The organism is Caldimonas thermodepolymerans (assembly GCF_015476235.1).
Lineage (GTDB): Bacteria > Pseudomonadota > Gammaproteobacteria > Burkholderiales > Burkholderiaceae_C > Caldimonas > Caldimonas thermodepolymerans.
The window spans coordinates 2,747,595-2,802,504 of sequence record NZ_CP064338.1; the positions used below are offsets into that span (position 1 = coordinate 2,747,595).

Annotated in this window: 54 protein-coding genes and 1 pseudogene (2 of these 55 only partly in view); 20 read left to right on the plus strand and 35 right to left on the minus strand. The window is 70.7% G+C overall.

What is annotated here, in order from left to right; all coding sequences use genetic code 11:
• The 4 genes from IS481_RS12965 to IS481_RS12980 all read left to right on the plus strand — a co-directional run.
• Positions 1-1,617 carry the 3' portion of an adenylate/guanylate cyclase domain-containing protein gene (locus IS481_RS12965; RefSeq protein WP_104355831.1) on the plus strand. 60 nt of this gene lie to the left of the window's left edge, so 1,617 of the gene's 1,677 nt are visible here — the last part of the coding sequence; its start codon lies beyond the left edge, outside the window; the stop codon is at positions 1,615-1,617.
• Positions 1,617-2,507, plus strand: coding sequence for a DMT family transporter (locus IS481_RS12970; protein WP_165908630.1), 891 nt, complete (start codon positions 1,617-1,619; stop codon positions 2,505-2,507). The genes IS481_RS12965 and IS481_RS12970 overlap by 1 nt, the downstream gene beginning before the upstream one ends.
• Positions 2,504-3,364: a sulfurtransferase gene (locus tag IS481_RS12975; protein WP_104355832.1), complete on the plus strand. Its 861-nt coding sequence runs from the start codon at positions 2,504-2,506 to the stop codon at positions 3,362-3,364. Before IS481_RS12970 ends, IS481_RS12975 begins: the two co-directional genes overlap by 4 nt.
• 174 nt (positions 3,365-3,538) lie before the next feature.
• Positions 3,539-3,973: a universal stress protein gene (locus tag IS481_RS12980; protein ID WP_104355833.1), complete on the plus strand. Its 435-nt coding sequence runs from the start codon at positions 3,539-3,541 to the stop codon at positions 3,971-3,973.
• Positions 3,974-4,000: 27 nt separating this feature from the next.
• Here IS481_RS12980 and IS481_RS12985 read toward each other — a convergent pair whose 3' ends face one another.
• Entirely contained in the window at positions 4,001-4,777 is a 777-nt protein-coding gene (locus IS481_RS12985) for a ZIP family metal transporter (protein WP_104355834.1), read from the minus strand.
• Positions 4,778-4,913: 136 nt separating this feature from the next.
• Positions 4,914-5,783: a dienelactone hydrolase family protein gene (locus IS481_RS12990; RefSeq protein WP_104355835.1), complete on the minus strand. Its 870-nt coding sequence runs from the start codon at positions 5,781-5,783 to the stop codon at positions 4,914-4,916.
• A gap of 215 nt (positions 5,784-5,998) precedes the next feature.
• On the opposite strand from IS481_RS12990, the gene IS481_RS12995 reads away from it, so the two are divergent.
• Entirely contained in the window at positions 5,999-7,531 is a 1,533-nt protein-coding gene (locus IS481_RS12995; RefSeq protein WP_104355958.1) for a Ppx/GppA phosphatase family protein, read from the plus strand.
• Positions 7,532-7,544: 13 nt separating this feature from the next.
• Here IS481_RS12995 and ppk1 read toward each other — a convergent pair whose 3' ends face one another.
• The 3 genes from ppk1 to IS481_RS13010 are packed head-to-tail and all read right to left on the minus strand — an operon-like array spanning position 7,545 to position 11,580.
• A complete protein-coding gene (ppk1, locus tag IS481_RS13000) occupies positions 7,545-9,632 on the minus strand; it encodes a polyphosphate kinase 1 (RefSeq protein WP_104355836.1) in 2,088 nt (695 codons plus the stop codon).
• A 48-nt stretch (positions 9,633-9,680) separates the two neighbouring features.
• Complete coding sequence (locus tag IS481_RS13005; RefSeq protein WP_104355837.1) at positions 9,681-10,439, minus strand: LytR/AlgR family response regulator transcription factor; 759 nt, start codon at positions 10,437-10,439, stop codon at positions 9,681-9,683.
• A 49-nt stretch (positions 10,440-10,488) separates the two neighbouring features.
• Positions 10,489-11,580, minus strand: coding sequence for a sensor histidine kinase (locus IS481_RS13010; protein WP_232529278.1), 1,092 nt, complete (start codon positions 11,578-11,580; stop codon positions 10,489-10,491).
• Positions 11,581-11,715: 135 nt separating this feature from the next.
• Here IS481_RS13010 and argH point away from each other — a divergent pair, with 135 nt between their 5' ends.
• Together argH and IS481_RS13020 are read left to right on the plus strand one after the other, a co-directional pair.
• Positions 11,716-13,116 carry an argininosuccinate lyase gene (argH, locus tag IS481_RS13015; protein WP_104355839.1) on the plus strand — a complete coding sequence of 467 codons (1,401 nt, stop codon included), beginning with the start codon at positions 11,716-11,718 and terminating at the stop codon, positions 13,114-13,116.
• A gap of 176 nt (positions 13,117-13,292) precedes the next feature.
• Positions 13,293-13,769: a hemerythrin domain-containing protein gene (locus IS481_RS13020; protein ID WP_104355840.1), complete on the plus strand. Its 477-nt coding sequence runs from the start codon at positions 13,293-13,295 to the stop codon at positions 13,767-13,769.
• A 13-nt stretch (positions 13,770-13,782) separates the two neighbouring features.
• Here IS481_RS13020 and IS481_RS13025 read toward each other — a convergent pair whose 3' ends face one another.
• Entirely contained in the window at positions 13,783-14,415 is a 633-nt protein-coding gene (locus tag IS481_RS13025) for a cation efflux transmembrane domain-containing protein (RefSeq protein ID WP_104355841.1), read from the minus strand.
• Positions 14,416-14,474: 59 nt separating this feature from the next.
• Between IS481_RS13025 and cadR the strand changes: the two genes are divergently transcribed.
• Entirely contained in the window at positions 14,475-14,927 is a 453-nt protein-coding gene (gene cadR, locus IS481_RS13030; protein WP_104355842.1) for a Cd(II)/Pb(II)-responsive transcriptional regulator, read from the plus strand.
• 85 nt (positions 14,928-15,012) lie between these two features.
• On the opposite strand, the gene IS481_RS13035 is transcribed toward cadR, so the two are convergent.
• From IS481_RS13035 to IS481_RS13045, 3 genes are all read right to left on the minus strand, one after another.
• Positions 15,013-16,224: a DUF5666 domain-containing protein gene (locus IS481_RS13035; RefSeq protein WP_146079503.1), complete on the minus strand. Its 1,212-nt coding sequence runs from the start codon at positions 16,222-16,224 to the stop codon at positions 15,013-15,015.
• 286 nt (positions 16,225-16,510) lie between these two features.
• On the minus strand, positions 16,511-17,296 hold the full coding sequence (locus tag IS481_RS13040; protein WP_104355844.1) for a copper resistance protein NlpE N-terminal domain-containing protein: 786 nt from the start codon (positions 17,294-17,296) through the stop codon (positions 16,511-16,513).
• Between the two features lie 85 nt (positions 17,297-17,381).
• Positions 17,382-18,095, minus strand: coding sequence for an MgtC/SapB family protein (locus IS481_RS13045; RefSeq protein WP_104355959.1), 714 nt, complete (start codon positions 18,093-18,095; stop codon positions 17,382-17,384).
• 231 nt (positions 18,096-18,326) lie between these two features.
• Between IS481_RS13045 and dinB the strand changes: the two genes are divergently transcribed.
• The 3 genes from dinB to IS481_RS13060 are packed head-to-tail and all read left to right on the plus strand — an operon-like array spanning position 18,327 to position 21,742.
• Positions 18,327-19,529, plus strand: coding sequence for a DNA polymerase IV (dinB, locus tag IS481_RS13050; protein ID WP_104355845.1), 1,203 nt, complete (start codon positions 18,327-18,329; stop codon positions 19,527-19,529).
• Between the two features lie 31 nt (positions 19,530-19,560).
• The gene (locus IS481_RS13055; RefSeq protein ID WP_104355846.1) at positions 19,561-20,475 is read left to right on the plus strand and encodes a LysR substrate-binding domain-containing protein; all 915 of its coding nucleotides are present in this window, start codon (positions 19,561-19,563) and stop codon (positions 20,473-20,475) included.
• 37 nt (positions 20,476-20,512) lie between these two features.
• Positions 20,513-21,742 (plus strand): alpha-hydroxy acid oxidase, encoded by a 1,230-nt coding sequence (locus IS481_RS13060; RefSeq protein WP_104355847.1) that lies wholly within the window; start codon positions 20,513-20,515, stop codon positions 21,740-21,742.
• A gap of 21 nt (positions 21,743-21,763) precedes the next feature.
• Here IS481_RS13060 and IS481_RS13065 read toward each other — a convergent pair whose 3' ends face one another.
• Positions 21,764-22,126: a DUF1801 domain-containing protein gene (locus IS481_RS13065; RefSeq protein WP_104355848.1), complete on the minus strand. Its 363-nt coding sequence runs from the start codon at positions 22,124-22,126 to the stop codon at positions 21,764-21,766.
• A 75-nt stretch (positions 22,127-22,201) separates the two neighbouring features.
• The gene (gene ypfJ / locus IS481_RS13070) at positions 22,202-23,059 is read right to left on the minus strand and encodes a KPN_02809 family neutral zinc metallopeptidase (protein ID WP_104355849.1); all 858 of its coding nucleotides are present in this window, start codon (positions 23,057-23,059) and stop codon (positions 22,202-22,204) included.
• Between the two features lie 264 nt (positions 23,060-23,323).
• On the opposite strand from ypfJ, the gene IS481_RS13075 reads away from it, so the two are divergent.
• Both IS481_RS13075 and IS481_RS13080 read left to right on the plus strand, forming a co-directional pair.
• Complete coding sequence (locus tag IS481_RS13075; RefSeq protein WP_104355850.1) at positions 23,324-24,493, plus strand: hypothetical protein; 1,170 nt, start codon at positions 23,324-23,326, stop codon at positions 24,491-24,493.
• A gap of 16 nt (positions 24,494-24,509) precedes the next feature.
• Complete coding sequence (locus IS481_RS13080; RefSeq protein ID WP_104355851.1) at positions 24,510-25,232, plus strand: DUF892 family protein; 723 nt, start codon at positions 24,510-24,512, stop codon at positions 25,230-25,232.
• A 53-nt stretch (positions 25,233-25,285) separates the two neighbouring features.
• Here IS481_RS13080 and IS481_RS13085 read toward each other — a convergent pair whose 3' ends face one another.
• The 3 genes and pseudogenes from IS481_RS13085 to dcd all read right to left on the minus strand — a co-directional run bounded on the left by IS481_RS13085 (position 25,286) and on the right by dcd (position 26,687).
• Positions 25,286-25,840: a DUF2243 domain-containing protein gene (locus IS481_RS13085; RefSeq protein ID WP_170141373.1), complete on the minus strand. Its 555-nt coding sequence runs from the start codon at positions 25,838-25,840 to the stop codon at positions 25,286-25,288.
• A 67-nt stretch (positions 25,841-25,907) separates the two neighbouring features.
• Positions 25,908-26,072, minus strand: a pseudogene (locus tag IS481_RS18585) (DUF2243 domain-containing protein); the annotation flags it as partial.
• Positions 26,073-26,117: 45 nt separating this feature from the next.
• Entirely contained in the window at positions 26,118-26,687 is a 570-nt protein-coding gene (gene dcd, locus IS481_RS13090) for a dCTP deaminase (protein WP_104355852.1), read from the minus strand.
• A gap of 195 nt (positions 26,688-26,882) precedes the next feature.
• On the opposite strand from dcd, the gene IS481_RS13095 reads away from it, so the two are divergent.
• Positions 26,883-27,410, plus strand: coding sequence for an Mpo1 family 2-hydroxy fatty acid dioxygenase (locus tag IS481_RS13095; protein WP_104355853.1), 528 nt, complete (start codon positions 26,883-26,885; stop codon positions 27,408-27,410).
• A gap of 9 nt (positions 27,411-27,419) precedes the next feature.
• Here IS481_RS13095 and IS481_RS13100 read toward each other — a convergent pair whose 3' ends face one another.
• From IS481_RS13100 to IS481_RS13130, 7 genes are all read right to left on the minus strand, one after another.
• On the minus strand, positions 27,420-28,280 hold the full coding sequence (locus IS481_RS13100; protein ID WP_104355854.1) for a formate dehydrogenase accessory sulfurtransferase FdhD: 861 nt from the start codon (positions 28,278-28,280) through the stop codon (positions 27,420-27,422).
• A 108-nt stretch (positions 28,281-28,388) separates the two neighbouring features.
• Positions 28,389-28,775 (minus strand): hypothetical protein, encoded by a 387-nt coding sequence (locus IS481_RS13105; RefSeq protein WP_165908631.1) that lies wholly within the window; start codon positions 28,773-28,775, stop codon positions 28,389-28,391.
• A 23-nt stretch (positions 28,776-28,798) separates the two neighbouring features.
• The gene (locus tag IS481_RS13110; RefSeq protein WP_104355855.1) at positions 28,799-29,917 is read right to left on the minus strand and encodes a formate dehydrogenase subunit gamma; all 1,119 of its coding nucleotides are present in this window, start codon (positions 29,915-29,917) and stop codon (positions 28,799-28,801) included.
• 23 nt (positions 29,918-29,940) lie between these two features.
• Complete coding sequence (locus tag IS481_RS13115; protein WP_419186826.1) at positions 29,941-30,177, minus strand: hypothetical protein; 237 nt, start codon at positions 30,175-30,177, stop codon at positions 29,941-29,943.
• Positions 30,174-30,812 carry a formate dehydrogenase FDH3 subunit beta gene (fdh3B, locus tag IS481_RS13120; protein WP_104355856.1) on the minus strand — a complete coding sequence of 213 codons (639 nt, stop codon included), beginning with the start codon at positions 30,810-30,812 and terminating at the stop codon, positions 30,174-30,176. The genes IS481_RS13115 and fdh3B overlap by 4 nt, the downstream gene beginning before the upstream one ends.
• A gap of 10 nt (positions 30,813-30,822) precedes the next feature.
• A complete protein-coding gene (locus IS481_RS13125; protein ID WP_104355857.1) occupies positions 30,823-33,792 on the minus strand; it encodes a formate dehydrogenase subunit alpha in 2,970 nt (989 codons plus the stop codon).
• A gap of 51 nt (positions 33,793-33,843) precedes the next feature.
• Positions 33,844-34,050: a formate dehydrogenase gene (locus IS481_RS13130; RefSeq protein WP_104355858.1), complete on the minus strand. Its 207-nt coding sequence runs from the start codon at positions 34,048-34,050 to the stop codon at positions 33,844-33,846.
• Positions 34,051-34,514: 464 nt separating this feature from the next.
• Here IS481_RS13130 and IS481_RS13135 point away from each other — a divergent pair, with 464 nt between their 5' ends.
• The 4 genes from IS481_RS13135 (at position 34,515) to IS481_RS13150 (ending at position 38,842) form a co-directional block, all read left to right on the plus strand.
• Entirely contained in the window at positions 34,515-34,970 is a 456-nt protein-coding gene (locus tag IS481_RS13135; protein WP_104355859.1) for an Hsp20/alpha crystallin family protein, read from the plus strand.
• Between the two features lie 24 nt (positions 34,971-34,994).
• A complete protein-coding gene (locus tag IS481_RS13140) occupies positions 34,995-35,366 on the plus strand; it encodes an Hsp20/alpha crystallin family protein (RefSeq protein ID WP_104355860.1) in 372 nt (123 codons plus the stop codon).
• Positions 35,367-35,464: 98 nt separating this feature from the next.
• A complete protein-coding gene (locus tag IS481_RS13145; RefSeq protein WP_232529280.1) occupies positions 35,465-36,850 on the plus strand; it encodes a sigma-54-dependent transcriptional regulator in 1,386 nt (461 codons plus the stop codon).
• Positions 36,851-36,865: 15 nt separating this feature from the next.
• The gene (locus tag IS481_RS13150) at positions 36,866-38,842 is read left to right on the plus strand and encodes a cache domain-containing protein (RefSeq protein WP_232529282.1); all 1,977 of its coding nucleotides are present in this window, start codon (positions 36,866-36,868) and stop codon (positions 38,840-38,842) included.
• Positions 38,843-38,863: 21 nt separating this feature from the next.
• Here the strand turns inward: IS481_RS13150 and IS481_RS13155 are convergent, their stop codons facing one another.
• The 4 genes from IS481_RS13155 to IS481_RS13170 form a co-directional block, all read right to left on the minus strand.
• A complete protein-coding gene (locus IS481_RS13155) occupies positions 38,864-40,393 on the minus strand; it encodes a malonate--CoA ligase (RefSeq protein ID WP_104355862.1) in 1,530 nt (509 codons plus the stop codon).
• Positions 40,394-40,461: 68 nt separating this feature from the next.
• On the minus strand, positions 40,462-41,445 hold the full coding sequence (locus IS481_RS13160) for a Bug family tripartite tricarboxylate transporter substrate binding protein (RefSeq protein ID WP_104355863.1): 984 nt from the start codon (positions 41,443-41,445) through the stop codon (positions 40,462-40,464).
• A gap of 71 nt (positions 41,446-41,516) precedes the next feature.
• A complete protein-coding gene (locus IS481_RS13165; RefSeq protein ID WP_232529284.1) occupies positions 41,517-42,878 on the minus strand; it encodes a malonyl-CoA decarboxylase in 1,362 nt (453 codons plus the stop codon).
• 4 nt (positions 42,879-42,882) lie between these two features.
• Positions 42,883-43,521, minus strand: a complete 639-nt coding sequence (locus tag IS481_RS13170) for a GntR family transcriptional regulator (protein WP_232529286.1) — start codon at positions 43,519-43,521, stop codon at positions 42,883-42,885.
• Positions 43,522-43,755: 234 nt separating this feature from the next.
• Here IS481_RS13170 and IS481_RS13175 point away from each other — a divergent pair, with 234 nt between their 5' ends.
• Positions 43,756-44,859 carry an ABC transporter substrate-binding protein gene (locus IS481_RS13175; protein ID WP_104355865.1) on the plus strand — a complete coding sequence of 368 codons (1,104 nt, stop codon included), beginning with the start codon at positions 43,756-43,758 and terminating at the stop codon, positions 44,857-44,859.
• A gap of 72 nt (positions 44,860-44,931) precedes the next feature.
• On the opposite strand, the gene IS481_RS13180 is transcribed toward IS481_RS13175, so the two are convergent.
• From IS481_RS13180 to IS481_RS13195, 5 genes are all read right to left on the minus strand, one after another.
• Positions 44,932-46,014 carry a BMP family ABC transporter substrate-binding protein gene (locus IS481_RS13180; RefSeq protein ID WP_104355866.1) on the minus strand — a complete coding sequence of 361 codons (1,083 nt, stop codon included), beginning with the start codon at positions 46,012-46,014 and terminating at the stop codon, positions 44,932-44,934.
• 67 nt (positions 46,015-46,081) lie between these two features.
• Positions 46,082-47,122 (minus strand): adenosine deaminase, encoded by a 1,041-nt coding sequence (locus IS481_RS13185; RefSeq protein ID WP_104355867.1) that lies wholly within the window; start codon positions 47,120-47,122, stop codon positions 46,082-46,084.
• A gap of 2 nt (positions 47,123-47,124) precedes the next feature.
• The gene (locus IS481_RS13190; RefSeq protein ID WP_104355868.1) at positions 47,125-48,087 is read right to left on the minus strand and encodes an aromatic ring-hydroxylating dioxygenase subunit alpha; all 963 of its coding nucleotides are present in this window, start codon (positions 48,085-48,087) and stop codon (positions 47,125-47,127) included.
• 84 nt (positions 48,088-48,171) lie between these two features.
• Positions 48,172-48,294, minus strand: a complete 123-nt coding sequence (locus tag IS481_RS18500; protein ID WP_259371675.1) for a hypothetical protein — start codon at positions 48,292-48,294, stop codon at positions 48,172-48,174.
• The gene (locus tag IS481_RS13195; protein WP_165908632.1) at positions 48,291-48,437 is read right to left on the minus strand and encodes a hypothetical protein; all 147 of its coding nucleotides are present in this window, start codon (positions 48,435-48,437) and stop codon (positions 48,291-48,293) included. Before IS481_RS13195 ends, IS481_RS18500 begins: the two co-directional genes overlap by 4 nt.
• 99 nt (positions 48,438-48,536) lie before the next feature.
• Here IS481_RS13195 and IS481_RS13200 point away from each other — a divergent pair, with 99 nt between their 5' ends.
• On the plus strand, positions 48,537-48,770 hold the full coding sequence (locus IS481_RS13200; RefSeq protein WP_104355869.1) for a hypothetical protein: 234 nt from the start codon (positions 48,537-48,539) through the stop codon (positions 48,768-48,770).
• A gap of 95 nt (positions 48,771-48,865) precedes the next feature.
• On the opposite strand, the gene IS481_RS13205 is transcribed toward IS481_RS13200, so the two are convergent.
• The 5 genes in view from IS481_RS13205 to guaD are tightly spaced (at most 50 nt apart) and all read right to left on the minus strand, a layout consistent with a single transcriptional unit that may run on beyond the window.
• The gene (locus IS481_RS13205) at positions 48,866-50,020 is read right to left on the minus strand and encodes a BMP family ABC transporter substrate-binding protein (protein ID WP_104355870.1); all 1,155 of its coding nucleotides are present in this window, start codon (positions 50,018-50,020) and stop codon (positions 48,866-48,868) included.
• A gap of 50 nt (positions 50,021-50,070) precedes the next feature.
• Positions 50,071-50,991, minus strand: coding sequence for an ABC transporter permease (locus IS481_RS13210; protein WP_104355871.1), 921 nt, complete (start codon positions 50,989-50,991; stop codon positions 50,071-50,073).
• A gap of 2 nt (positions 50,992-50,993) precedes the next feature.
• Positions 50,994-52,088, minus strand: a complete 1,095-nt coding sequence (locus IS481_RS13215) for an ABC transporter permease (RefSeq protein ID WP_104355872.1) — start codon at positions 52,086-52,088, stop codon at positions 50,994-50,996.
• A complete protein-coding gene (locus IS481_RS13220; protein WP_104355964.1) occupies positions 52,075-53,625 on the minus strand; it encodes an ABC transporter ATP-binding protein in 1,551 nt (516 codons plus the stop codon). Before IS481_RS13220 ends, IS481_RS13215 begins: the two co-directional genes overlap by 14 nt.
• An 8-nt stretch (positions 53,626-53,633) precedes the next feature.
• Positions 53,634-54,910: the 3' portion of a guanine deaminase gene (guaD, locus tag IS481_RS13225; protein ID WP_104355873.1), read on the minus strand. It continues 25 nt past the right edge of the window; 1,277 of the gene's 1,302 nt are visible here — the last part of the coding sequence; its start codon lies off the right edge, out of view; it ends in the stop codon at positions 53,634-53,636.

Consider the following 54,910-nt stretch of genomic DNA (forward strand, 5'->3'; position numbering starts at 1 on the left):
GAACGGCTGCGACTGGAACAGGAACGGCGCACCCGGCAGACTGCCGAGCTGATCGCCGGACGGGCCCGCCAGCTGATGCTCAACGGCGAACAGCTGGCCACGCTGGTGGCCTCGATGCCGGCCACCGCCCGCTTGCTGGCGGCGGACACGTCGGCCGACCCCACGCTCGACGGCCACCTCGGCAGCGTGGTGCGCAGCCACCCCGAGGTGGACCGGCTGCTGGTGCTCGACCCGCAGGGGCAGACCCGGGCCGCCTACCCGCCCCACACGCTGCCCGCCCCCACCCTCGAGGCCGCGCGGCGTGGCGTCGTCTCCCGGCGCTGGCTGCCCCGGCACACGCCGGAAGGCGGCGTGGACCTGCTGCTGCCGGTACGCGACGCCGCCAGCCCGCAGCCGCTCGGCTGGGTCGTGGTCGGCCTGCCCAACGAGACCATCGTCGCCGCGATCGGGCTGCCGGCCGACACCTCGGAGGAGGTGCGGGCGGTGCTGCACGACGAGGCGCACAAGCCGGTCGCCTCGGTGGCGCGCTGGCCGGAGCGCGCCGCGGGGCTGCCCATCGTCGCGCGCCAGCGCGCGCCGGAGGACACCGTCATCGCCGAGGCCGCCGTGCACGCCGGCTGGAGCGTGCGGGTGATCGAGTCGCTGGAGGCCTACCGCGCGCTGGTGCGGCGCGAGCTGCTGCACTACGGCCTGGTGGTGCTGGTCGTCTCGGGGCTGGCCGCGGCCGTGGCCTGGCGCTTCGCCCAGGGACTGGTGCACGACGTGCGGCGCGTGGCGCGCTCGGCGCGCGCCATCCTGCGCGGCCACTACCTGAACGCGCACGTCGAGCTGGAACGCGACGACGAGCTGGGCTTGCTGGCGCGCTCGTTCAACCACATGAGCCGCGAGCTGGAGAAGCGCGAGCGCGAGCGCGACGTGTTCGGCCGGCTGGTCTCGCCCGAAGTGCGCGACCAGCTGCTGCAGGGCGAGCTGATGCTGGGCGGCCACGAGGTCGAGGTGACCGTGCTGCTGAGCGACATCCGCGGCTTCACGCAGCTGTGCGAGACGATGAAGCCGCGCGACATCGTGCTGACGCTCAACGAGTACTTCACCCGCATGACGCAGGCCGTCCAGCGCTACGGCGGCTATGTCAACAACTTCATGGGAGACGCGATGGTGGTGGTGTTCGGCGCGCCCACGCCGGACGAGCATCAGGTCGAGCGCGGCCTGTACGCCGCGGCCGCGATGCGGCAGGCCCTCAAGGAGTTCAACCAGGAACGGCTGGCCTACGGAGCCCCGCCGCTGCGCATCGGCATCGGGCTGGCCAGCGGCCCGGCGCTGGCCGGCCAGATCGGTTCGCCGGACCGATGCATCTACACGGTGATCGGCGACACGGTGAACGTCGCCGCGCGCCTGGAAAGCCTGAGCAAGCAGCATCGCGAGGCCGCGGTGCTGGTCAACCGCGAGACGCGCGACCGGCTGCCGCCGCACCTGCAGGCGCTGCTGCAGCCGCTCGGCGCCCACCAGGTCAAGGGCCGCGGCGGCAGCGTCGAGGTGTTCGCGCTGCCGCGCGACGCCGAGCTGCCGCCCCCGCCGGCGCACCTGCTGCGCCCGCTCGAGGACCACGAGGAGCCGTGATGCAGGCCCCGCTGCTGATGGCGTTGTCGACCTTCCTGTTCGCCACGATGAGCCTGTGCGTGAAGTACGCCTCGGCGTACTACACCGCCGGCGAGATCGTGTTCTACCGCGGCATGATCGGCGCGCTGGTGCTGTGGTTCATGGTCCGGCGCCGTGGCGGCACGCTGCGCACCCCGGTACCGGGGATGCACTTCTGGCGCAGCCTGTCCGGCGTCGCGGCACTGTGCACCTGGTTCCATGCGATCGGCAACCTGCCGCTGGCCACCGCGGTGACGCTGAACTACATGTCCTCGGTGTGGATGGCCCTGTTCCTGCTGGGCGGCGCGATCCTGATGGGCGGCTCGCGCATCGATTCGCGCCTGATCGCCACCGTGCTGACCGGCTTTGCCGGGGTGGCGCTGGTGCTGCGCCCGACGATCGAGCAGGACCAGCTGTGGTACGGGTTGGTCGGCCTGCTGTCGGGCATGCTCAGCGCCACCGCCTACCTGCAGGTCACGGCGCTGGGCCGCTGCGGCGAGCCCGAGTACCGCGTGGTGTTCTACTTCTCGCTGGGCGGCATGGTCGCCGGGGCGCTGACCATGCTCTACACCGGCATCAGCGCGCACACGCCCACCGGCCTCGCGCTGCTGCTGGCGGTGGGGCTGCTGGCCACCGTCGCGCAGCTGCTGATGACGCGCGCCTACGCGACCGGCAAGACCCTGGTCAACGCGAGCCTGCAGTACCTCGGCATCGTCTACTCGTTCCTGTATGGTGCGTTCCTGTTCGACGACCCGGTGACCTGGATGGCGCTGCTCGGCATGGTGCTGATCGTGCTGGCCGGCGTGGCCGCCACCTTCCTGCGCACCCGGGCCGCCCCTTCAACGTCCGCCTCGACCACGACCGACACATGAACACGCCCGTGCTGATTTCCGCCGAAGACCTGCAGCTGCGCCTGTCCTCCGCCCGCCCGCCCGTGGTCTGGGATGCCAGCTTCGACCTCACCGACCCCGAGGCCGGCGAAGCCGCCTGGCGCAGCGGGCACATCCCGGCCGCGCACTACGCGCACCTGGAACGCGACCTGTCGGCGCCGAAAACCGGGCGCAACGGCCGCCACCCGTTGCCTGCGCGAGAGGCCTTCGCGGCCACTGCCGCGCGCCTGGGCGTGACGCCGGACACCCACGTGGTGGTCTACGACCGCCAGGGCTCGCCCTACGCGGCGCGCGCGTGGTGGATGCTCAAGTGGCTCGGGCACGAGGCCGTCTCGGTGCTCGACGGCGGGCTGGCGGCCTGGCAGGACGCCGGCGGCCGCGTGAGTGCCACGCCCACCGCGCCGCTGGCCACCGCGACGCCCTACCCGCTGCGCGAGCCGCTGGTGTCCGGGGTGGACGCCGACGCCCTGCTCGCGCGCCTGGGCTCGCCCGCGCTGCGCCTGGTCGATGCGCGCGCACCCGAGCGCTACCGCGGCGACGTCGAGCCCCTCGATCCGGTGGCGGGGCACATCCCGGGCGCGCTCAACCGCTTCTTCCAGCTCAACCTGGGCCCGGATGGCCGCTTCAAGCCGGCGGCGCAGCTGCGCCAGGAGTTCGAGTCCCTGCTGGGCGGGCAGCCCCCGGCCGAGGTGGTGCACCAGTGCGGCTCCGGCGTGACCGCCTGCCACAACCTGCTGGCGATGGAGGCTGCCGGCCTGACGGGCTCGTCGCTGTACCCGGGCTCGTGGAGCGAATGGTGCGCCGACCCGGCGCGCCCGGTCGCACGCGGCGCGGCCTGAGGCCGGAACCGGGCACACCCCCGCAGTCTGACGCATCGGGCGGCGGTGCCGGGCGATTCCGGACCGGCACCGAGGGGGCAAGCCTTGCGCCATGCACTTGTCCTGCGTCAACATGGGTCCGCTCGATACGGGCACGATGCAGTGCAGTACCCCGGACCAACCACGGAGGCCTCCATGTACAAGCGCATCCTCGTTCCCACCGACGGGTCGGACATCACTCAACGTGCCGTCGCCACGGCGGTCTCGCTGGCCAAGCTGACCGGCGCCGAGATCTTCACGATCAGCGTCAAGGACCCGTACCCCTACAGCGCGATCTCGGAGATGCAGCCGACGCTGCCGCAGGAGTTCCTCGATGCCCAGGAGCGCATGGCGAGCAAGAACGTCGCCCAGGTGCGCGAGGCCTGCGCCGCGGCCGGGGTGACCTGCACCGGACACACGGTGGAATCGGTCAGCGTCTGGGAGGCCGTCATCGACTACGCCAAGCAGAACAACTGCGACCTGATCGTGATGGCCTCGCACGGCCGGCGCGGGGTGCAGGCCCTACTGCTGGGCAGCGAGACCAACCGCGTGCTCACGCACTCCAGCATCCCGGTGCTGGTGGTGCGCTGAACCGGTCGCAGGCCGGGGCCGGCGGCTTCAGTGCCGGTGGAACTGGCCGACGATGACCGTGATGAACACCAGGCCGATGCCCAGCCACAGCAGCTGCGCGGCGGTTTCCTTGAGCGACAGGCGCCGCTGCAGCTGCGGGATCAGGTCGGCCACGGCCACGTAGATGAAGCTCGACGACGCAATCACCAGCAGGTAGGGGAACAGGTCTTCCCAGGGCCCGACGACGAAGTAGCCGAGCACCCCGCCCAGCACCGCGGCCAGGCCCGACAGCGCGTTGTAGAACAGGGCCCGCGCGCGCGAGAACCCGGCGTTGAGCAGCACGATGAAGTCACCCACCTCCTGCGGGATCTCGTGGGCGATCACCGCCATCGCGGTGACGACCCCGAGGCGCGGCTCGGCGAGGAAGGCGGCGGCGATGATCACGCCGTCGCAGAAGTTGTGGATGCTGTCGCCCACCAGCACGCTCCAGCCGCCGCGGCCCGCCTGGTCGTGGTCGAAGCCGTGATGGTGGTGGTCGCCGTCGCCTTCGTGGTGGTGGCCGTGGCGGTACAGCTCGGCCTTCTCGAGCAGGAAGAAGAACAGCAGCCCGCCCAGCAGCGTGAAGAACAGCTCGTGCGCGCCGGCGGCGCTCTCGAAGGCTTCGGGCAGCACGTGCAGCAGCGCGGTGCCGAGCAGTACGCCGGTGGACAGGCTGACAAGGTGGCGCACCAGCTTGCTGAGCACGGCCAGCGTCAGGCTCGCGGCGATCAGCACCGAAACCAGTCCTCCCAGGAAGGTGGCGAGGACGATGTAAGTCAGCGTCATGTCGAATCGATCAAAGAGCCGCGCGAACGGGCCCTGCGCGGGCGACCCTTTGGCCCCGCAGGGATGTCAGGGCCGGCCGGGATGCCCCCCTCCGGCCCGACAGCGCAGCCCCTTGCGCTGCGACGTCACCAGCCTGTCACGCGACTCCGTGGGTCTTGAACCAGGCCGTGCAGCGCTTCCAGCCGTCTTCGGCCGCGTCCTTGCGGTAGCTCGGCCGGTAATCGGCATGGAAGGCGTGCGGTGCGTCCGGATAGATCACGAACTCGGACTGCTTGGCCGCGGCGTTCCCGGCGGCCAGCGCGGCTTTCATCTTATCAACCGTGTCAAGCGGGATGCCGGTGTCCTGGCCACCGTACAGCCCCAGCACCGGGCCGTTGAGCTGGCCGGCCACGTCGATCGGGTGGCGCGGCTGCAGCGCGGTCTTGTCGCCCACCAGGCGGCCGTACCAGGCCACGCCGACCTTGACCGGGGCATGCGCCGCGTACAGCCAGGTGATGCGGCCGCCCCAGCAGAAGCCGGTCACGCCCAGGCGGCTGGTGTCCCCGCCGTTGGCCTTGGCCCAGGCCACGGTGGCGTCCAGGTCGCCCAGCACCTGCTCGTCGGGCACCTTGGAGATCAGCTCGGACAGCAGCTTGGAGATCTCCGTGTAGGCGCTCGCGTCGCCCTGGCGCACGAACAGCTCCGGGGCGATCGCCAGGTAGCCCAGCTTGGCGAAGCGGCGTGCGACGTCCGCAATGTGCTCGTGCACCCCGAAGATCTCGGAAATCACCAGGATCACCGGCAGGTTGCCCTTGCCCTCGGGCTGCGCGCGATAGGCCGGCATGCGGAAGTCGCCCACCGGGATCGTGACCTGCCCGGCCGTCAGGCCGGCGGTGTCGGTCGTGATGGTCTGCGCCGCCACCGGCAGCACGGCGGCCGCGAAGCTGCCGCCCACGGTGGTCTTCACGAAGTCGCGGCGGGAATAGTCATGGGTGGCGGTGAGGCTGTCGAAGTCTTTCTTTTCCATAGCGGGTCTCCGGGAGGTCGGGAAGGCGCGGTCCGTCGGCCTGGCCACAGCGCCGGCCCGACCGCAGGGCCCGGCGCTGCCATCTCGCGCACGGGGGCGCAGCTGCACAGAACGCAAGGAAGCTGCACAGGGTACACGAGACACGTCGGTCGTGCAGCGCATTCCTGCGTCGAGGGGTGCCGGCACGCGCGGCGAATGCGCAGACAATGCGCGCCATGACTTCGCGGAAATCCGACCCGGCGGCGCAGGCCGCCGGCCCCCTGGCCGCCGTGGACCTGGGTTCCAACAGCTTCCGGCTCGAGATCGGGCAGCTGCAGGACGGGCACTACCGGCGCATCGACTACCTGAAGGAAACCGTGCGCCTGGGCGCCGGGCTGGACGACCGCAGCCGACTGACCGAACGCGCGATGCGCCAGGGCCTGGCCTGCCTGGCCCGCTTCGCCGAGCGCCTGCGCGGCTTTGCCCCGCACCGGGTGCGTGTCGTCGCGACGCAGACGCTGCGCGAGGCGGTCAACCGGGAGGAATTCCTCGAACGCGCCGAGGCGGTGCTCGGCCAGCCGATCGAGGTGATCTCCGGGCGCGAGGAGGGCCGCCTGATCTACACCGGGGTGACCGCGCTGCTGCCCCACGCCCCCGGCCGCTGCCTGGTGATCGACATCGGCGGGCGCTCCACCGAGATGATCCTGGACGACGGCCCTGCGCCGCTGGTGGTCGAGTCGTTCCGCACCGGCAGCGTGAGCCTGTCGCTGCGCTATTTCGGCGACGGCCGCTTGACCCCCGCGGCGTTCCGGGCCGCCCAGATTGCCGCCGGCGCCGAGCTGGAGGAAGGCCTGCCGACCTTCGCGGCCGGCCGGTGGCAGCGGGCCTTGGGTTCGTCCGGCACGGTCGCGGCGGTCGCGCAGGTGCTGGCCGCCACCGGCCTCACCGACGGCACGATCACGCCCGCGGCGCTGCGCTGGTGCATCGAACAATGCCTGCAGGCCCGGCGCGTCGACGCGCTGCACCTGCCGGGGCTGAAGGAGGAGCGCCGGGCGCTGATCGGCGGCGGGCTGTCGGTGCTGTACACCGTGCTGATGCAGTTCGGCATCGAGTCCCTGCACCCGGTGCGCGGCGCGCTGCGCCACGGCGTGCTCGTCGAGCTGCACCAGCGGCTGCTGGCCGCGCAGGACTCCCGGGCCGTGCACGACGTGCGCGACGCGTCGGTGCGCCAGCTACAGCGGCGCTTCCACGTCGACCTGGCCCAGGCCGAGCGGGTGCAACAGGTGGCACGCGCGCTGTACCAGCGCGTGGAGCCGGATGCCCCGCCCGAGACCCGGCGCGAACTGCAGTGGGCAGCCGCATTGCACGAAGTGGGCATGTCGGTCTCGCACCACCAGTACCACCGCCACGGCGCCTACCTGGTCGGCCACGCCGACGCGCCGGGCTTCTCGCAATCGCAGCAGCGCCGGCTGGCCACCCTGCTGCTCGGCCAGCGCGGCGGGCTGGGCAAGCTGCGCGACATGCTGCACGACGAGCGTGCGGCCTGGCAGGTGCTGTGCCTGCGCCTGGCGGTGCTGCTGTGCCACGGCCGCACGATGCCGCCCCGGTTCGACGCCCTGCGCGTGCAGCGCCAGGGCCGGGAGGTGCGGCTGCACTGGCCGCCCGGCTGGGCCGATGCGCACCCGCGCACGCTGTACCTGTTGCAGGAGGAACAGGCGGCCTGGCAACGCAGCGGGCGGCTGCGGTTGGTGCTGCCGCGCGCGAATTGAGCGGAGCGGACCGTCAGCCGACCGCAGGCTGCACGCTGTAGCGTGCCAGCAGCGCCTGTTGTGCGCTCGGGCCGTCGGTGCCGATGCGCTCGTAGCGACCGTCGGGCAGCTGCCGCCACGCGTCCTTGGCGTCGTGCAGGTAGGGCACCAGGCACTCGTCGATGATGCGCTGGCGCAGCGCCGCATCGCGCACCGGCCAGGCGACCTCGATGCGGCGGAACATGTTGCGGCTCATCCAGTCGGCGCTGGAGAGGTACAGCACCTCCTCGTCCGCGCCGCGCCCCCAGCGGAAGTACAGCACCCGCGAGTGCTCCAGGAAGCGCCCGACCACCGAGCGCACGCGTACCCGCTCGGTCCAGCCCTTCACGCCGGGCGGCAGGATGCAGGCGCCCCGCACGACCAGGTCGACCTGCGCGCCGGCCTGCGCCGCGTGCACCAGCGCCTCGATCAGCGGCACGTCGGTCAGCGCGTTGAGCTTGAGCACCACGCGCGCCGGCCGGCCGGCGGCGGCCGCCTCGGCGACCTGTCCGAGGTGGCGCAGCAGCTGCCGGTGCAGCGTGAACGGCGCCATCAGCAGCAGGCGCGGCGCACGCAGCCGCGTGAGGCTGGCCAGCTGCCGGAACACGGTGTCCACGTCGGCGGTCAGGTCCGGGTCGGCGGTGAGGTAGCCGACGTCGGTGTACTGCCGCGCGGTGCGCGGGTTGTAGTTGCCGGTCGACAGGTGCGCGTAGCGCCGCAGCACCGGGCCGCTGCGGCCCGCCTCGCGCCGGGTGATCAGCAGCAGCTTGGCGTGCGTCTTCAGGCCCACCACGCCGTAGACCACCTGCGCGCCGACCGCTTCCAGCTGCTCGGCCCAGTTGATGTTGGCTTCCTCGTCGTGGCGCGCCTTCAGCTCGACGACCGCCATCACCTCCTTGCCGCGGCGCGCCGCCTCCAGCAGCAGGTCCATCAGCACCGACTGCGCGCCGGTGCGGTAGATGGTCTGCTTGATCGCCAGCACGTCCGGGTCGTAGACGGCTTCGCGCAGCAGCTGCACGACCGGCTCGAAGCTCTCGAAGGGATGGTGCAGCAGCACGTCCTGCTGGCGCAGCTGCTCGAAGATCGGCACCGCGCGCTGCAGCGCCGCCGGCCAGGCCGGCTCGAAGCGCGGGAAGCGCAGTGCCGGCGCGTCGGCCTGCTGGATCAGCTGGTTCAGGCGCACCAGGTTCACCGGGCCGTTGACGCGGTACAGCGCCGCATCGGGCAGGCCGAACTGGTGCAGCAGGAAGGCCGAGAGTTCCGGCGGGCAGGAGCTGACCACCTCCAGCCGGATCGCCTTGCCGAAGTGCCGCGTGCTGAGCGACGTGCGCAGCGCCTGGCGCAGGTTGGTCACGTCCTGCTCGTCGATCGCCAGGTCGGAGTCGCGCGTGACGCGGAACTGCGAGAACGCCTCGACCGGGCGGCCGGGAAACAGCTCCTCCAGGTGGGCGCGGATCACGCTGGACAGCAGCACGAAGGCCTGCTGTCCGCGCGCGGCGAGCTCGTCCGGCAGGCGGATCACGCGCGGCAGCACGCGGGGCACCTTGACGATCGCGATGCCGTTCTCGCGCCCGAAGGCATCCTTGCCGCCCAGCTTGACGATGAAGTTCAGCGACTTGTTCGCGACCTGCGGGAAGGGATGTGCCGGGTCCAGCCCGACCGGCACCAGCAGCGGGCGCACGTAGCGATGGAAGAACTGCTCGACCCAGCGGCGCTGCGCGGCATTGCGCTGGGCATGGTTGAGGATCACGATGCCCTCGCGCTGCAACGCCGGCATCACCTCGTCGTTGAACACCGCGTACTGCCGGGTGATCAGCTCGTGTGCCGCGGCCGCCACCTCGGCGAGGTCGCCGGCGGAAACGCCACCGTCCGGCAGGCGCGAGGCGTCGAGGTAGTCGCCGAAACGCACCTCGAAGAACTCGTCCAGGTTGGACGAGACGATGCAGACGTAGCGCAGCCGCTCGAGGTAGGGCACGTCGGGGCGCCGGGCCTGGGCCAGCACCCGGTGGTTGAACTCGAGGATCGCGCGCTCGCGGTTGAGCAGCGCCAGCTTGGCGCCGCGTCGGGACACCTCGGCTTTCATGCGGGCCAGTATAGGGAGGCCTGGCGCATGCAGGCATCCGCGCAGGGCTCAGAGCCCTTCGCTGGTCAGCGCCTCGCGCACCGCCGCCACCTGCCGGCGCGACACCGCCAGCCACTCGTCGATGCCGTCGACGCGCACCGCCCAGCCTTCCTTGCCGGCGTCCTCGTCGTCACCGGCCACCAGGCGCCGCTCCAGGGCCCGCACCGCGCGCCGCGCCACCAGGGCGTTGCGGTGGATGCGCAGGAAGCGCCGGCCCAGCCGCTCCTCCAGGTCCGAGAGCGAATCGTCCAGCACGTAGGTGCGGTGCAGGGTGCGCAGGGTCACGTACTTCAGCTCGGCCTTCAGGTACAGCACCTCGGACACCGGCACGCGGGTGACCCGGCCCCGGTCGTTGACCACCAGCACCGGTTCCTCGCCTGCCGTGGCCGCACCGCGCAGCTTCAGGCGCTCGGCCGCGCGCGCCAGCGCGGCCTGCAGGCGTTCGCGCCGCACCGGCTTGGTCAGGTAGTCGACCGCCTCGAGCTCGAACGCGGTGACGGCGTGCTCCGCATGGGCGGTCACGAACACCACCGCCGGCGCCTGCTCCATGGTGCGCAGCTGCGCGGCGAGCTGGGTGCCGTCGGCACCCGGCATCTGCACGTCGAGCAGCACCACGTCGCAGCGGTTGCCCGCCAGCCAGCTCAGTGCCTGCACCGCGCCGGCCGCCTCCCCTGCGACCTCGGCCGCCGGCGCCTGGCACTCGGCCAGCAGGCTGCGCAGGCGCAGGCGCGCGAGTTCCTCATCGTCGACGATCAAGACCCTCAGCATGACTCCCTCTCGCTCCCATCGTGTGGTCGTGATGGCGGCCGCGGCGCGCTCAGGCCAGCGGCACCGCAATCTGCACCCGCCAGGTGTCCCGTTCGGGACCGGAGGCGAAGTGCGCGCTGACGTCGTGCATCAGGCGCAGCCGCTCCTTGACGTTGCGCAGCGCCATGCCGTGGCCCCGGGCGCCCGCCGCGGGGGCGGCCGGCAACGAATTCGTCACCGAGATGATCGCCTGCCCGCGGCGCACCGTGGTGCGCACCCGCACCCAGCCTCCTTCGGGCGACGGCTCGATGCCGTGGCGCACGGCATTCTCCACCAGCGGCTGCAGCAGCAGCGGCGGCACCCGCGCCCCCCCGGCCGCGTCGTCGAGCTCCCAGGTGACCTTCAGGCGCTCGCCGAAGCGGATCTGCTCGATCGCGAGGTAGCGCTGCGCGAGATCGATCTCCTCGTCCAGCGTCACCGCGCTGCCCGACTCGATCAGCGCGACCCGGAACAGCTCGGACAGGTCCTCCAGCACCGCCTCGGCCCGGGCCGGGTCGATGCGCACCAGCGCGATCGCGGTGTTGAGCGTGTTGAACAGGAAGTGCGGGCGGATGCGCGCCTGCAGTTCGGTCAGGCGCGCCTGGGTCACGGCCGGCAGCTCGCTGCGCGAGCGCAGGCGCAGGGCATAGAACAGCGCCGCGGCCAGGGCCGTGCCGGCCAGCAGGGGCGCGCCCTGCGACACCTGGTGCGAAAACGGCAGCCCCAGCAGCCCGACCTGCCACCAGCCGTAGGCCGCGCAGGCCGCCCCCAGCCCCGCGGCGACCAGCCATTGCACCGGCTCGGACAGCCGTGCCAGCGGCTTCTTCAGCGCGCATGCGACCACCAGCCAGGCCAGCGTGGCCGGCAGCGCCACACCCGCGCCGTAGGCAAAGGTCAGCAGCCAGTCGTCGAGGTCATGGACGACGAAGCTGACCGCCACCGCGACCACCGCATGCACGAACAGCACCGCGCGCAGCACCACCCCCACCCGGCAGGCGTCGAAGGGCGACGACACCGTGGCCGGCGGCCGGGCGACGGCATGGTCGAAGATGGTGGTCGTGCCGAACTGGCTGGTCGGCGGGGCCGGCCGCGCCTTGCGCACGGGCATGCCGGGGGGTGGCAAGCGGGAGTCTCCTAGAATCTTGCAGTTCGCTCGTGTATGTCGTGGGCGACATACCGCGCCGATTCTCCAAGACAGCCCCAGCCTGCGGCAAGCCTCATACGCCACGCCTGCCGGCCGCCACATCACCTGCTCACCATGTCCGAATCCCAACTCGACAAGAAGTCCCAAGCCTGGTCCGCGCTGTTTTCCGAGCCGATGAGCGAACTGGTCAAGCGCTACACCGCCAGCGTGAACTTTGACCGGCGCCTGTGGCGCGCCGACATCCAGGGCTCGCTGGCGCACGCCGAGATGCTGGCCGCCCAGGGCGTGATCTCGGCCGATGACCATGCGGCGATCCAGCGCGGCATGGCGCAGATCACGCAGGAGATCGAGTCCGGCCAGTTCGAATGGAAGCTCGAGCTGGAGGACGTGCACCTGAACATCGAGGCGCGCCTGACCCAGCTGGTCGGTGACGCCGGCAAGCGGCTGCACACCGGCCGCTCGCGCAACGACCAGGTCGCCACCGACGTGCGCCTGTGGCTGCGCGACGAGATCGACGTGATCGCCGGCCTGTACACCGAGCTGCAGCAGGCCCTGCTCGACCTCGCGGAGAAGAACGTCGACGCCATCCTGCCGGGCTTCACCCACCTGCAGGTCGCGCAGCCGGTCAGCTTCGGCCACCACATGCTGGCCTACGTGGAGATGTTCGCGCGCGACGCCGAGCGCCTGGCCGACGTGCGCCGCCGCGTCAACCGCCTGCCGCTGGGCGCCGCCGCCCTGGCCGGCACCAGCTACCCGCTGGACCGCGAACGCGTCGCGCGCACGCTGGGCATGGAAGGCGTGTGCCAGAACTCGCTGGATGCGGTGAGCGACCGCGACTTCGCGATCGAGTTCACCGCCGCGGCATCGCTCGCGATGGTGCACGTCTCGCGCCTGTCGGAAGAGCTCGTGCTGTGGATGAGCCAGAGCTTCGGCTTCATCGACATCGCCGACCGCTTCTGCACCGGCTCGTCCATCATGCCGCAGAAGAAGAATCCGGACGTGCCCGAGCTCGCGCGCGGCAAGACCGGCCGCGTGGTCGGCCACCTGATGGGCCTGATCACGCTGATGAAGGGCCAGCCGCTGGCCTACAACAAGGACAACCAGGAAGACAAGGAGCCGCTGTTCGACACCGTCGACACGCTCAAGGACACGCTGCGCATCTTCGCCGAGATGGTGGGCGGCATCACCGTCAAGCGCGAGGCGATGGAACGCGCCGCGCTGCGGGGCTACGCGACGGCGACCGACCTGGCCGACTACCTGGTCAAGAAGGGCCTGCCGTTCCGCGACGCGCACGAGGTGGTCGCGCACGCGGTGAAGACCGCCATCCAGCAGGGCGTGGACCTGTCGGAGCTGCCGCTGGCCACGCTGCAGGGCTTCTCGCCACTGGTGGGCGAGGACGTCTACGAGGTGCTGTCGCTGCGCGGCTCGCTCAACGCGCGCAACATCCTGGGCGGCACTGCGCCCGAGCAGGTGCGCGCCCAGATCGCGCGCCACCGCGCCCGCCTGGCCGGCTGAGCCCGCCTCCCCCAGGGCGGGGAGGGGCGGCAGCCGCCTCGGCGCAGCGCGGATCGACGCCGGTTGCCTCGCGTTCACGCTTGACGCGCAAGGCACCACACGCCTTGCGCCACGTCAAGGCCGCGGCGGCGGCGCGCCGCTAGCCTGCCGGCAAGTCAACTTGCAGGAACGCCGCCATGCCCGCCCTCGTCTGGTCCGATGCGCTCAAGCTCGACAACCCGCGCATGGACGCCACCCACCTCGAGTTCGTCGAACTGCTCAACCTGGTGAAGGCCGCGACCGGCGACGAGGTGCTGTCGCGCTACCGTCGCCTGATCGAGCACACCGAGGAGCATTTCGGCCAGGAAGACCGCTGGATGCGCCTGACCGGCTTTGCGCCCGAGAACTGCCACCAGGGCCAGCACCGCCACGTGCTGCAGGTGCTGTACGAGATCGAGCGTCAGCTGCTGGAGCACCAGCCGGTCAACCTGCCGCGCTTTGCCGACGAACTGGGCGCCTGGTTCTCGCAGCATGCGCAGACCATGGACGCCGCGCTGGCCTGGCACCTCGAGCAGGTCGGCTTCGACACCGAGACCGAAACCCTGCGCGAGGCCGCGGCCGCCTCGTTGCCGGCCGAACCCATCACCGGTTGCGGCAGCCGCAGCTGCGGCTAGCCGACGATACGGCTCAGGCGTGGGCGTGCTCGCGCAGCTCGTGCCGTGCGCTGCGCAGCACCCGCAGGCCACCGCTGACGCCCAGCGCCGCGATCACCGTCGCGACGACCAGGTCGGGCCAGGCCGTGCCGGTGCCGAAGACGCCCAGCGCCGCCAGCATGATCGCGACGTTGGCCAGGGCGTCGTTGCGCGAGCACACCCACACCGATTCGGCATTCGCGTCGCCCTTGCGGAAGCGGTAGAGCATCGCGGCGACCGCGAGGTTGGCCACCAGCGCGGCCAGGCCGATGCCGCCCATGGTCGGCGCATCCGGCTGCGACCCCTGCCAGGCCAGCCAGCCGGCGTGCAGCAACACGCCCGCGCCATAGACCACCATCGCCCAGCCCTTCAGCCAGGCCACGCGCGAGCTCCACACCGCCGCGAGGCCCAGCACCGCGAGCGACAGCCCGTAGTTGGCCGCATCGGCGCCGAAGTCCACCGCATCGGCCAGCAACGAGGCCGACTCGGCCGACAGCCCGCCGACGATCTCGACGAGGAACATCCCGGCGTTGACGACGAGCGCCACCCACAGCGCGCGCCGCCAGCGCGGGTCGTTCGCGTGCGTGCCCGCCGGGGCACAGGCATGGTCATGGCAATGTGCAGACATGGGCTTCCTTTCCGACGTTAAAGTCATTGGAAACCCTGTACCTGCTCCAGAGTCAAGCGATGAAGATCGGAGACCTCGCCGCCGCCAGCGACACCCCGGTGGAAACGATCCGGTACTACGAGCGCGCCGGGCTGCTGCCTGCGCCGCCGCGCACCGCATCGAACTACCGGCACTACGACGAAAGCCACGCGGCACGCCTGCGCTTCATCCGCCACTGCCGCGCGCTGGACCTGTCGCTGGACGAAATCCGCACGCTGCTGGAGCTGCGCGACCACCCGCAGGCCAGCTGCGCCGAGGCCAACGCCGTCATCGACGAGCACCTGGGCCACGTCGCGCAACGCATCCGCGAGCTGAAGCTGCTGCAGGCCCAGCTGCGCGAGCTGCGCTCGGCCTGCAACGGCGACGGCCCGGGCCGCGACTGCGGCATCCTCGGCCGGCTGGAGCAGGAAACCCCGGCCCCGCTGGCCAGCGGCCACGGCACCACCCACCTCGGGCGCACGCACGGGCGGTGAGCCGCCGCGGCCGCGACACGCATGGCCCATGAAGAAGGCGGCCCCGCAGGGCCGCCTTCGGTCTCCCTGAGCAGGCTGCCGGGCCTCAGTTGCGGAACTCCACGCTCTGCGCGCGCAACGCCGCCCCGTTGGCACTCAGGCGACCTTCCACCTCGACACGCGCGCCGTTGGCCAGGTCGGCCTGCGTGCCGCCGGAGAACTGTGCCGCCGCGTACTCGACGGTGACGCCCTGCACGACGAAGGCCTGGGCGGTCGTGTCCAGCGACTGGATCGTCCCGCGCACCTCGAAATCGTCGTCGTCATCGTCGTCCCGGTCCTCGAAGTCCACCTTGCGCGCGACCAGCACGCCGTTGCGGATCGCGCCCTCGACCTCCACCCGTACCCCGTCGGCAAGGTTGCCGCTGTTGCCGTCGTCGAACTCCACCTGTGCCCCCGAGGCATCGACCGGGATGCCGTCCACACGGAAGTCCGCAAGCGACTGGAAGTCGGAAACGTAGCCTTCGATTTCGGCCGTGGCCATGTCGTCGACCGTGCGGGCGGCGCTGGCCAGCGCCGTGGCGACCCAGTTGCCGCCCTGCTGCGCGGTCTGCAGGACCACGCGCACCAGCGCACCGTCGGCCAGCGCCGGCCGGCTGCCGGCAGGCACGCCGGCGTACGAGATCGTGGCGTTCCCGATGCGGAAGGTCTGGGCCGTGGCGTCGAGGCCGGACACCCGGCCGCGCAGGCGGTAGGCGTTGAGGTTGTCTTCGAACTCGACCCGGGTCGCGGCATGGTGGCCCGAGCCGGCGCCCAGGTACCCGTAGACGACGACCAGGTCACCGGCTCGCACGCTGTTGCGCCCGTCGGCAAAACCTTCGAACACGGTCCGGGCATCCAGCGCCACGGTCTGCCCCAGCACGGTCAGCGAGTCCGCGCCGACCGCGGTGACCGGCCCCCGGATCAGGCTGCTGAACCGCAGCTCGGTGGCCGTGCTGCGGTCGTCGTCGGACACCTCGGAGACCGGCCCGCCCTCGACCTCGACCACCATGCCCAGCCGCAGGTGGCCCGGGCCGACCGAGTTGCCCTCCTCGTCGCGGATCGTCGCGTTGGCATGGTCGAAATGGATGTCGTTGACGATGACGGAGGCAAAGCCTTCGATGCGACCGGACGCGAACACTCCCGCCGGACCGCCTCCTGCGCCGCTGCCGCCACCACCGCCCCCGCCGCCTCCACAGGCCGCCAGGGCAAAGGCGGACACCATGGCCAGCGCGGCATGGCGCAGGCCACCGGAGGGCCAACCAAAGAATGACTTCTGCATCTTCTGCTCCTCGAGGTCTCGTGGGATGGTGAAGCCGACCGCGATCCGGCCGGACAGGCTGCCGCGCGTCGGCGCGGCAGCGTGGACCCGGGAATCAACTGACGTGCCCGGCCCGGACCGCGGCGGCGCCCCGACACCGGGGCGCCCACGACCACAGAAACCAGGAGCGTGCAGGGATGCGGGACGCCCTGAGGGTAAGTGCACGCCAGCCTCGATCAGGCAGCAAAGTGCGACGGATGTAGCGGCTGGTAAGCCGCCGGCGGGACCGGAAGGAGCGAGCGCCCGCTCAGCGCACGACGAACTGGAAGTTCACCGTCTGCACCGGCTGCGCCTGGGGATTGCCGAGCGCGCGGTACGCGAAGCGCAGCGACAGTGCGCCCGGCTCGCGCGCCTCGTAGCGGAACACGTCGAAGCCGCTGCCCTGCACGTCAGGCAGGTGGAGCGGCTGGGCCACCTCGAACAGCTGGGGCGTGCTGCCGTCGACCGCCGCCCAGCCGTAGCCCGTCCCCGGCTGGCTGGCCAGCATCAGCACGACCGGTTGTCCGGCGGGCACCTCCACCGTGCCGCCGGCATCGCCCTGGGTCAGCACGATGGCCGCCGGCGGCAGGTTGTCCGGCACGCGCAGCAGGCTGCGCGGCAGGTGCGGCGGCAGGTCGAGCAGGTTGACGTCCAGCGCGCGCAGCACCCGCGGGCTGGCCTGACGGAAGGCGCGCGTGCGCCCGGGCTGTTCCGGGTCGAGCTGGATCACCAGGGCCTGCGGGTCCTGCCGGGCGCCCCGCGCGGAGCGCCAGGTGCCGGACTGGGTGAAGCTGCGGTCGCCTTCCGGGCGGCCGAGGTAGGTCTGCAGCAGGTCGTAGCCGGCGGGCGCCCCGCCCGGGTCGGCGTACAGCTGCAGGTCGGTGCGGATGCCGCGGCAGTCGGCGCAGGGCAGGATGCCGACGTAGCGGGCCGCCACCACGCGATGCGGGCTCGGCGCGGCCGGCGACGCCGGCTGCCGGGGCCCGTGGGCGCATCCGGCGAGCAGCCCGGCTGCCAGCACCAGTCCCCAGTACCGCGCTTTCCACATGGCCATGCGACTCCTGCGTTGTGCCTCCCGGAACGGAAGCCCCAACCGTAGCCGCAAAGCGCGCGCGGCGCAAACCCCGGGTCAGGTGGCGTCAGTCGCCCAGCGGCGAGACGCGGAACTCCTTGACGATCTCCAGCGAGTCCAGCATGTCCGCCAGCGCGCTGGCGTTGCCGGGGCTGCTGGTGCGCACCACCATGCGGTACTCGAAGAACCCGGCGTCGGTGTCCAGGCGGTAGTTGAGGTTGGCGATCGTGAAGCCGTAGCGCCGCATCAGCCGGCGCAGCTCGGTCTCGTCCATCTTCGCGTGGCGGTCGAAGCGCACCACGAAGTGGGCGTAGAACTGCGAGGGCATGCGGCTTTCTATCCAGCGGAACAGCGACAGCGTGCCCAGGGTCAGCACGGTCGCCACCAGCGCCGGAAAGTAGAAGCCGATGCCCATCAACACCCCGATCGCCGCGGTGGTCCAGATCGACGCGGCGGTCGTCAGGCCGCGCACCGACAGCCCTTCCTTCATGATGGTGCCGGCGCCAAGGAAGCCGATGCCGGTCATGATGCCCTGCGTCATGCGCGTCGGGTCCAGCGTGATGCGCCCGCCGCTGATCTGCGGGAACCAGCGCGTCTCGTAGATCGTGACCAGCATCAGCAGCGCGGTGGACATGCAGACCAGCGCGTGGGTGCGGAAGCCTGCGGGACGGCCGTGGTAGCTGCGCTCCAGGCCGATCAGCCCGCCGATCAGCAGCGCGGCGACGAGCCGCACCACCATGTCGACGTAGTCGGGGTCGGAAATCAGGGTGTGCCAGTTCATCTCCACATGGGCAGGGCCGGTTGCGCCGGCACCGCCGCTCCTCTCGACGGTTCGGTATTCGGCCCCCGTGGCCGGGGACCCCTTGTTGTCGTCCAAGACCGGGACCATACCAAGATTCGCGACCCCGTGAGGTCCCAGGGGCGACGTCCCGCTCACCGGACGATCCGCGCGCGCTCGGGTACCCTTGCGGCTTCCGCTTTCCCGGCCAGCCGTCCCGGCCTTGCACGCACCATGCGCCGCCTGATCGCCCACCTCGACATGGACGCCTTCTACGCGTCGGTCGAGCTGCTGCGCTACCCCGAGCTGAAGGGACAGCCGGTAGTGATCGGCGGCGGGCGGCGCCACCAGCCGGTCGTGCGCGAGGACGGCCGGCGCGAGTTCGCCCGGCTGCGCGACTACGCCGGCCGCGGCGTGGTCACCACCGCCACCTACGAAGCGCGCGCCTTCGGCGTGCATTCCGGCATGGGCCTGATGAAGGCCGCCGCGCTGGCGCCCGATGCGATCCTGCTGCCGACCGACTTCGACGAGTACCGGCGCTACTCGCGCCTGTTCAAGGCCGCCGTCGCCGAGATCGCCCCGCACATCGAGGACCGCGGCATCGACGAGATCTACATCGACCTCACCGAGGTGCCCGGCGCCCAGGAGCCGGCCGGCAGCGACCCGCTGGGCGGGGTGCGCGCGGTGGCGCAAGCCATCAAGGACAACGTGAGGCGCGCCACCGGGCTGAGCTGCTCGATCGGCGTGACGCCGAACAAGCTGCTGTCCAAGCTGTGCTCGGACCTGGAAAAGCCCGACGGGCTGACGCTGCTGGCCGAGGGCGACCTGCAGCGCCGCATCTGGCCGCTGCCGGCCAAGCGCATCAACGGCATCGGCCCGAAGGCGAGCGCCAAGCTGGAATCGTTCGGCATCCACACGATCGGCGACCTGGCCGCTGCGGACCCGCGCTGGCTGGTCGCGCAGTTCGGCCAGAGCTACGGCCGCTGGCTGCACGAGGCCGCGCACGGCCGCGACGACCGGCCGGTGGTCACCTACAGCGAGCCCAAGTCGCTCAGCCGCGAGACCACCTTCGAGCGCGACCTGCACGCGCGGCACGACCGCGAGCAGCTGGGCGTCACCTTCACCCGGCTGTGCGAGCAGGTCGCGGCCGACCTGGCGCGCAAGGGCTACGTGGGCAAGACCATCGGCGTGAAGGTGCGCTACGACGACTTCCGCACGCTCACGCGCGACCACACCCTGCCGCATCACACCGCCGACGCCCGCGAGATCCGGCGTGCCGCCGGCCTGTGCCTGAAGCGCGTGCCGCTGGAGCGGCGCCTGCGCCTGCTCGGCGTGCGGGTCGGCAGCCTGTGCAAGGCTTCCGAGGCCCCGGCACGCGAAGCCCAAGCCCCCGCCGCGCGCGAGGAGGCGCTGCCTTACACCCTGCCGCTGTTCTGAGCGGACGCCCGCGTCCGGCTAGCATCGCGCCATGACCCGACCCGACCTGCGCCTGCCCTCGATCGAAGGACTGCGAGCCTTCGAGGCCGCGGCCCGCCTCGGCACCTTCGAGCGCGCCGCCGACGAGCTCAGCATCACCGCCAGCGCGGTGAGCAAGCGGGTCGCCACCGTCGAGGAGCTGCTCAACACCCAGCTGCTGGTGCGCAGCGGCAAGAGCCTGGGGCTCACCGCGGCCGGCAAGGAATACCTGGAGCAGGTGCGCCAGGTGCTCAGCCTGCTGGCGGCCGTGCCGCTGCATCGGCGCGCCGCGCAGCGGGTGCAGCGCCTGCGGGTGTGCAGCCCGCCCACCTTTGCCCGCCAGGTCCTGGTGCCGCACCTGCAGGGCTACAGCACCGCCCACCCCGAGGTGGAGCTGGAGGTGGTGCTGAGCATCCCCTACCTCGACGCCGGCCCGGCCGACGCGGACGTGGAGATCCGCAACGGCGCGCCCCCCTCGCCCGACGCCCGGCCGCTGATGCGCGATGTCCTCGTGCCGATGGCCGCGCCCGCGCTGCTGCAGCGCCTGCCCGCCCTGCGCACGCCGGCCGACCTGCGCCATGCGCCGCTGCTGCGCACCCCGCTGGATCCGTGGACGCCCTGGTTCCGCGCCGCCGGGCTGGACTGGCCGGAGCCGTCCCGGGGCCCGCGCCTGGTGGACCTGGGCCTGCTGCTGGAGGCCGCCGTCAGCGGCCAGGGCATCGCGCTGGCCCGGCCCAGCCTGGCGCTGCCCTGGCTGCGCAGCGGCGCACTGCAGCCGGTGTCCACGCTCAGCATCCCGGCCGCCCATCCCTACCACCTGCTGCCGCACGCCGCCCAGGGCGCCGCGCCGGGCTTTGCCGCCTGGCTGCAGCAGATCTGCGAACAGGTCGCCGCCGAAGGGGCGGAACTTCTTTCGCGCCTGGCCTGAGCATCTTTCCGGGCACGGGCGCTCCCCGCTGCCTAGCATGGGTCGACATGGCACCCCTGTCCCGGAGAGACCCGTGAGCACTCCCATCGCCTGCATCGAGGACCTGCGCCGGCTGGCGCAACGGCGCGTGCCGCGCGCCATCTTCGAGTACGTCGACCGCGGCTCCTATGACGAGGTGACGCTGCGCGCCAACCGCCGCGACCTGGAGGCGATCGCGCTGCGCCAGCGGGTGGCGGTCGACGTCGAGCACCGCAGCACCGCCACCACGCTGGTCGGCGAGCCGGCGACGATGCCGGTGGCGATCGCGCCGACCGGGCTGACCGGCCTGAACTGGGGCAACGGCGAGATGCTCGCCGCCCGCGCGGCACAGCGCTTCGGCGTGCCGTTCACGCTCAGCACCATGTCGATCTGCTCGATCGAGGACGTGGCCGCCTTCGTCGACCAGCCCTTCTGGTTCCAGCTCTACGTGATGCGCGACCGCGGCTTTGCCGCCTCCCTGATCGAGCGGGCCAGGGCCGCGAACTGCTCGGCCCTGGTGCTGACGCTGGACCTGCAGGTCCAGGGCCAGCGCCACCGCGACCTGAAGAACGGACTGGCCGTGCCGCCCAGGCTGACGCTGGCCAACGCGCTGGACGTGGCCAGCAAGCCCGCCTGGGCGCTGCGCGTGCTGGCCGGCAAGCGCAAGAGCTTCGGCAACCTCGACGGCTACGTGAAAGGCGCCGACACGCTGGCCACGCTGAGCCAGTGGATCGCCGGCCAGTTCGACCCGACGCTCAGCTGGGCCGACGTCGAATGGGTGCGCAAGCTGTGGGCAGGCAAGCTGATCCTCAAGGGCATCCTCGACGTCGAGGACGCGAGGATCGCGGCCAGCACCGGATGCGACGCCATCGTCGTCAGCAACCACGGCGGCCGGCAGCTGGACGGCGCGATCTCCAGCATCCGCGCGCTGCCCGAGATCGTGCAGGCAGTGGGCGACCGCACCGAGGTGCTGTTCGACGGCGGCGTGCGCTCCGGGCAGGACGTGCTCAAGGCCGTGGCGCTGGGCGCGCGCGGCTGCCTGATCGGCCGCGCCTTCCTCTACGGCCTGGGCGCCATGGGCGAGGCCGGCGTGACCACCGCGCTGGAGCTCATCCGCCGCGAGCTGGACGTCAGCATGGCGTTGACCGGCACGCGCGACGTGCGCGAGGCGAGCCCTGCTTTGCTGCGCCTGCCGGACGGCTGGCGCCCGCTGCCGCCCGGCACGCCGGCCCTGCGGCAGGCGGCCTGAGCCGGCGCGTGGCCTGCGGCCTCACGCCAGCTCGTCCAGCGCCGCCTGCACCATGGCCCTGACCAGGGCCTCGTCGACCGGCTGGCGGTAGCGGCACTTGAGGTGCCGCACCCCGCGCCTGCTGCCTTCCAGCTGCGGGAACTGCGGCGCGATGCCGGCGCCCTGGAAGAACTGCAGGTTGGCGTGCGTCTTGTGCGTGACGATGGCCAGCGCGTTGGTGCCGCGCCAGGTGAAGACCAGGTTGCCCCACTTCACCGTCTGCTCCAGGCCGGGCGCGGCCTCGAGAACCGCGCGTTGCAGCGCCTGTGCCGTGGCCCGCTCGTCGGGGGCGAGGTTGTCGAAGTAGGCCGCGACCAGCGCGGCGGGGCGGACTGTGGTTCGCATCGTGAAGCAGGTTCCCTCTTGCTCTGCTGCATCTTCCTTGCCAGCGGCATGCCCGGTCCGCCGCCAGGCTCATCCTCAGGGGGCGCGGACCTCGAACGTGTTGCACTGCTGGAAGCTGCCGCTTTCCAGGCCGCGGCGGAACCACGCGACGCGCTGTTCCCCGGTGCCGTGCGTGAAGCTCTCGGGCACCACGGTGCCGCCGGCGCGCCGCTGCAGGTTGTCGTCGCCGATCTGCGCGGCGGCGTTCAGCGCCTCCTCGATGTCTCCCTGCTCCAGCAGCTGGCGCGCCCTGTCGGCGTGATGCGCCCACACGCCCGAGAAACAGTCGGCCTGCAGCTCCAGGCGCACGCTCAGCGCGTTGTACTCGGCCTGGCTGAGCCGGCTGCGCATCGAGTGGACCTTCTCGGTCAGGCCCAGCAGCTTCTGCACATGGTGCCCGACCTCGTGCGCGATCACGTAGGCCTGCGCGAAGTCGCCCGGCGCACCAAGCTTGTGCTTCAGCGTCTCGTAGAACGACAGGTCGATGTAGACCCGCTCGTCGGCCGGGCAATAGAACGGCCCCATCGCGGCCTGCCCCTGCCCGCAGGCGGTCGGCGTGCTGCCGCGGAACAGCACCAGCCGGGGCTCGCGGTACGTGGCGCCGCTGCGGGCGAACAGCTCCTGCCAGGTGTCCTCGGTATCGGCCAGCACCACCGCGACGAACTGCGCCATCGTGTCGTCGGCCGGCGGGGCGGACGAGGGCACCTCCTGCGGCGCGCCCATGCCGCCGTCGAGCATGCCCAGCAGGGTCAGCGGGTTGATGCCCAGCACCCAGCCCAGCACCAGGGCGACGGCCACCGTGCCCAGGCCCAGGCCGCGGCCGCCGAGCGGCATGCCCCCGGACGCCCGGCGGTCCTCCACGTTGCGACTGGCCCTGCGGCCTTCCCATTTCATCGTTGCTCACCCCGTTGGACGGCGCACGCAGCGCCCCTGACCGCATCGTAGCCGGTGCCCGTGCGGCAGGAAACTGCGCGGCCCGCGTCAGCAAGAAATTCTGCGCCGTGCAAAAACTACCCTGCCAGCAGGGATCCCCGCAGGACGACGGCCTGCGCACCGCCGGCAGGCGGCCCGGCGGGCCAAGGCATACCGGTTGCTGACCCTGTTGCCGTGGGCTCGCCGCCGGCGGGCTCTCCCATCCCCTGCCCCACGAGGAGTCCCATGGCGAACATCAACTTCTTCGAAGCGAAAGGCTGCCCGCTCGACCGGCAGCGCTTCACCTGGAAGGACATCAGTCCCAAGCCCATCAGCAAGCTGGACGACGATGCGTTCACGCGCGTGCGCATCATCCTGATGAACGGCATCGAGCTCGATGCGCTGCGCCTGAAGCACCTCATCGCCCGGTTCAACGGCGAACTGCGTGTGCCGCTGGCCGAACTGCGCCGGGTCGAACAGCACCAGGCCACCACCATCAACTGGCTGCTGGGCGCCGACCATTCGCCCATCGAGACCACCATCGCCTACGAGCAGGTCGCGATCGAGGTGACCGCCGCGGTGGCACAGAACGAGCCCGACCCGTACCTGGCCCAGGCCTACCGCTTCGGGCTGCTGGAGGACTTCGACCACCTCTATCGCTACTCCGCGCTGCTCGACCGCCTGGAAGGCAAGGACGCGAACAACATCCTGCAGGGCTACACCGACATCGTGCCGGGCCGCCCGACGATGCTGGAGCACCGCGCCCCGGTGGACGACGTGCGCATGCCCTACGAGAAGACGGCGGCTGCCACCCTCAGCAAGATCCACGCGGCCATGATCACCGCGGCCGAGTACCAGACGCACGACTACTACATGAACATCGGCCCGCTGTTCGCCGACCCCGTGGCACGCGAGCTGTATGCCGAGATCGCCTCGATCGAGGAGCAGCACGTCACGCAGTACGGCTCGCTGGAGGACCCGACCGAGAGCTTCCTCGAGAAGTGGCTGATCCATGAAGCCACCGAGGTCTACCTCTACCACTCGTGCGTCGAGCAGGAAGGCAACCCGCGCGTCAAGGCGATCTGGGAGCGCTTCCTCGACTACGAGCTGGGGCACCTGCAGGTGGCGATCAAGCTGTTCAAGGACATCGAGCGCCGCGACCCGGCCGAGGTGCTGGCCGAGGTGCCGACCATGCTGCCGTTCCAGAGCCAGCGCACCTTCGTGCGTGACGTGCTGGAGAAGGAAGTGGGCTACCGCGCCATCGGCCCGGACTTCACTCCCGACGGCAGCGAAAGCGAGGCGACGCTTGCCTACCGCCAGCACATGAACGCCAAGGGCTCGCCGTCGCAGGCCGTCTCTGCCGGCTACCGCTGGGCCCCGGGCACCGAACTGAACCGCAAGGTCGTCAACTACTGAACACGAGGAGCCGCTGATGCAGAACGCCACCCACATGGGCATGAACCGCACCGGGGCGAAGATGTCGCCGATCGACGTCAGTCGCATGGAAGAAGCGGCGATGAACGCGCCCGAAACCGAGCCCGACGGCTCCAGCATCACGATGATGCGCAGCGAGGCGATCGCCGAGGCCGACCGCGTCGGCTCGGTGCCCATCCCCGGCACCGTACGCGGCGTGGTCTCCACAGGCGTGTCCAAGCTCAAGGGCGAGAAGCCCGAGGTGCTGCTCGACAAGCTCGGCGAGCGCCTGGCCTTCGAGCGCACCGGCACGCGGCTGTACGAAGCGCTGATCGCCAAGTGCGAGATGACGCCGGACACCGGGCTGGTGCCGCCGCTGGCCGAACTGCAGCGCATCCACGACGAGGAGGCGCAGCACTTCCACATGCTCGCCGAGGTGCTCGAAGGCATGGGCGCCGACCCGACGGCGCAGACGCCCTGCGCGGACGTCTCGGCGGTGATGTCGCAGGGCATCATGCAGGTCGTCACCGACCCGCGCACCACCATCCCGCAGAGCCTGAACGCCATCCTGGTGGCCGAGCTGGCGGACAACGCGAGCTGGGAAATGCTGGTGCAGCTGGCCGAGGAGACCGGGCACGACGAGATGGCCGAGCGCTTCCGCGCCGCGCTGGCCGAGGAGGAACAGCACCTGGCGAGCGTGCGCCAGTGGCTGACCGCCGCCGTCTCGAACGAAGCACTCTGAGCGCGTCGCGCCACGCGTGACCGCAGGCCGGCTCCCGCGCCGGCCTGCCCGTTTCAGGGCAGGCGACGCCCCCCGCCTCCCCAGCCGGCACAGGCCGCGGCAGCCCAGCGCCCGCCGAGCGCCAGCACGCCGGCACGGTAGCCGCTCGCAGGGGTCGCCCCCTCCGGCAGCGCCAGCACCCAGACGCTGCCGCCTTGGCTGGCCCAGACGATGCGCGCATCGGCCTGCGCGGCCGCATGCAGCGCCCGGGCCGGCGGCGTGCCCGGTGCCAGCAGCAGCGTGAGCCGGTGCGCCGCCCCGGGGGCCGGCTGCGTCGCCGCGGTCGCCGCCGCCAGCGTGACCGCGCCCACCAGCACGGCCCAGGCACCGGCCGGCCGGGCGCCCTCGCGCCGGCCGAGCCACCACCCGCCCAGCACGGGCAGCAGGCCGAACCCGAGCAGCCAGCCCAGGTCCCAGGCCAGCGGCTGCGCGACGTCCATGCGGATGCGGTGCAGGCCCAGCCACCAGTGGCTGAGCACGGCGTCCAGCACATGCCAGGCGCCAAAGCCCAGCAGCAGCGCCGCGGACAGGGCACGGGCCGATCCAGGCGCATGCGGTGCGGCGCGCACCAGCCCCCCACAGCCCGGCCGCAGCCAGCAGGTACATCAGCAGGTGAAACAAACCGTCGGCCAGCACCTGTACCCGCAGGCCCTGCCAGCCCGGGCCGTCCAGGCCGCTCAGCAGGTGGTGCCACTGCAGGATCTGGTGCAGCAGGATGCCGTCGAAGAAACCGCCCAGCGCGATGCCGAGCAGCACGCCGGCACGGCGCAGGCGCGGGTCGGGGATGGCGGTCGGCTGCATGCCCCCAGCGCCGGCAAGCCGTGCGCCCGGCGGCGCCGGCGCCCGTCAGGTCTTGGGCAAAGTGACGCCGCGCTGGCCCTGGTACTTGCCGCCGCGGTCCTTGTAGCTGGTTTCGCAGACCTCGTCACTTTCGAAGAACAGCACCTGGGCGCAGCCCTCGCCGGCGTAGATCTTGGCCGGCAGCGGCGTGGTGTTGCTGAACTCCAGCGTCACGTAGCCCTCCCACTCGGGCTCGAAGGGCGTGACGTTGACGATGATCCCGCAGCGCGCGTAGGTGCTCTTGCCCAGGCAGATCGTCAGCACGTTGCGCGGGATGCGGAAGTACTCCACCGTGCGCGCCAGCGCGAAGCTGTTGGGCGGGATGATGCAGACGTCGGACTCGATGTCGACGAAGCTTTTCTCGTCGAAGTTCTTCGGGTCGACGATGGTCGAATTGATGTTGGTGAAGACCTTGAACTCACGCGCACAGCGGATGTCGTACCCGTAGCTGCTGGTGCCGTAGCTGACGATCTTGTGACCGTCCGCAGCCTCGCGCACCTGGCCGGGCTCGAAGGGCTCGATCATCCCGTACTCCTCGGCCATGCGGCGGATCCATTTGTCGCTCTTGATGCTCATGAGATTCCCCGTAAGTGGCGGCATTGTAGGGAAGCGGCGTCCGCCGCCCCGCCGCGGACCGTGACCGGGCGGCCGTTTCGGGTAAACCTGGATGCAAAGCTGCGACAAATTCCGGGATTTCGGGCGGCCGCCGGCCGCGAAAAGTCCTAGCATTGAGCCATGCGTCTGTCGCCAAGCTGCAGGAGAGCCTGACCCATGCGCACTGCACTCGACCTTCTCACCCAGTACGCCGAGTACCACCGCGACCGGCGCAACATCGTCACCCACTTCGTCGGCATCCCGATGATCGTGCTGGCGGTCGGCATCCTGCTGGCCCGCCCCGCGATTCCGGTCGGGGAGGTCGTGCTGACCCCTGGCTGGATCGTGTTCGCCGCCGCGGCGCTGTGGTACCTGACGCGCCACTTCGTGCTCGGGCTCGCGGTGAGCGTGGCCGTCGGGCTGCTGGTCGCCCTGGGCCACGAGGTCGGCGCCGGCAGCACCGCGCTGTGGCTGGGTGCGGGCCTCGGGCTGTTCTTCGTCGGCTGGGTGATCCAGTTCATCGGCCACTACTACGAAGGCCGCAAGCCGGCCTTCGTCGACGACCTGGTCGGCCTGCTGGTCGGCCCGATGTTCGTGGTCGCCGAAGCGATGTTCGCCCTGGGCTGGAACCGCGAGATGCTGCACGAGATCGAGCGGCGTGCCGGCCCGACCGTGCTGCGCGACTTGGCCAACGCCCGGCCCTGAACCCGGCGTTCAGGCCGCCGGTGGAACCGGCGGCGCCAGCTCCGGCTGGGCGACGAAGCGCTCGCGGCCGGTGTAGAGCAGGAAATGCCGGTTGGTGCAGCGCGCGAACAGCGCCATGCCCAGCTGCTCGGCCAGCCGGTGCCCCATCTCGGTGATGCCCGAGCGCGACACCACCACCGCCACGCCCATCTGGGCCGACTTGATCACCATCTCGCTGGTCAGGCGCCCGGTGGTGTAGAGCGTCTTGCCCTCGCCGCTCACGCCTTCCAGCCACATCCAGCCGGCGATCGCGTCCAGCGCGTTGTGGCGCCCGACATCCTCGGTGAACAGCAGCAGGCGCTCGCCTTCGAACAGCGCGCAGCCGTGCACCGAGCCGGCCGACTTGTAGACCGTCTCGTGCCGGCGCATCGCGTCCAGCAGGCCGTACAGCTCGCCCTGCGTCAGGCGGGTGTCGCCCAGCCGCAGCGACCCGACCTCGTCCATCAGCCCGCCGAACACCGTGCCCTGCCCGCAGCCGGTGGTCACGATGCGGCGCGCGGTGCGCGCCTCGATGTCCGCGACGCCGCCGCGCGTGGTGATCGCGCAGGCGTTGACGTCCCAGTCGACCTGCACGCTCTCGACCTGCGCGATGTCGGTCACCAGGCGCTGGTTGCGCAGGTACCCCAGCGCCAGCAGCTCGGGCTGCCCTCCCATGGTCATCAAGGTCACCAGCTCGCGCTTGTCGAGGTAGAGCGTGAGGTCCCGCTCGGCGGGCATCTGCACGACGCGCTCGTGGCCGAACTCGTCCACCACCCGGGCCTCGTGGGTGAAGCGGGTGGAGGCACTGCTCAGCAGCGGACGGGGACGGGCGGGTTCAGGCAAGGCGGACATGGCAAGACAGCGACGCCCGGCGCAAGCGCCGGCATGAAGATCGGGTGACTCCAAGTGTGCCTCAAGCCCCGGGAGCGGACGGGGCGGGCCGCCCCTTGCTCGCCCGGCTCACTTCTGCTGCGCGGTCGGCTCCTGCGGGGCGGCCGTGTTGGGCGGCGTGGCGGCCGTCGGTGCGGGCGAATGGGCCCCGGCCTGTTCCAGCGGCGGGGTCGGCTCGACGAAGGGCCCCGGATCGGCGCAGGCCGGGGTCGGGGCCGGCGGCTGCACCGCCTTGCCCTGGGCCTGGGCGTCGCGCCGGTACTGCTCGGCGATGCGGTTCTGCCACACGCACAGCTGGTACGCGCCGACCTTGTCGGCGTGGGCGGCGCGGGCCTTGGCCAGCTCCGCCTTGGCCTGCGCCTCGGCGGACGGCGGCGGCAGCTTGGCCGCCGCGGGGGTGCCGAAGGTCAGCGCCAGGACGGTGGACGCCGCGGCGAGCAGGAAGCGACGCGGCATGGCATCCTCCTTGGGTCGGCCGTTCAGGCCGACGGGGTCACGGGGCGGCCCGAAGGTGCGGGCCGGGCCGACCGTTGCGCCGGGATCTTGCCGGCGCGGATGTCGTCGTACCAGAGCTCGTGGTGTTCGCGCGCCCAGGTTTCGTCGACATACCCGGTCTTCATGGCCTGATAGGCACCTTTCATGCCCACCGTACCCATGTAGATGTGGCCCAGGAACAGCGCCATCATCAGGATGGCCGCGACCGCGTGGACCATGTGGGCCACCTGCATCTGGCCGCGGGTCTCGCCCCAGCCCGGGATCAGCTTGTCGAGCACCAGGCCCGAGCCGACCACCACCAGCCCCAGCAGCAGCACGCCGCCCCAGAAGACGAGCTTCTCGCCGGCGTTGAAGCGGTGCGAGGGCACGTGCTCCCCGGAGAACAGGCCGCCGCCCTTGGCCAGCCAAGCCAGGTCGTCGCGCGTGGGCAGGTTGTCCTTGATGAACGTGAGGATCACCACCACCAGCGACACCGCGAACACCGGTCCGGCGAAGTTGTGCAGGTTCTTCAGCCCGTAGGCCAGCCAGCCGAACAGCGTCCCGCCCAGCACGGGCAGCAGGAAAAACTTGCCGAACGCCATCACGATGCCGGAAATCGCGAGGATCGAGAACGCGATCGCGTTGACCCAGTGCGCCGCCCGCTCGAAGTAGGTGAAACGCTCCACCATCCGCCCGGTGGGCGCGTCGTGCACGTCCAGCGGCCCCTTGCGCCAGTAGAACAGCGCGATGGCCACCAGCACGATCAGCAGCAGCGCCCCGCCGTAGGGCAGGATCCACTGGTTGCGCACCTGGCGCCAGGCCTCGCCGGCGGTCGTGCGCAGCGAGCCGGGATACTGCACCGTGCGCTGGATCAGCACGCCGGCCTCGGGCGCCGGCAGGCTGGTGTAGCCGGCCTGCTCGCCGGAGTTGCGCACGGCGCGCCAGAACGGCGCGTTGTTGCCGGGCTGGCTGCGCGCCCGCTCGGCGTTGGTGTCCTCGGGACGGGGGTCGGCCGGAGCGGTGAAGCCCTCCGGCGGAGCATGGGTCGGTGCTGCCTGCGCGAGCACGGCCGCCGGCATGCACAGCGCCGCCAGCAGCATCAGTCGGGTGATCAGGCCTTGCATGGCATCTCCTGCCGGGACGGACGTCACTGCGTCCGCGTGTACTCGTTCTGCCCCTGGTTGCGGGCACGGATGTGCTGCTCCCAGCTGGCCTTGTCGCCGCGCTGCCAGCCGCCGGCCGCGAAGGGGTTGTCGGTCCCCTGCCAGGCCGGCGTGCCAGCCTTCTTGCGGGCCGCGTCGGCGGTCTGCGGACGCTCGCTGCAGGCCATCAGGGCCGCGGCCACCAGGGCCAGGCCCGCGATGCGGATGGCGCCCTTCATCATGACTTGCCTCCTTCGGTCGCGGTGGCCGGCTGCTGGGTCGGGCCCTGCGTGGGCTTGCCATAGGCGGTGCCCCAGCCCCAGACCTCGCTGCCCTTGCCACGGGTCAGCACGCGGGTGCGGAAGATGTCGGCCACGATGTCGCCGTCGCCGCCGAGCAGCGCCTTGGTCGAGCACATCTCGGCGCACGCCGGCAGCTTGCCCTCGGCCAGGCGGTTGCGGCCGTACTTCTCGTATTCGGCCTGGCTACCCGGCTGTTCCGGACCGCCCGCGCAGAACGTGCACTTGTCCATCTTGCCGCGCAGGCCGAAGGTGCCGTTGCTGGGGAACTGCGGCGCGCCGAACGGGCAGGCGTACGAGCAGTAGCCGCAGCCGATGCAGATGTCCTTGTCGTGCAGCACCACGCCTTCCTCGGTGCGGTAGAAGCAGTCGACCGGACACACGGCCATGCAGGGCGCGTCCGAGCAGTGCATGCACGCCACCGAGATGCTCTTCTCGCCGGGCACGCCGTCGTTCATCGTGACGACGCGGCGGCGGTTGACGCCCCAGGGCACGTCATGTTCGGCCTTGCAGGCGGTCACGCAGCCGTTGCACTCGATGCAGCGCTCGGCATCGCAAATGAACTTCATTCTTGCCATGTCGATCTCCTTACGCTGCCTTCTCGATCTGGCAGACCGTGGTCTTGGTCTCCTGCATCATCGTCACGCTGTCGTAGCCGTAGGTGGTCGCGGTGTTGACCGCTTCACCCCGCACCACCGGCGCAGCGCCCTCGGGGTAGTACTGCAGCATGTCGGCGCCCTGCCAGCGGCCGGAGAAGTGGAACGGCAGGAACACCGTGTTGCGGTCCACGCGCTCGGTGACCAGCGCCTTCACGCGCAGGCGGGCACCGGTGGGCGTCATCACCCACACCGCATCGCCGTTGCGGATGCCGCGGTCGTTGGCCGCCACCGGGTTGATCTCGACGAACATCTCCTGCTGCAGCTCCGCGAGCCACGGGTTGGAGCGGGTCTCCTCGCCGCCGCCCTCGTACTCGACCAGGCGGCCGGAGGTCATGATCAGCGGGAAGCGCTGGCCGATGTCCTTGTTCTGCTGCTGCACGGTCTTGTACAGCGTGGGCAGACGCCAGAAGGCCATCTTGTCGTCGTGCGTCGGGTACTTCTCGACCAGGTCCGGGCGGGTCGAATAGATCGGCTCGCGGTGCTGCGGGATCGGGTCGGGGAAGTTCCACACCACGGCACGCGCCTTCGCGTTGCCGAACGGATGGCAGCCGTGGTTCTTCATCACGACGCGGATGATGCCGCCGGAGGGGTCGGTCTTCCAGTTCTTGCCCTCGGCGGCCTGCTTCTCTTCCTCGGTCAGCTCGTCCCACCAGCCGAGCTTCTTCAGCAGCACGTGGTCGAACTCGGGATAGCCGGTCGTGATGTCGGCGCCCTTGGAATGCGAGCCGTCGGCCGCCAGCAGCGACACGCCGTTGCGCTCGACGCCGAAGTTGGCGCGGAAGTTGCCGCCGCCCTCCATCACGTGGCGCGAGGTGTCGTACAGGTTGGGCGAGCCCGGGTGCTTGAGCTCCGGCGTGCCGTAGCAGGGCCACGGCAGGCCGAAGTAGTCGCCGTCCAGCACGTAGCCGGTTTCCTTGTCGACCCCGCCCTTGGCGCGCAGCGTCTTGACGTCGAAGACGTGCATGTTGCGCATGTGCGCCTTCAGGCGTTCGGGGCTCTGGCCGGTGTAGCCGATGGTCCACACGCAGCGGTTGATCTCGCGCAGGATGGACTCGGGCTCCGGCTCGAGCATGCCGCCCTTGCCCTCGACCATCTTGTAGTTCTTGACCAGCTCCTTGCCGAAGCCCAGCTTCTCGGCCAGCTGGTACATGATCATGTGGTCGGTGCGCGACTCCCACAGCGGCTCGATGACCTTTTCGCGCCACTGGATCGAGCGGTTCGACGCCGTGCACGAGCCGGAGGTCTCGAACTGCGTCGTCGCGGGCAGCAGGTAGACCGCGCGGTTGGGGTTCTGGTCCTCGGGCTTGCCGGGCATCGCCGCCATCGCCGCCGTCGCCGACGGGAACGGATCGATCACGACCAGCAGGTCGAGCTTGTCCATCGCGCGCTTCATGTCCAGGCCGCGCGTCTGCGAGTTCGGCGCATGGCCCCAGAAGAACAGCGCACGCAGGTTGGATTCCTGGTCGATCAGCTCGTTCTTCTCCAGCACGCCGTCCACCCAGCGGGAGACGGTCATGCCGGACTTGGTCATCATGCCGGGGGCATAACGGCTCTTGAGCCAGTCGAAATCCACGCCCCAGGCGGCGGCGAAGTGCTTGAACGAACCTTCGGCCAGGCCGTAGTAGCCGGGCAGCGAGTCGGGGTTCGGGCCGACGTCGGTCGCGCCCTGCACGTTGTCATGGCCGCGGAAGATGTTCGCGCCGCCGCCGGACACGCCGATGTTGCCCAGCGCCAGCTGCAGGATGCACGAGGCGCGCACCATCGCGTTGCCGATCGAGTGCTGGGTCTGGCCCATGCACCAGACGATGGTGCTCGGACGGTTCTTGGCCATGATCTCGGCCACCTTGTAGCAGGTGGCCTCGTCGACGCCGCAGACCTCCTGGACCTTGTCCGGCGTCCACTTGGCCAGCACCTCCTCGCGCACCTCGTCCATGCCGTAGACGCGGTCGGCGATGTACTTCTTGTCTTCCCAGCCGTTCTTGAAGATGTGGTACAGCACCCCGAACAGGAACGGGATGTCGGTGCCCGAGCGGATCCGCACGTACTCGTCGGCCTTGGCCGCGGTGCGGGTGAAGCGCGGGTCGACCACGATCACCTTGCAGCCGGTCTCCTTCGCATGCAGCAGGTGCAGCATCGACACCGGGTGCGCCTCGGCGGCGTTCGAGCCGATGTACAGCGCCGCCTTGGCGTTCTGCATGTCGTTGTAGGAGTTGGTCATCGCGCCGTAGCCCCACGTGTTCGCGACGCCGGCGACCGTGGTGGAGTGGCAGATGCGCGCCTGGTGGTCACAGTTGTTGGTGCCCCAGAACGACATCCACTTGCGCAGCAGGTAGGCCTGCTCGTTGCTGTGCTTGGACGAGCCGACCACGAACAGCGCGTCGGGACCGCTCTGCTCGCGGATCTCGAGCAGGCGCTTGGAGATCTCGTCGAGGGCCTGGTCCCACGAGATGCGCTGGTACTTGCCGTTGACCAGCTTCATCGGGTACTTCAGGCGGTATTCGCCGTGGCCGTGCTCGCGCACTGCCGCGCCCTTGGCGCAGTGGGCGCCGAGGTTGATCGGCGAGTCGAACACCGGTTCCTGGCGCACCCACACGCCGTTCTCGACGACGGCGTCGATCGCGCAGCCGACCGAGCAGTGACCGCAGACGGTGCGCTTGACCTCGACCTTGGTGGCCCCGCCTTCAGCGGCCTTCGGCGCATCGGCCGCACGGGCCTTGCGCACCAGGGTGAGCTGGGAGGCGGCGATGCCGGCCCCGACGCCGATGCCCGAACGGCGCAGGAAGGCCCGGCGATCCATGGTCGGGATGCTGCGGTTCAGCCCCCGGACAAGGCTCGAGACGAGCGTGGAAGAAGCACCGGCGGCTGGGGCCGACCCGGTCGATTTGCGAGTGAGCAGCATGGTGGCTCCTGGCGACAGCTGGGAGAGGAGACGGCGCGATGCGCCCCCCGGTCAGACGCGAGCGGTCTGGTAATAACGTTGCACGTGCTCGGTGAGCTGGTAGCCCTTGCGCTGGCCTTCCTGCGGCGACGGCTGGGGCTCCACCTGGGCCGGTTCCGGCGTGGAAGGCACGAGGCTTGCAACCGCGACGGCAGCGGTGGCCGCGCCGGCGCTGGCGAACAGGCGTCGTCGTGTGATCGATGCTTCTGGTTGGCTCATGGTCGCTTCCTGGCTTCCTTAAACGGTGGCTTGTGCCTCGCATGCACACGAGGCGCAAGCCGATCCTATCGGCGCGGCGCATCGTTTGCACGCCCGGCTTTCCCGGATCGCCGCAGGTACGTTTGCTGCGCCGCAACAAGGCACGCCCGAGGTGCACGACGGCGGACATGCAAGCGCGATCCATGCCAGTGCACACGAGATGCGCACACCCTTGATTTCCGGCAACTCCCGCATGGCGCCCCGGCCGGATGCGACAACTTGTCGCACCCGGTGCGACAATCTGTCATGCTGCGACGCAGCAGCCGTGCCTATGCAAACTGTTGCATACCCGACTCACCTGCTTGGCTTTTGCAGTGCCTGCGACCCTCTTGAAAGCCCCTGCCCGGCGCCCATTTCGGCTTCAGGGACGACACGCCGGTGCCGGTTGGCAAGGCGCCGGCCCGCCAGGACAAGGAGCCATTCCCATGCATGCGACTTCGTTCTTCAGCTTCCCGGATGCCCTGTCGGCCGAGTTCGAGCGGCTGCGCCGGGAAATGGACAGCCTGTTCCAGGCCACCGGCTTCGCGCCCAGCATCCGCTCTGGCGCTCCGGGGGCGTTCCCCGCGCTGAACATCGGCACCACGCCGACCAGCGTGGAAGTCCACGCCTACGCGCCCGGAATCGATCCGTCGAAGATCGAGCTGACGCTGGACCGCGGCGTGCTGACGATCGCCGGCGAGCGCGCCCCGGACGTGCCGGACGGCGACGCCAGGACCACCGTCTACAGCCGCGAGCGCTTCAGCGGCCGGTTCCGGCGTGCGGTCAGCCTGCCCCAGGACATCGATCCCTCGCAGGTAGCGGCCACCTACCGCGACGGCGTGCTGCGCGTGAGCATCGCGCGCAAGGGCCCGGCGCAACCGCGCCGCATCACCGTGCAATGAGCCGTACCTGAAAGGAGCAACGCCATGAGCGATCGTCAACCGGTCCTGCGCCATCCCGAGGAAACGCGCGCCGCCGTGCCGCGCGTGGACGTGCTCGAGGACGAGGCCGGCATCACGCTGCTGGCCGACCTGCCGGGCGTGTCCAGGGAACAGCTGGAACTGCGGGTCGAGGGCGACACCCTGCACATCGAAGGCAAGGTGGCGACCGACGGGCCCGAGGGCCTGGAGCCGCTGTACGCCGAGCTGCGCCTGCCGGCCTACCGGCGCTCGTTCACGCTCAGCCGCGAGCTGGACACCGAGCGCATCGAGGCCAGCCTGAACCACGGCGTGCTGCGGCTGCGCATCCCCAAGCAGGCGCACGCCCAGCCGCGCCGCATCGCCGTGCAGGTCGCCTGAAAGCCAGAGTCCTCGGGAAGGCCGCGTCTCGGGCTACCATCACGGTGTGAACCCTGCCGGGCCGCGGTGTCGCGCCCGGCAGCCCCAGCGATTCCGCCGTGAGCACCCCTGCCGTTCCAGATCGCCCCGACCGAGACCGCGCCGCCGAAGGCTGGCGGCACAGCAGCATCCTTGTCGTCGACGACGAGCAAGGCATGCGCAACTTCCTCGAGAAGACGCTCGCCCCGCGCTGCGGCGAGGTGCATGGCGCCGACAGCGCCGAGGCCGCCGAGGCGCTGATCCGCACGCACCGCTACGACCTGCTCATCCTCGACATCGCGCTGCCGGGCAAGAACGGCATCGCGCTGCTGCGCGACCTGCGCGAGCAGGGCTATTCCGGCGAGGTGATCCTGATCACCGCCTTCGCGGACCTGGACACCGCGATCGAAGCGCTGCGTGCCGGCGCCTCGGACTTCATCCTCAAGCCCTTCCGCGTCACGCAGCTGCTCAACTCGGTGCAGCAGAGCCTGGAGCGCGCCCGGCTGGCGCGCGAGAACTACGTGCTGCGCCGCACGATCTCGCAGCGCACGCCGCCGTTCTCCGGGCTGGTGGGCCATTCGCCGGTGATGCAGCAGCTGCAGCGCGCCCTGCAGCGCGTCGCCCAGGTGACCAGCACGGTGCTGCTGAGCGGCGAATCCGGCACCGGCAAGGAGCTGGCGGCGCTTGCCCTGCACCGCAACAGCCCGCGCGCCAACGGCCCGTTCGTGCCGGTCAACTGCGCGACGATGTCGCCCGAGCTGATCGAAAGCGAGCTGTTCGGCCACGCCAAGGGCGCCTTCACCGGCGCGACGAAGAGCCGCGACGGGCTGTTCTACTACGCCCAGGGCGGCACGCTGTTCCTGGACGAGATCGGCGAGCTGCCGCTGTCGCTGCAGGCCGCGCTGCTGCGGGTGCTCGACGACCGGCGCATCCGGCCGGTGGGCAGCGAACAGCAGGTGCCGGTGGACGTGCGCATCATCGCGGCGACCAACCGCTCGCTGGCCGCCGAGGTCGCCGCGGGCCGCTTCCGCGCCGACCTGTACTACCGGCTGCAGGTGGTGGAGATCGCGCTGCCGCCGCTGCGCGAGCACAAGGAAGACATCCCCGACCTGGTCGAGCACTTCATCGCCACGCTCGCGCCGCAGCTCGGCGTCGAGCCGATCGAGGTCACGCCCGAGGAACTGGAGTACCTGCAGCAGTACCACTGGCCGGGCAACGTGCGCGAGCTGCGCAATCTGATCGAGCGCTCGCTGATCCTCGGCTCGCTCAACGTCTCGGCGCTGTACCAGTCGCTGCCCGCGGCACGGCCCTACCCCGGCACGGCCACCGACCTGCACACCCTCGAGAAGCAGCACATCCTCGCGGTGCTGGAATCGGTGCAGGGCGACAAGACGCGTGCGGCCAAGATGCTCGGCATCTCGCGGCGCACGCTGGAGCGGCGCTGCGCCGAGTGGTCGGTGTCCTGAGCGCGGGACCGGCGCGTGAAGTTCGAACGCCTGTCGATCCGCGCCAAGCTGCTGTGGATGGTGCTGCTGCCGCTGGTGGTGGTGCTGCCGTTGCTGGGCGTGATCCTGCTGGGGTGGAGCAACACCGCGATCGACCGCCTGCTGGTGACCAAGGTGCGCAGCGACCTGGCCGTGGCGCGCGGCTACTTCGACCGCGTGCTGGACGAGGTCAGCACCGGCACCGACATCGCGGCGCAATCGCACCCGCTGCATCTCGCGCTCGCCCAGGGCCGCCCCGAGGCGATGCAGGACCTGCTGGAGCGTTTCCGGCAGCGCGCCGGGCTGGATTTCCTGAATGTCTATGACGCCTCCGGCCGGCTGGTCGCGGCCAGCTGGGGCCTGCCCGAGCAGCCCCGCCTGGCGCTGGACCGCGTGCCGCTGAGCGATGCCCGCCCGGCGGCCAGCGTCGAACTGCTGCAGCCCGAGGAAGTGGCCGGCATCGCCCCGCCCCTGGTGGGACGCCTGGGCATCCCGCTGGTGCCGACCGAAGGCGCGGCCCCGACCGACCGCCAGGTCGAACACCGCGCCCTGGTGGTGCTGGCCACGGCGCCGGTGCTCGACGCGGACGGGCGGCTGCTCGCGCAGGTGCGCGGCGGCGTGCTGCTCAACCGCAACCTCGCGTTCATCGACCACATCAACGAGATCGTCTACCCGGAAGGCTCGCTGCCGTTCGGCAGCCAGGGCACGGCGACGCTGTTCCTCGAGGACGTGCGCATCACCACCAACGTGCGCCTGTTCGGCAACGAGCGCGCGATCGGCACGCGCGTCTCGCAGGCGGTGCGCGACGCGGTGCTGGGGCGCGGCAGCACCTGGCTGGACCGCGCCTTCGTCGTCAACGACTGGTACGTCTCGGGCTACGAGCCGCTGCAGGACCGCCAGGGCCGCCGCGTCGGCATGCTCTACGTCGGCTTCCTCGAGCGGCCGTTCACGCTGGTGAAGTACGCGGTGCTGGCCGGCATCGGCATCGTGTTCTTCGGCGTGATGATCGGTGCCGCCTGGGTGTCGCTGCGACTGGCACGCGGCATCTTCCAGCCGCTGGAGCAGATGGCGCGCACGATGCGCGAGGTCGAAGGCGGCAACGCGCAGGCGCGGGTCGGCGAAGTGGCCTCGCAGGACGAGATCGGGCAGCTGGCCGGCCACCTGGACCACCTGCTCGTTGCGGTGGACGAGAAGACCCGCGCGCTACAGCGCTGGGGCGAGGAGCTGGACCGCAAGGTGGCCGAGCGCACGCGCGACCTCGAGCGCGCGCAGCAGCAGCTGGTGCGCAGCGAGAAGCTGGCCGCGATCGGCCAGCTGACTGCCAGCGTCGCGCACGAGGTCAACAACCCGATCGCCGTGATCCAGGGCAACCTGGACCTGGTGCGCGAGCTGCTGGGCCCCGACGCCAAGCGCGTGGCCGCCGAGCTCAAGCTGATGGACGAGCAGATCGAACGCATGCGGCTGATCGTCACGCAGCTGCTGCAGTTCGCGCGGCCGACGGAGTACGCGGGCTACGTGGAGTCGGTCGACGTGCACCAGGCGCTGGAAGCCAGCCTGGTGCTGGTCGGGCACATGCTGTCCAAGACCCGCATCGAGGTCGAGCGCGACTTCCGCGCCACCCGGACGGTGGGCATCAACCGCCAGGAGCTGCAGCAGGTGCTGATCAACCTGATCGTCAACGCGGTGCAGGCCATGCCCGGCGGCGGCGTGCTGCGGCTGGCCACGCGCGACTGGGAGGACCTGGGCGTGGTGGTCCAGGTCGCCGACACCGGCCCGGGGCTGAGCGAGGAACTGCTGGCCGAGCTGTTCCAGCCGTTCGTCACGCGCAAGAAGGACGGCACCGGCCTGGGCCTGTGGATCAGCCGCTCGATCGTCGAGCGCTACGGCGGCGACCTGCGCGGCGAGAACCGGCCGGAAGGTGGCGCCGTGTTCTCGCTGCGCGTGCGCGGCGAACCGGTGGAGGCCGCCGGCTGACGCGCCGGCGGCCGCACGCACTCAGGAAACGAACAGTGCGCGGTGCTGCTCGCGCAGCAGGTTCTTCTGCACCTTGCCCATCGCGTTGCGCGGCAGCTCGGGCTCGAAGAAGATGCGCTTGGGCACCTTGTAGTTGGCGATCTGCTGCTTCAGCCGCGCGATCATCTCGGCCTCGTCGAGCTGGGCGCCAGGCCGCGGCACCACGATCGCGATGACGCCTTCGCCGAAGTCGGCATGGGGCACGCCCACGACCGCCGATTCGGCCACGCCGGGCATCTCGTTGAGGTGCCCCTCGATCTCGGCCGGATAGACGTTGTAGCCGCCGCTGATGATCAGGTCCTTGCTGCGGCCGACGATGGTGAGGTAGCCGCGCTCGTCGAAGCGGCCCACGTCGCCGGTCCTGAACCAGCCGTCCGCGGTGAACTCCTCGGCGGTCTTCTCGGGCATGCGCCAGTAACCCTTGAACACGTTGGGCCCGCGCACCTGCACGTGGCCGATCTCGCCGACCGGGCAGGGCTGCCCCGCATCGTCGACCACGCGCACGCCCACGCCCGGCAGCGGCTTGCCGACCGTACCACCGATGCGCTCGCCGTCGGCCGCACGGCAGGGGTTGGAGGTGAGCATCACCGTCTCGCTCATGCCGTAGCGCTCGAGGATGGTGTGGCCGGTGCGCGCCTGCCATTCGCGGAAGGTCTCGATCAGCAGCGGCGCCGAACCCGAGATGAACAGCCGCATGCGCGCACACGCCTCGCGGGTCAGCCCCGGCTCGGCGAGCAGCCGCACGTACAGCGTCGGCACGCCCATGAACACCGTGGCGCGCGGCAGGCGCTCGATCACCGCACGCGGCTCGAACTTCGACAGCCACAGCATCTTGCTGCCGTTGAGCAGCGCGCCGTGCGAGGCGACGAACAGCCCGTGCACGTGGAAGATCGGCAGCGCGTGGATCAGCACGTCGCCGGGCTGCCAGTCCCAGTAGTCCTTCAGCGTCAGCGCGTTGCTCAGCAGGTTGCCGTGCGTGAGCATCGCCCCCTTGCTGCGGCCGGTGGTGCCGGAGGTGTAGAGGATGGCGGCCAGGTCGTCGGCGCGACGCCGTGCCGGCGCGTGGCGGTCGCCCTGGCGCGCGGCCTGCTCGAGCAGCGTGCCGGTACGGTCGGCATCCAGCGTGTAGACGTGCGCGACGCCCGCGGCGTCGGCCAGCTCACGCACCCAAGGCAGGTTGCGGCTCGCGCACACCACCACCCCGGGCTGCGCATCGTTGAGGAAATACTCCAGCTCGGCCCGCTGGTAGGCCGTGTTCAGCGGCAGGTAGACCAGCCCGGCGCGCAGCGTGGCGAGATACAGCATCAGCGCTTCGACCGACTTGTCGGTGTGCGCTGCCACGCGGCTGCCGGCCGGCAGCTGCAGCGACTCGAGCAGGTTCGCCAGCATCGCGGTGGCACGCTCGAGGTCGTTCCACGTGTAGCCGAGCCCGTCTTCGGTCTCGATGGCGATGCCGTCCGGCCGCGCGAGGAAGGCCGTCTGCAGGGCACAGAAAAGGTTCTCGTTCTTCATCGTGTGAGGTCTCCGGTCGCGGGCGAGCGCGCCGCCCGCGTCCCCGACGCCCCGGCGGTGCCGGTACTTCAATCCAGCTTGGCGCCGGACGCCTTGGCCACCTCGGCCCAGCGCTTCACTTCTTCGGCCACGAATGTACCGAATGCCGGGCCGTAGGTCTCGGGAATCTCCGAGCCGAGCGAGGTCCAGGTCCTGCGGATCTCCTCGGAGGCGAAGGCCTTGCGCAGCTCGGCGGTCATGCGGTCGATCGCCTCCTTGGGCGTGCCCTTCGGCACCCACAGGCCGTACCAGGTACTGACCTTGTAGTCAGGGATGCCCGCCTCGGCCGAGGTCGGGATGTCGGGGAAGCCCGGCGCGCGTTTCGGTGCCGCCACCGCCAGCGGGCGGATGCGCCCGGCCTTGATGTGGCCGGCCGACGAGCCCAGGCCGTCGAACATCATCTCCACCTGCCCGGCGATCAGGTCCTGCAGGGCCGGGCCGGCGCCGCGGTAGGGAATGTGCGTGATGAAGGTGCCGGTCTGGATCTTGAACAGCTCGCCAGCCAGGTGGTGCGAGGTGCCGTTGCCGGCCGAGCCGTAGTTCAGCTTGCCCGGCTTGGCGCGCACCTCCGCGAGCAGCTCCTGGACGGTGTTGATCGGCAGCTTCGGGTTGACGACGATCACCTGCGGCACGTTGGAAACCAGGCCGACCGGCGTGAAGTCGTTCAGGATGTCGTAGTCCAGCTTGGGGTACATCGCCGGCGCGATCGCGTGGTGCACCGCGCCCATGAAGAAGGTGTAGCCGTCGGCCGGAGCGCGCGCCGCCACCGACGCGCCGAGCGTGCCGCCCGCGCCCCCCTTGTTGTCGATCAGCACCTGCATGCCCAGCTGCTTGGTCAGCACCGCGGCCAGCGGTCGGGCAAACGCATCGGTGCCGCCGCCAGCGGGGAACGGCACGATGATGGTGATGGGCTTGGACGGCCAGGTGTCCGCCCGCACCGGCGAAGCACCGATAGCTGCCGTTGCGGCCACCGCCAGCGCCAGCGCGCGCACTGCATCACGACGTGTAAGCATGTCTCAGGTCTCCTTGGTGGTTGGTCGATGTCGAAGAGATGAGCCCGACCCTCGCTCATGGACGATGCCTGTCAAAGCCTTTGCGCGATCCGCTTCGAGCAGACGACCTCGCCGTGCACGAACCGGTCGTGCCGCTCCTCCACTTCGCCGAGGTCGTAGAGATAGTTGACCATCAGGCCGAGCGACTGCTTCAGCCCCTTGCGGCCGGTGTCGGCCGCCCAGTTGATGCGCTCCAGTCGTGCGCCGTTGCCCAGGTGGAAGCGCGCCACCGGGTCCCCGCGCGGCGTGACCGACTCGTGCGCCAGGTAGTAGTGCGCCAGCAGTTCGATCGCATCGCGCAGCTCCGGCGGTGCGGCATCGGGCGTGAAGTCGCCCGGCATCCCCGTGAGCTCCGCGCCGAACCGCTCGCGCAGCGCGGCGTCGGCGCGCTGCAGGCGCTCACGCAGCCTCGGCTTCGCCGCGCCGGACGCCCAGTCGTGCGGCTGGCGCAGCCACGCAGTGAAGCCGGGGATGGGCGACAGGGTGCAGAACGTGCGCAGCTGCGGGAGCTCGCGGTGCAGGTGCTCGGCGACGCGCTTGATCAGGAAGTTGCCGAGCGAGACGCCCTTGAGGCCCGGCTGGCAGTTGCTGATCGAGTAGAAGGTGGCGACCTTGAAATGCCTGGGCGCCAGCGGCGGCGAGGCCGGATCGATCAGCGGCCCGATCGCGCCGGGCATGTCCGGCACCAGGGCCACCTCGACGAAGATCAGCGGCTCGCCGGGCAGCTGCGGATGGAAGAAGGCAAAGCAGCGGCGATCGGGCTGCAGGCGGCGGCGCAGGTCGGTCCAGCCGGCGATCTCGTGCACCGCCTCGTGCTCGATGATGCGCTCCAGCAGCTCGGCGGGCGAGCGCCAGTCCATCTGCTCCATCTGCAGGAAGCCGGCGTTGAACCACGACGACAGCAGGTGCTGGAAGTCCGCCTCCACCGCGGCCAGGTCCGGCCGCTTGGGCAGGAGGGTCAGCAGCACCCGCCGCAGCGCGACGATGGCCGCCGTGCCGCCCGGGGCCCGGTTGAGCCGCCGCAGCAGCTCCTGGCGGGGCGGCTCGGCCGCGGTCGTCAGGCGGATCAGGTGCTCGGCCGTGGGCGCCTCGGCATAGCGTTGCGCGGCCTGCAGCACTTCTTCGGGGTCCGGTCCGAACTGCTGCTCCAGCAGCTCGAAGAACCCCACCAGCTGTTCGGGCGGCAGCGCCAGCAGCTCGCGCTGCAGGTGGGCCGCGATCGCGATGCTGTTGGCCTCGCCGCGCTCGGACAGCAGGCGCCGGCAGGTGTCGGCCACGCGCTGCATGCGGCGCGGGTCCGTCGCGCCGCGGCGCGCGCGGGCGCGCAGCGAGGAGATGCCCAGGCGCAGCGTGGAAGACGGCAGGCTGAACATCTCGTGCGCTCCCTTGGCCATGGTGTCAGGCCACGCGTGACTGGGCCGCCTCGCTGGCGCGCAAGGCCTTGAGGGCGGCCAGCTGGGCCATGAGGTGGTCGTGCATCAGGCGCTGGGCACGCTCGGCATCGCGTGCGCACAGCGCGTCGAGCAGCTCGCGGTGCTCGGCGATCGACGCCTCGAAGCGACCGGGCTGCGCCAGCTGGCGCCCGCGCAACATCCGCATGAAGCCGCGCAGCTGGTCGGTCGCGCGACTCAGCCACCCGTTGTGGGCGACCTCCTGCACGCGGGTATGGAACACGTGGTTGGCCCGGTAGTAGCCGTCGGCATCGTGGGCGGCGGCGTGCCGCTCCAGCTCGCCGTGCAGCAGCCGCAGTTCGGCCAGCTCGTCGTCGCTGGCATGCAGCGCGGCCTCGTAGGCGCAGCGGCCCTCCAGCAGCGCCATCACCGGGAACAGCTGCTCGGCGTCGTCCTCGGACACCTCGGTCACGACGCAGCCGCGCCGCGGCTGCAGCGTGACCAGCCCTTCGGAGGCCAGCACCTTGAGCGCCTCGCGCACCGGCGTGCGGCTGACGCCCCATTCCTGCACCAGCGCCAGCTCGTCGATGCGCTGGCCCGGCAGCAGGCGACGCTCGAAGATCAGCGTGCGCAGGCGCGACGCCACCTCTTCATGCAACGAGGCCGTACGGATCGGACTGCACGAAAGCGTGACAGAAGTGACAGATGTCATGGCCGATACCGGGCGTTCAAGGTAACCTGCGGCTTCACGAACCTTAAAACTGAATGAATACTAGGATCCAGAATTCATAATTACAAGTAAGGGTTGACCCTGCGCCTGCCGGGTCTGCAGAAGAAGAAACCACAAAGGGGCACCACCCCTTCTTTTCGGAGGATCGACATGAAACGACTGCTTGCGGCATTGGCCATCGGCATGGGCTTGAGCGCTCCGGCGTCCAGCCAGATCCTGATCGGCCAGACAGCCGGGTTCAGCGGGCCGGTGGCCGCCGGCGTCCGGGAGACGACCGACGGGGCCCTGCTGTACATCGAGTCGGTCAATGCCCGCGGCGGCGTCAACGGGCAGAAGATCGAGCTGATCTCGCTCGACGACGGGTTCGAGCCCAAGCGAGCGGCGCAGAATGCGCAGGAACTGATCGTCGACAAGAAGGTGGTCGCGTTGTTCCTGGTGCGCGGCACGCCCCACACCCAGGCGGTCATGCCGCTGCTCGAGGAGCACAAGGTGCCGCTGATCGCGCCGTCCACCGGGGCGATGGCGCTGCACTCCCCGGTCCATCCCTACGTGTTCAACGTACGCGCCACCTACCAGCGTGAGGCCGAACGCGCCGTCCGGCACCTGAGCCTGATCGGCATGGACCGCATCGCGGTGCTGCAGGTCGACGACTCCTTCGGTGCCGACGCGATCGAGGGCGCCAACGCCGGGTTCGCGGCGGTCGGCAAGAAGCCGGTGCTGCTGGAGAAGTTCGACCGCAGCAAGCCCGACTTCAGCCAGATCGCCCCGAAGGTCGCTCAGGCCCAGGCGCAGGCGGTCCTGTTCATCGGTTCGGGCTCGGCGGTGGCCGACGGCACCCGCGCGATCCGCCAGGCCGGCTCGCGCGCGCAGATCGTGACCCTGTCCAACAACGCGGCCAGCGGCTTCATCAAGCAGATGGGCGAGAACGCGCACGGCACCATCATCTCGCAGGTGTTCCCGTACGAGCGTTCCATCTCCTCGCCGCTGGTCAAGGAGGCCGCCGACCTCGCGAAGGGTCGCAACATGGAGATCTCGCCGGCCATGATGGAAGGCTTCGCCGCCGCCAAGGTGCTGGTCGAAGCCCTGCGCCGCGCCGGCCCCAGCCCGACGCGCGAACGCATCACCGCCGCGCTGAACGGGCTGAAGAACTTCGACATCGGTGGCATGGAGGTCAGCTACAGCCCGACCGACCACACCGGCCTGGACTTTGCCGACCTGTCCATCGTCGGGGCGGACGGCAAGTTCCGGCGCTGACGCGCGCCCCGGGGCGGGCAGGCGGCCCGCATCGCGCCGGGCGCGGGCCGCGGCCTGCGCCGCAGGCGCCCTTCAGCGCTTCGGAAAGCTGCCGACCACGCCGTCGACGTACCAGTCCATCGTCGCCAGCGCCTGCTCGTCCATCACGCCGTCGGCCTGGCGCAGCCGGCCTTCGTTGTCGAGGATGGGGCCGGCAAAGGGATGGAAGCTGCCTCTTGCGATGTCCCGCTCGCGCTGGCGCACCTGCTCCGCGACCGCTGGCGGCACCTGCTTGCCGAACGGGGCCAGCCGCACCACGCCTTCCTTGAGGCCGCCCATGAACTGGCGCGGGCGCCAGCGCCCTTCGAGGACCTGCAACGCCGTGTCCACGTAAAAGTCGCCCCAGTGGTGCGTCACGGCGGTGAGCTGGCCACGCGGGGCGAGCGCGCGCATGTCGCTGTGGTAGGCGATGCTCATCGCGCCGCGCGCCTCGGCCGCCTGGATCGCGGCGGTGGAGGCGCTGTGGTGGGTGATCACGTCCACGCCCTGGTTGACCAGCGCCAGGGCGGCGTCGCGCTCGCGCGCCGGGTCGAACCAGTTGTTGACCCACACCACGCGCACCTGCGCCTTGGGGTTGACCGCACGCATCCCGCGCGCGAAGGCATTGAGCCCCTGCACGACCTCGGGCACCGGGAAACCCGCCACGTAGCCGGCCTGGCCGCTGCGGCTCAGGTGGCCGGCGACCATGCCGGCGAGGTAGCGCCCCTCGTGGAAGCGGGCGTTGTAGGTGGCGACGTTGGGCGCGGTCTTGTAGCCGCCCATGTGCTCGAACACCACCTCGGGGAAATCGGCCGCCACCTGCAGCGTGGGGTCCATGTAGCCGAAGCTGGTGGTGAAGATCAGCCGGTGGCCCTGCTGCGCCAGGTCGCGGATCACCCGCTCGGCGTCCGGGCCTTCGGCCACGTTCTCGACGTAGGTGGTCTGCACCCGCGCACCCAGCCGGCGTTCGAGCTCGAGGCGGCCCAGGTTGTGCTGGAAGGTCCAGCCCGCTTCGCCCACCGGGCTGACGAACACGAAGCCGACCTTGAGGGGAGCGGGGGTGCGGGCGAAGGTGGCGGGCAGCAGCGTGCCCAGTGCGGAGGCGGCCAGGAAGGCACGCCTGAGGTTTTTGTACATGGTGTTCCTCTACATGGCCCCGGGGAAACGGCACGGCTCCTGGGGCGCGGAGCCGAAGGCGACGATGCTACCGGAAGCGCGCGAACACGGCGTCCAGCTCGGCGATCCAGCGCGCCTTGTCCGCGTCGCTGGCAAAGCTGGCCTCGAGGCTGTTGCGCGCCAGCGTGTAGGCGTGGCCGGCGTGCAGCTGCGGCAGCGCCGCGAAGGCCTCGAGGTAGTTCTGGTTGACGTAGCCGCCGAAGTAGGCCGGGTCGTCCGAGTTGACGGTCACGCACAGGCCGCGCTCCAGCAGCGTGGCGAGGTTGTGCTGCGCCATCGTCGGGAACACGCACAGCTTCACGTTCGACAGCGGGCACACGGTCAGCGGCACGCGCTCGGCGGCCAGGCGTTCGACCAGCGCCGGGTCCTCGACGCAGCGCACGCCGTGGTCGATGCGCTCGGCGTGGAGCACGTCGAGGGCCGAACGGATGTAGGACGCCGGCCCCTCCTCGCCCGCGTGCGCGACCAGGCGCAGGCCGAGCTCGCGGCACTTCGCGAACACGCGCGCGAACTTCTCCGGCGGGTTGCCGCGCTCGCTGCTGTCCAGCCCGACGCCGATGAAGTGATCGCGCCAGGGCAGCGCCTGCTCCAGCGTCGCGAAGGCCTCGTCCTCGCTCAGGTGCCGCAGGAAGCACAGGATCAGCTCGGAGCTGACGCCCAGCTCGCGCTGCGCCGTCTCCTTCGCGCGCGTCAGCCCGCGGATGACGGTCTCGAACGGCACGCCGCGCGCGGTGTGGGTCTGCGGGTCGAAGAAGACCTCGGCGTGCACGACATGGTCGGCCTGGGCGCGGCGGTAGTAGGCCATCGCCATGTCGAAGAAGTCTTCCTCCTTCAGCAGCACGCTGGCGCCGGCGTAGTAGATGTCCAGGAAGCTCTGCAGGTCGGTGAAGGCGTAAGCCGCACGCAACGCGTCCACGTCCGGATACGCCAGCCCGACCTGGTTGCGCTGCGCGAGCTGGAAGATCAGCTCGGGCTCCAGCGAACCCTCGATGTGGATGTGCAGCTCGGCCTTGGGCATGGCACGCAGCAGCTCGGGCAGGCGATCGCGGGCGATGGACTCGTACGACATGCTCAGCAGACTCCGAAGGTGATGCCCTGCTCGCGCAGGTAACGACGGTAGGCGGCGCTCAGCCGGTCGGCCGCGCTGTGCAGCTCGCCGCCGGACAGCGGCAGGCGGCGGGGCACCTGGGATTCGACCACCGGTTGGTCCTGGGTGAAGATGGTGTGCTGGAAGGCGCGCAGTTCCTCGTCGCTCGAGGCGAAGTCGGTGACGGCCATGCGGAACCACACGCGGCTGCGCTCGGGCTCGACCGGGCAGACGAACAGCGAGATCACGTCGCGGTAGCCGTCCTGCTTCTGCGGCAGCTTGGTCAGCACCGCGGTGTACGGTGCGGTCACCGCATAGGTGTACTCGACGTCGCTGCCCTCGGTGGACAGCCGGTTGCTGCGCGGCTGCCAGGCACGGCAACCGGTGGCCAGCACGCCGGCCGCGGTGGTCTCGACGCGGTAGTCGGCCTGCGCGACATGCTCGCGGTCGCCCAGCCAGCCCTCGTGCACGAAGCCGAAGTGCGACATGTCGAGGAAGTTCTCGACCACGCGCGGCGCGCTGGTGGCCACGTCGTAGGGGCCGACCGTGATCTTGCGCAGGCGCTCGTCGGCCTCGGTCTCGAACTCGGGCGCCGGGGCGTCGCCGGACAGGCACACCCACAGCAGGCCGGCGCGCTCGGCCACAGCGTAGGCGCCGACCTTGTGCCCGGGCGGCGGCGTGAAGTCCGGCAGCGCGGGCACCTGCACGCAGCGGCCGCCGGCCTCGAAGCGCCAGCCGTGGTACGGGCACTCCAGCCGCCCTTCGTGCACGCGGCCGAGCGACAGACGCGCGCCGCGGTGCGGGCAGCGGTCGTCGAAGGCGTGGACCGCGCCGTGCGCGTCGCGCCAGAGCACCAGCGGCTGCTCGAGCAGCCGTACCGGCAGGGGGTTGCGGGTCGACAGTTCGTCGCAGGCTGCGACGGGATGCCAGAGGGTGGATTCGATCATCGGGGATTGCATGACCGGGAGCCTAGCAAATCGGCCGTTCGCGCGCGTTGCGCCAGCACGGAACATGCCAGCGCACCGCATGCTTCAGCGCGCCGGCAGGTCCGCCTCGAGGCGCTTGAGCGCCTGCAGCGGCGGGATGGTCTCGTACATCACCGGGTCGAGCAGGTCCCGGACGATGCCGCAGGTCGGCTGGTGCGGATGGCTCACCTCGATGGTGCGCGTGGGCGTGAAGATCGCGTCGCCACGGCGTCGAAGCCCTCGGGGTACAGGGTCTCGCGCAGCACCTGGCAGTCGTGCGCCACGGCCGCCGCGGGCGTGTGCACGCCGATCTTGCCGATGCGGTAGGGCATGCCCCGCTCGGCGCCGAAGAAGCCGTGGCCCTTGCCGAAACGCCCCCCTCCTCGTGGATCGCGCCGGTGCCGGTGACCAGGTAGTCGATCGAGGGCAGCGTGTCGCGGATCTCGGCCGGCGTCACCGGGCGGCCGTGGCGCTCCATGCCGTCCAGCGTCGCGGGCATCGTGCTGCCCTGCTGGTGCGCCAGCAGCGACCATGCGTTCTCCGCGATGGCCGCGGCCGGCATGCTGCACTTGCGAGTGCAGCACGTGGCGCCGAGGCTGGGCGAGCGCGCCACGCAGCGCCTGGGCGTGCTCAACGACCTGCGCCGCGAGATCGACGAGGAGTGAGCCCCGCGGTGCGGGCGGGGCGTCGCCCTGCCCTGCGGCGCCACGACGAAAAAAGGCCGCCCGCAGGCGGCCTTTGGAGGTATCCGGGAACGGGATCAGTTGCCCGCCGGGACCTTGCCCTCGACGCCCTTGACGTACCAGTTGATGCCGTGCAGGAACTTGTCGTCGGCCACTTCGCCGTCGGCCAGCACCTGCTTGCCGGACTGGTCGACCACCGGACCCTTCCAGATCACGTAGCTGCCGTCCTTCAGGCCGGCCTTGATCTTCTCGACCAGCTCGCGCACGTCGGCCGGCACCTTGTCGGACACCGAGACCAGGTCGATCGCGCCTTCCTTGACGCCCCACCATTCGGCACCGGTCGTCCAGGTGCCGTTCAGCACGTCGTTGACGGCCTTCTTGTAGTACGGCGCCCAGTTGATGACCGCCGAGCCCAGGTGCGCGTTCGGGCCAAAGGCGCTCATGTCCGAATCCCAGCCGAAGCCGAGCTTGCCGGCCTTCTCGGCGGTCTGCAGCACGGCGGCCGAGTCGGTGTTCTGCATCAGCACGTCGGCGCCCTGGTTGATCAGCGACTGGGCCGCCTCGCCTTCCTTGGGCGGGTCGAACCACTTGTTGACCCACACCACCTTGGTCTTGATGTCCGGGTTCACCGACTGGGCGCCCAGCGTGAACGAGTTGATGTTGCGGATCACCTCGGGGATGGGGATCGACGCCACCACGCCCAGCGTGTTGGTCTGGGTCATCTTGCCCGCGATCACGCCGGCCATGTACGCGCCCTCGTAGGTGCGCGCATCGTAGGTGCGCATGTTCTCGGACGTCTTGTAGCCGGTGGCGTGCTCGAACTTGACGTCGGGGTGGTCGGCCGCGACCTTGAGCATCGGCTCCATGTAGCCGAAGGTGGTGCCGAACACCAGCTTGTTGCCCTGGCTGACCATGTCGCGGATCACGCGCTCGGCGTCGGCCGCCTCGGGGACGTTCTCGACGTAGCTGGTGACGATCTTGTCGCCGAACTCGGCTTCCAGTTCCTTGCGGGCGCGGTCGTGCGCGTAGGTCCAGCCGGCATCCCCCACCGGACCGACGTAGGCAAACGCGATCTTGAGCGGCTCTGCCGCCGGCGCGGGCGCTTCGCTCACCGGGGCGGGGGCAGGCGCAGGGGCCTCTTCCTTCTTGCCGCAGCCCGCCAGCGCAGCCGCAGCCACCAGCGAGCCCAACCCTGCCAGCTTGAGCAGGGAACGTTTGTTCAGGTCGGTCATGGGGTTCTCTCCGAGAAAGAGCGAGGTAGGAAAACGGTGATTATGGGGAATCAGCTGCCCGGGTAGAAGGACTTGCCGAGCGAGGCCGGCATGTTCACCCGGATCCAAGTCGGGTTGCGCGAGATCAGCACCAGCACCACGATGGTGGCCACGTAGGGCAGGGCCGTGAGCACCTGGCTCGGGACCTGCACCCCCTGGCCCTGGAGGTGGAACTGCAGCATCGTCACGCCGCCAAACAGGTAGGCTCCTAGCAACACCCGTGCCGGTCGCCAGGTCGCGAAGGTGGTCAGGGCCAGCGCGATCCAGCCCTTGCCGGCGATCATGCCTTCCACCCACAGCGGGGTGTAGACCACCGACACGTAGGCCCCTGCGATGCCGCACAGCGCCCCGCCGGTGACCACCGCCAGCAGGCGCAGCCGGCGCACCGGGTAGCCGAGCGCATGCGCAGATTCGGGCGACTCGCCGATCGCGCGCAGCACCAGGCCGCCGCGCGAGCGGTACAGGAACCAGGCCAGCGCGACGGTCAGCGCGATCGCGAAGTAGACCATCGGGTGCTGCTTGAAGAAGGCCGGGCCGAAGAACGGCACGTCGGCCAGGCCCGGGATCTCGAAGCGCGGGCGCTCCGACAGCTTGGCCTGCGTGTAGCCGATGCCGACGAAGGCCGAAAAGCCGGTACCGAACAGGCTCAGCGCCAGGCCCGAGGCGTACTGGTTGGTGTTGAGCCAGATCACCAGCACGCCGAAGGCGGCGGCCATCAGCGCGCCCGCGCCCGCGCCGGCGGCAAACGCCAGCCAGTCGCTGCCGGTGTGCACCGCGGTGGCGAAGCCGGCGATCGCGGCCACCAGCATCATGCCCTCGGCGCCCAGGTTGACGATGCCCGCGCGTTCGTTGATCAGCAGGCCCAGGCCGGCGATGGCCAGCACGGTCCCGGCGTTCAGCGTGGCGGCGATCAGCAGTGCGATGGCGTCCATGCTCAGGCTTTCCTGGCAGCCAGCCGCCGGGCCTTGGCGGCACCGGCCTGCCAGCGGATGCGGTAGTGGATCAGGGTGTCGCAGGCCAGCAGCGTGAACAGCAGCAGGCCCTGGAAGACGCCGGTGATGGACTTGGGCAGCCCCAGGCGCGACTGCGCCAGCTCGCCGCCGATGTAGAACATGCTCATCAGCACGGCCGAGAACACGATGCCCACCGGGTGCAGCCGCCCGACGAAGGCGACGATGATCGCGGCGAAGCCGTAGCCCACCGGGACGTAGGGCGTCAGCTGGCCGAGCGGCCCGGACACTTCCAGCGCCCCGGCCAGGCCCGCCATGCCACCCGAGGCCAGCAGCGCCAGCCACAGCGCCCGGCGCGACGAGAAGCCGGCGTAGCGCGCGGCCATCGGCGCCAGGCCGCCAACCTGCAGCTGGAAGCCGGCGTAGGTGCGGAACAGCAGGATCCAGAACGCCGCGACCATGGCCAGCGCAACGAGCAAGCCGACGTTGACGCGCATGCCCTGGAACAGCCGCGGCACGCGGGTGGACTGCAGGAAGGTGATGGTCTGCGGGAAGTTGTAGCCCTGCGGGTCCTTCCACGGGCCGTAGACCAGGTAGCTCAGCACCATGTCGGCCACGTAGACCAGCATCAGGCTGACCAGGATCTCGTTGGCGTTGAAGCGGTCGCGCAACAGCGCGACGATGCCGGCCCACAGCATGCCGCCGAGCACCCCGGCCAGCAGCACCGCGACGACGATCCAGCGGCCGGTCTCGGGCGTGGCCTGCATCGCGACGCCACCGGCGAACACCGCGCCGAGGATGAACTGCCCTTCGGCACCGATGTTCCAGACGTTGGAACGGAAGCACACCGCCAGCCCCAGCGCGATCAGGATCAGCGGCGTGGCCTTGATCGCGAGTTCGCTCAGGGCGTAGCCGTTCTTCACCGGCTCGTAGAAGAAGATCTGCAGGCCGCGCACCGGATCCTTGCCCAGCGCGACGAACAGCAGCACGCCGATCACGACCGTGATCGCCAGCGCCAGCAGCGGCGAGGCGTAGGACATCAGCGTCGACGCCTGCGGCCGGGCTTCAAGCTTCAGCATGGAGCACCTTGTCGTTGTTGTCCCGCGGGCCTGCCGCGCCCTCGCGCGGCCACAGCCCGCTCATCCAGATACCGATCTGCTCGACGCTGGCCTGCGAGGTGGTGATCGCCGGCGAGACGCGCCCCTGGGCCATCACGACCAGCCGGTCGCAGATCTCGAACAGCTCGTCCAGCTCCTCGCTGACCACCAGCACCGCGCAGCCTGCGTCGCGCAGCGCGAGCAGCTCGCTGCGGATCTGCGCCGCGGCGCCGACGTCCACGCCCCAGGTCGGCTGGGCGACGATCAGCACCCGGGGCTGCGCGTCGATCTCGCGCCCGACGATGAATTTCTGCAGGTTGCCCCCGGACAGGCTGCGCGCCGCGGCGTCGGGGCCACCGGCCTTGACGTTGAAGCGCTCGATCAGGTGTTGTGCAAGCGCGCGCACCTCGCGCACTCGAACCCAGCCGGTGCGCGGGCTCACCGCCTCGGTGCGCGTCAGCAGCGTGTTCTCGGCCAGCGACATGGTCGGCACCGCCCCGCGGCCGAGCCGCTCCTCGGGCACGAAGTGCAGCCCCTCGCGCCGGCGCCGGCGCGGCGAGTGGCGCGCGATGTCCCGGCCGAACAGGCGGATCGAGCCGGGGGCGGCGCGCAGGTCCTCGCCCGACAGCGCGGCGAGCAGCTCCTGCTGCCCGTTGCCCGAGACGCCGGCGATGCCCAGCACCTCGCCGGCGCGCAGCTCCATGTGGATGTTCTCCAGCGTGGTGCCGAACGGGTGCGACTTCGGCAGCGACAGTCCCTGCACCGCCAGCGCCACCTCGCCGCCGTGCGCCTCGCGGTGCACCAGCTGAGGCGGCTCGGCACCGATCATCAGGCGCGACAGGCTGGTGTTGGTTTCCTGGGTCGGGTCGACCTCGCCGGTCACCCGCCCGCCGCGCAGCACCGTGCAGTGGTGGCACAGCGCGCGGATCTCGTCGAGCTTGTGGCTGATGTAGAGGATGGAGCAGCCGGTGGCGGCGAGCTGGCGCAGCGTGACGAACAGCTTCTCGACCGCCTGCGGCGTGAGCACCGAGGTCGGCTCGTCCAGGATCAGCAGCTGCGGGTTGGTCAGCAGCGCGCGCACGATCTCCACGCGCTGGCGCTCGCCGACGCTGAGCGTGTGCACCGGGCGCTGCGGGTCCACGTCCAGCCCGTACTGGCCGGAGACGGCGCGGATGCGCTCGCTCACTTCGGCCAGGCTCATCGTCTTGTCCAGCCCGAGCCAGACGTTCTCGGCGGCGGTCAGCGTGTCGAACAGCGAGAAGTGCTGGAACACCATGCTGATGCCCAGCCGGCGCGCCTCGTGCGGATTGCGCACCACGACCGGCTGGCCGTTCCAGAGGATCTCCCCGGAATCCGGCCGCACCGCGCCGTAGATGATCTTCATCAGCGTCGACTTGCCCGCGCCGTTCTCGCCGAGCACGGCATGGATCTCCCCCGGGGCCACCTTGAGGTGGATGCCGTCGTTGGCCTTGACCGCAGGGTACTGCTTGCTGATGTCGCGGAGTTCGAGTCGGAGCATGGCGGTGTTCATTCCGGACGGCGGTAACGTTCCTGACCCGCCACCCAGGTGGAGACGACGTTGCGCTCGTCGCCCAGCGTCATCCACGCAAACACGCGCTCATGCAAGTCGCGCGCCACTTCGATGCGCCGCCGGGCCACGGGCCCTTGCGCCCAGTCCCACACCACGAAGTCGGCCAGTGTACCGGGCGAAAGGTGTCCGATCTCGTGCGACAGTCGCAGGTGCCGCGCCGCGCCGTGGGTGGCGGTGTACAGCGCCTTCCAGGCGGTGAGCTTCTGGCCCTGCAGCGCCAGCACCTTGTAGCCGTCGGCGATGGTGCGCAGCATCGACAGCGAGGTGCCGCCGCCGACGTCGCTGGCCAGGTGCACCGCCACGCCCTGCCCTTCGGTGCGGCCCCAGTCGAACAGGCCCGAGCCGATGAACATGTTGCTCGACGGGCAGAACGCGATCGAGGCGCCCGCCTCGCGCAGCACGGCGCGGTCGGTGTCGTCCAGCCAGATGCCGTGCGCGAACAGCGAGCGCGGCGTCATCAGGCCATGGCGCACGTAGATGTCGAGGTAGCTGCGCGCCTCGGGGAACAGCTCGGCCATCCAGCGCACCTCGCTGCGGTTCTCCGCCACGTGGGTCTGCATGTAGACGTCCGGGTAGGCGGCGCACAGCCGGCCGGCCATCGCCAGCTGCTCGCGCGTGGAGGTGGCGGCAAAGCGCGGCGTCACCGCGTAGGCCACGCGGCCGCGGCCGTGCCAGCGCTCGATCAGGTCGACGCAGTCGCGCTCGGCCTGCGCCACGTCGTCGCGCAGGCCGTCTGGGGCGTGGCGGTCCATCAGCACCTTGCCGGCCAGCACGCGCATGTGGCGCTGCGCGGCCGCGGCGAACAGCGCCTCGGCCGAGACCTTGTGCACCGTCGGGAACACCGCCGCGGCGGTCGTGCCGGACGCCAGCAGCGCGTCGAGGAACAGCGCCGAGCCGCGCTCGGCCTCGGCCGGGTCGGCGTACTTGCACTCGGCCGGGAAGGTGTAGGTGTTCAGCCACTCGAGCAGCTCGGTGCCGTAGCTGGCGATCACGTCGAGCTGCGGGGCATGCACGTGGGTGTCGATGAAGCCCGGCAGCAGCAGCCGGCCGCGGTGGTCGATGCAGCGCCAGCCCGGACCCGGCGCTTCGGTGCCGGGGCGGGTGCCGGCGATGCGGCCGTCCTCCACCAGCAGCCAGTGGTCGGGCAGGTAGCGCACCGCGGCGGGCGCCTCGACCTGCCAACCGGGGTCCTCGGGGAAATCGAACAGGTCGG

Excerpts from the sequence above, each read along its gene's own strand:
- IS481_RS13105 (WP_165908631.1), bottom strand. The coding sequence starts at position 28,775 with ATGCCGCGTCGCTTCCTGCTCGCCGCGGCGTCCACCGTCCTGGCGCTG.
- IS481_RS13155 (WP_104355862.1), bottom strand. The coding sequence starts at position 40,393 with ATGAAGAACGAGAACCTTTTCTGTGCCCTGCAGACGGCCTTCCTCGCG.
- IS481_RS13175 (WP_104355865.1), top strand. The coding sequence starts at position 43,756 with ATGAAACGACTGCTTGCGGCATTGGCCATCGGCATGGGCTTGAGCGCT.
- ypfJ (WP_104355849.1), bottom strand. The coding sequence starts at position 23,059 with ATGAAATGGGAAGGCCGCAGGGCCAGTCGCAACGTGGAGGACCGCCGG.
- IS481_RS13080 (WP_104355851.1), top strand. The coding sequence starts at position 24,510 with ATGCAGAACGCCACCCACATGGGCATGAACCGCACCGGGGCGAAGATG.
- IS481_RS13215 (WP_104355872.1), bottom strand. The coding sequence starts at position 52,088 with ATGCTGAAGCTTGAAGCCCGGCCGCAGGCGTCGACGCTGATGTCCTAC.
- IS481_RS13110 (WP_104355855.1), bottom strand. The coding sequence starts at position 29,917 with ATGCAAGGCCTGATCACCCGACTGATGCTGCTGGCGGCGCTGTGCATG.
- IS481_RS13135 (WP_104355859.1), top strand. The coding sequence starts at position 34,515 with ATGCATGCGACTTCGTTCTTCAGCTTCCCGGATGCCCTGTCGGCCGAG.
- IS481_RS13125 (WP_104355857.1), bottom strand. The coding sequence starts at position 33,792 with ATGCTGCTCACTCGCAAATCGACCGGGTCGGCCCCAGCCGCCGGTGCT.
- IS481_RS13035 (WP_146079503.1), bottom strand. The coding sequence starts at position 16,224 with ATGCAGAAGTCATTCTTTGGTTGGCCCTCCGGTGGCCTGCGCCATGCC.
- IS481_RS13040 (WP_104355844.1), bottom strand. The coding sequence starts at position 17,296 with ATGGCCATGTGGAAAGCGCGGTACTGGGGACTGGTGCTGGCAGCCGGG.
- IS481_RS12990 (WP_104355835.1), bottom strand. The coding sequence starts at position 5,783 with ATGGAAAAGAAAGACTTCGACAGCCTCACCGCCACCCATGACTATTCC.
- IS481_RS13160 (WP_104355863.1), bottom strand. The coding sequence starts at position 41,445 with ATGCTTACACGTCGTGATGCAGTGCGCGCGCTGGCGCTGGCGGTGGCC.
- IS481_RS13130 (WP_104355858.1), bottom strand. The coding sequence starts at position 34,050 with ATGAGCCAACCAGAAGCATCGATCACACGACGACGCCTGTTCGCCAGC.
- IS481_RS13180 (WP_104355866.1), bottom strand. The coding sequence starts at position 46,014 with ATGTACAAAAACCTCAGGCGTGCCTTCCTGGCCGCCTCCGCACTGGGC.
- argH (WP_104355839.1), top strand. The coding sequence starts at position 11,716 with ATGTCCGAATCCCAACTCGACAAGAAGTCCCAAGCCTGGTCCGCGCTG.
- IS481_RS13205 (WP_104355870.1), bottom strand. The coding sequence starts at position 50,020 with ATGACCGACCTGAACAAACGTTCCCTGCTCAAGCTGGCAGGGTTGGGC.
- IS481_RS12985 (WP_104355834.1), bottom strand. The coding sequence starts at position 4,777 with ATGACGCTGACTTACATCGTCCTCGCCACCTTCCTGGGAGGACTGGTT.
- IS481_RS12975 (WP_104355832.1), top strand. The coding sequence starts at position 2,504 with ATGAACACGCCCGTGCTGATTTCCGCCGAAGACCTGCAGCTGCGCCTG.
- IS481_RS13100 (WP_104355854.1), bottom strand. The coding sequence starts at position 28,280 with ATGTCCGCCTTGCCTGAACCCGCCCGTCCCCGTCCGCTGCTGAGCAGT.
- IS481_RS13005 (WP_104355837.1), bottom strand. The coding sequence starts at position 10,439 with ATGCTGAGGGTCTTGATCGTCGACGATGAGGAACTCGCGCGCCTGCGC.
- IS481_RS13220 (WP_104355964.1), bottom strand. The coding sequence starts at position 53,625 with ATGCTCCGACTCGAACTCCGCGACATCAGCAAGCAGTACCCTGCGGTC.
- fdh3B (WP_104355856.1), bottom strand. The coding sequence starts at position 30,812 with ATGGCAAGAATGAAGTTCATTTGCGATGCCGAGCGCTGCATCGAGTGC.
- IS481_RS13185 (WP_104355867.1), bottom strand. The coding sequence starts at position 47,122 with ATGTCGTACGAGTCCATCGCCCGCGATCGCCTGCCCGAGCTGCTGCGT.
- IS481_RS13065 (WP_104355848.1), bottom strand. The coding sequence starts at position 22,126 with ATGCGAACCACAGTCCGCCCCGCCGCGCTGGTCGCGGCCTACTTCGAC.
- IS481_RS13095 (WP_104355853.1), top strand. The coding sequence starts at position 26,883 with ATGCGCACTGCACTCGACCTTCTCACCCAGTACGCCGAGTACCACCGC.
- IS481_RS13025 (WP_104355841.1), bottom strand. The coding sequence starts at position 14,415 with ATGTCTGCACATTGCCATGACCATGCCTGTGCCCCGGCGGGCACGCAC.
- IS481_RS13195 (WP_165908632.1), bottom strand. The coding sequence starts at position 48,437 with ATGCCCTACCGCATCGGCAAGATCGGCGTGCACACGCCCGCGGCGGCC.
- IS481_RS13055 (WP_104355846.1), top strand. The coding sequence starts at position 19,561 with ATGACCCGACCCGACCTGCGCCTGCCCTCGATCGAAGGACTGCGAGCC.
- IS481_RS13060 (WP_104355847.1), top strand. The coding sequence starts at position 20,513 with ATGGGTCGACATGGCACCCCTGTCCCGGAGAGACCCGTGAGCACTCCC.
- ppk1 (WP_104355836.1), bottom strand. The coding sequence starts at position 9,632 with ATGAAAGCCGAGGTGTCCCGACGCGGCGCCAAGCTGGCGCTGCTCAAC.
- dinB (WP_104355845.1), top strand. The coding sequence starts at position 18,327 with ATGCGCCGCCTGATCGCCCACCTCGACATGGACGCCTTCTACGCGTCG.
- IS481_RS13045 (WP_104355959.1), bottom strand. The coding sequence starts at position 18,095 with ATGAACTGGCACACCCTGATTTCCGACCCCGACTACGTCGACATGGTG.
- IS481_RS13140 (WP_104355860.1), top strand. The coding sequence starts at position 34,995 with ATGAGCGATCGTCAACCGGTCCTGCGCCATCCCGAGGAAACGCGCGCC.
- IS481_RS13210 (WP_104355871.1), bottom strand. The coding sequence starts at position 50,991 with ATGGACGCCATCGCACTGCTGATCGCCGCCACGCTGAACGCCGGGACC.
- IS481_RS12970 (WP_165908630.1), top strand. The coding sequence starts at position 1,617 with ATGCAGGCCCCGCTGCTGATGGCGTTGTCGACCTTCCTGTTCGCCACG.
- IS481_RS13115 (WP_419186826.1), bottom strand. The coding sequence starts at position 30,177 with ATGATGAAGGGCGCCATCCGCATCGCGGGCCTGGCCCTGGTGGCCGCG.
- IS481_RS13075 (WP_104355850.1), top strand. The coding sequence starts at position 23,324 with ATGGCGAACATCAACTTCTTCGAAGCGAAAGGCTGCCCGCTCGACCGG.
- IS481_RS13165 (WP_232529284.1), bottom strand. The coding sequence starts at position 42,878 with ATGGCCAAGGGAGCGCACGAGATGTTCAGCCTGCCGTCTTCCACGCTG.
- cadR (WP_104355842.1), top strand. The coding sequence starts at position 14,475 with ATGAAGATCGGAGACCTCGCCGCCGCCAGCGACACCCCGGTGGAAACG.
- dcd (WP_104355852.1), bottom strand. The coding sequence starts at position 26,687 with ATGAGCATCAAGAGCGACAAATGGATCCGCCGCATGGCCGAGGAGTAC.
- IS481_RS13190 (WP_104355868.1), bottom strand. The coding sequence starts at position 48,087 with ATGATCGAATCCACCCTCTGGCATCCCGTCGCAGCCTGCGACGAACTG.
- IS481_RS12980 (WP_104355833.1), top strand. The coding sequence starts at position 3,539 with ATGTACAAGCGCATCCTCGTTCCCACCGACGGGTCGGACATCACTCAA.
- IS481_RS12995 (WP_104355958.1), top strand. The coding sequence starts at position 5,999 with ATGACTTCGCGGAAATCCGACCCGGCGGCGCAGGCCGCCGGCCCCCTG.
- IS481_RS13020 (WP_104355840.1), top strand. The coding sequence starts at position 13,293 with ATGCCCGCCCTCGTCTGGTCCGATGCGCTCAAGCTCGACAACCCGCGC.